The sequence below is a fragment of the Variovorax sp. FW301-JW7 genome (assembly GCF_058788795.1).
Genome location: NZ_JBYTBC010000004.1, coordinates 280427 through 336819 on the forward strand (window position 1 = coordinate 280427; position 56393 = coordinate 336819).

A 56393-nucleotide genomic window follows, 5' to 3' on the forward strand; every position below is an offset into this window, starting at 1 on the left:
ATGAACACCGTGAACAGGTCGAAGCGCGCGGTGGCCACCAGCCAGAACTGGATCGGCAGCACCACGAAGAACGCGAGGATCAGGCTGCGGTGGTCGCCGCGCCGCGTCGGCGAGAGCGTGATGAACTCGCGCAGCGCGAAGAACGCGATCAGCGCGAACAGCACCGTGGCCACCGTTTCGCCCAGCGCCCAGCCGATCCAGAACACGATCACCATGAACCAGGTGGTGCCCAGCAGCGCGCGGAAATGCGCCAGCTCGGCCTGCCACGACTCGTCGTGCACCGGGTTGCGCCGCTCCTTGAAGCTCAGGAAGAAGACGGCGGTGCTCACGATGACGAGCAGGCCGAAGACGATCAGGAAAAGGGCTGCGACCTGCTGGGTCGGGCTGAGGCTGCGCAGGAACTGGTTCATACCTTCAGACGTCGCGCAATGCGATCACGGCGGCACGCGCACGGTCGAGGAAAGGCCGGCGCTCTTCGCCTGCTTCGACGCGGATCGGCGCGCCGAAGGTGACGGAGCACAGGATGGGCACGGGCACGATCTCGCCCTTGGGCATCACGCGCTGCACGTTGTCGATCCAGGCCGGCACGAGCACCACGTCGGGGAACATCGTGGCCAGCGCGTACAGGCCCGACTTGAATTTCTGCGGTTCGCCGGTGTGGCCGCGCGTGCCTTCGGGGAAGATGATGATCGAGTCGCCGCTGCGCAGCGCATCGATGAGCGGGGCGAGTGGGTCGGCGGCGGGGGGCTCGGGCGCGGCGGCCGGTGCTTCGGGTTCGATGACCGGCGGCGGTGCGACCGGTGGCGGGGGCGGCGGGGGCGCGGGAAGGTCGAGCTGTCCCTGAATCTCCTGTGGGCCCTCGGCGGCCGGTGCGTGAACCACCGTTTCGATCGGCAGCAGCGGCTCCATCGAAGGCTCGATCCGCTCGTCCGGGGCGATGGGCGCCGCGGGCGGCGGTGCTACCGGCGGCGGTGGCGCAACCGGCGCACCCCCCGTGGCCGCCCGCTCCACATACACCGCGTTGAACACCTCCGTCGTGATCCAGCGCTTGACCGGCGTGTTGGCCCAGTAGTCGCGCGCCGCGATGGGCCGCGTGATGCTGCGCAGCTCTTCGGGCAGTGCGGCCCAGATCATCACGAGGTCCGCGTGGCTCTGGTGATTCGCGAAGTAGATGCGCTGCTCGGCCTTCGGTGGACAGCCGTACCAGCGCGCCTGCGCACCGGTGAGCAATCGGACGATTCCCAGCAGCAACCAACCTGTGAGCTTTGCCAGCATATGGAGGCGATGATACGGGCCATGCGATGGCGATTCGATCTTCTTTCCCTGGCGTGGGCTGTGGCCCTTTTTGTACTGCTCGTGCTGCTGGCCACCGTCGGCGCGCGCTGGGGCTGGGTGCGAAGCTTCTTCGGCGACGTGCTGGCCGTGGCGTGGGTGTACGTGGTGTTCAAGACCTTCGTCGCCGCGCGCGTGCTGCCGCTCGCGCTGGCGGCCTTCGGCGTGGGCCTGCTGGTGGAACTCGGGCAGTTCCTTGCGTCGACGTGGCACCTGCACATTCCGAACCGCGCGCTGCGCATCGTGCTCGGCGCCACCGCCGACTGGTGGGACGTGCTGGCCTACGCGATCGGCTTCGTCGCCGTGCTGGCGGTGGAAGGCGCGGTGCGCAAGTTCAGGGCAGGTCGACCGCCGGCATCCGCGCCACGATCGTCGATGCCCGTCCGTTGATGTACGAGGAGTTGGGCCGGCGCTCGAAGAACTTCGGGCTCGGCAGCATCACGGCCAGGCGCGCTGCTTCGTATGAAGTCAAGCGTGCGGCCGGTTTCCTGAAGTAGTACTGCGCCGCAGCCTCGGCGCCGAACACGCCTTCGCCCCATTCGACGTTGTTCAGGTAGATCTCGAGGATGCGCCGCTTGTCGAGCAGCACCTCGAGCAGCGTGGCGAGCACCAGCTCCTGGCCCTTGCGCAGCATGGTGCGCTCGCCCGACAGCAGCAGGTTCTTCGCGAGCTGCTGCGTGATGGTGGAGCCGCCGCGCAGCGGGGCCGGCTGCACCGGCTTGCCGCGTGCCGCCGCGCGCGCCATGCGCTTGGCGGCCAGCTGTTCGGCGCGGGCGTTGCGCTGGCGCGCGCGCTCGATGGCTTCCCACTCCACGCCGTTGTGGTCGACGAAGCCGGCGTCTTCGCTCGCGATCACGGCGCGCTTGAGGGTGTCGTTGATCTGCGTGTACGGCACCCAGTCCTGGCGCCATCCGCCGTCGCGGCCCTGCGAGAGGGCGACGCGCCAGGCCTCGGAGCGCTGGAAGGCCGTGCTCTGCGGATCGATCACCGCCATGGCCGCGATGCGCACCACGAAGAACAGTTCGAGCGCCAGGCCCGCCACCACGAGGCAGGCGATCAGGCGCAGCAGGCCCTTCATGCGCCGGCGGCGAGCGAGGCGCGCAGCTCGGCCAGCACCTGGGCCGACGGCGGGCGCACGCCGCGCCAGAATTCGAAGGCTTCGGCGGCCTGTTCCACCAGCATGCCGAGGCCGTCGCGCGCGACCGCGCCGTGCGCCTCGGCCCAGGCCATGAAGCCTGCGGCGGCGGGGCCGTACATCATGTCGACGGCCAGCGCGCCGGGGCGCAGCACCTGCGCGCGCACGGGCACCGCCTCGCCCGCGAGGCTGGAGGCGGTGGCGTTGACCACCACGTCGAAGGCTCCGGGCACGTCGTCGAGCGCCCAGGCCTCGAGCGTGGCACCGTGGCGCAGCGCGAGCGCGGCATGGCGCTGCACCAGCGCGATGGCCTTGTCGAGCGTGCGGTTGGCCACCACGATGCGCGCGGCGCCCGCGTCGAGCAGCGGCCCGAGCACGCCCGCCGCCGCGCCGCCGGCGCCGATCAGCAGCAGCGACCGGTCCGCCAGCGGCACGCCGGCGTTGCGCACGATGTCGTTGACCAGGCCGATGCCGTCGGTGTTGTCGGCATGGATGCTGCCGTCGGCCTCGAAACGCAGCGTGTTCACCGCCTGCGCCAGCGTGGCGCGTTCGCTGGTGTGTTGCGCGAGCGCGGCGGCGTCGAACTTGAAGGGCACGGTGACGTTGCAGCCGCGCGCGGTGTCGCCTTGCGCGGCGGCCTCGCTGCGGAAGGCGGCAATGCCTTCGGCGAAGGCGCCGATCGGCACCAGGCGCCGGCCGTAGGCCATGGGCTGGCCGCAGAGTTCGGCAAAGCGCGCGTGGATGCGGGGCGAGCGGCTGTGCTCGACGGGGTTGCCCATGACGCAGTACTGATCCATGGCCGATGCTCCGTGTTCTGCTAGGGGTGCTGTTGCTATTGGGACGACAGCTCGATGGTCTCGTCGCGCGTGAACTTGAAGCGCGACTGCAGCACGATCTGGTCGGTCTGCTTGCGCATGGCGTCGGTGAAGGTGCCGAAGTTGCCGACGCTGCGCACGATGGCCTGGGCCCGGCGGTCGAGCGTGGTGTTGCCCGAGCTTTCGTCGACCACGGTGTCGAGCACGCGCCCGTCGTGGTTGATGGTGACGGTCATCTTGAGTTCGCCGTAGAGCTTCTTGCCGGCGGCGGTCGGGAAGTTCTCGGTGCCCTTGACCTCGATGCGCCGGCGCAGCGTGTCGACATACAGCGCGTAGGCGGCCTCGCGCGTGGCGGGGCTCAGGTAGCGCTTCTTGGGGCGCGCGTTTTCCTCGTTCACGCGGCGCTCGATCTCGGCGAGCAGCGCGACCATCTGGCGGCGCTTTTCCTCGCGCGCGGCGGCCTCGGTCGGGTCGCCCGCCTGGCGCGGATCGGGCACGGGCATGGCGGCCAGCTCGCGCTTGAGCTGCGCCAGCATCTGCATCTGCTGGGCCTGCATGGCCTCGACCTGGCGGCGCGACTCTTCGAACGAGTCGCCCATGGTGGTGAAGCTCGACGGCGGCAGCGGGCTGGTGGCGCGGCCCTTGTCGAGGTCGCCGCCGCCCGCGAGCGTGGTCTGCGCCATCACGCGGGCTGCGGGGTCGGGCTTGTCGTTGGTCTTGCTGTTGACCAGGATCACCTCGAGCGGGGTTTCGCTGAAGACCCGGTTGAACGATTCGGGATCGACGAAGCGCACCGCGAGCAACGCGGCATGCGCGATGACCGACACGCCCAGAGCGATCTGCAGCGTGCTGAGGTCCTTGAGATTCATTCTCGAAACTCCTCCAGGGGTCGCGTGTCTCCGGTCGTTCGACCGGGGGTCATGCAGGCGTGGTCGTCGTCGGGTCGGGTGCGGCTTCGGTGTCGCTCAGGTCGACCGCGATGGCGATCGGGCCGGCGACTTCTTCTTCGTCGTCCTCGCCGCCGTCAGCGGCTGCGGCATCGGCCTGCGGCACATCGAAGCGTTCGAGCACGGTGCCGCTCACGTCGAGTGCGATCTCGTCGATCTCGCCGAGCTTCACGCGCACGCGCGCGCCGCGCTCCTGCTGGCCGGCCACCGGGAACACCAGTGGCAGCGTGTCGGCACGCACCAGCGCGCCGTTGGGAATGTCCTTGATGACCGTGGCTTCGAGTTCGGTGATGCCCTGCTGCTGCAGGTACTTCAGCGTCCAGAAGCGCTCCATGCCGCCCTGGTAGGCGTTGTACGTGGCGTAGGCCGCATCGAAGCCCGAGAGGATGGAGAACAGGTCGGCGTCCTTCGGCTTGAAGGGCGCGGCCAGCGCGGCGGTCTTGCCGTGGCGCGCGGCCGCGATGATCTGCCACTGGTTCACGAGGTCGGTGTAGCGGCGCAGCGGCGAGGTGCTCCAGGCGTAGCTCTTCACGCCCAGGCCCGCGTGCGGCAGCGCGCGCGTGCCCATGCGCACCTTGATGCCGGGTGCCAGGCTGGCCTGGCTGCGGTACAGGCCCGGCACGCCGAGTTCGCCCAGCCAGCCGCCCCAGCTGCTGTTGGCCAGGATCATGGCCTCGGACACGATCAGGTCGAGCGGCGCGCCGCGCTGGCGCGTGCTGATCTGCACCTGCTCGTTGCCCGTGGGCTCCGCGCCGTCGTTGCCGACGAGGCGGAAGTTGTAGTCGGGCCGGCTGAAGTTCTCGGGCTTGCCGCGCACCACTTCGCGCTGCGCCTTCAGGTGCTTGGCCAGGCGGAACAGGAAGGACAGCGGCGCGCGCAGCTGCGCGGCGGCGTCGGGGGTGTTGTCCGAATGGAAGGTGGCGTCTTCGAGCCAGGGCTGCGTGACGACGGTGTCGAGCTGGTCGTGGCGCAGGTTGGCGACGATCGGCACGCGTTCGAGCTTGGTTTCGGTGCCCTGCAGCTCGAGCGTGGCTTCGTCGAAGCGCGCATAGAGCGACACGGCCGGGCGGTCGCCGCCTTCGAGCAGCGTGTAGGTGTCGACCACCTCGTCGGGCAGCATGGTGATCTTGTAGCCCGGCATGTACACGGTGGACATGCGCGCACGCGCCACGGCGTCGATGGCGCTGCCCGGCGTCAGCGCCAGGCCCGGCGCGGCGATGTGGATGCCGACCGTGATGGTGCCGCTGCCCATGCCCTGCACGGACAGCGCGTCGTCGATTTCGGTGGTCTGCGAGTCGTCGATCGAGAAGGCCCGCACGCCTTCGGCCAGCGGCAGGTCGTCGGCGACGGCCGGCGCCGCGAGCGCCGGAAAACCGGTGCCCTTGGGGAAGTTCTCGAACAGGAAGCGCCGCCAGTGGAACTGGTAGGGCGAATCGATGGCGCCGGCGCGCTCCAGCAGGTCGAGCGGCGGGCGCTGCGTGGCGCGCGCGGCGTCGACCACGGCCTTGTATTCGGGGGCGTTCTTGTCGGGCTTGAACAGGATCTTGTAGAGCTGTTCGCGGATCGCCGGCGGGCACACGCCCTCGGCCAGCTGCCCCGCCCATTCGACGATCTGCGCCTGGATGGCCTTCTTCTTCTCGATGGCGGCCAGCGCCTGCTGCACGATCTCGGCCGGCGCCTTCTTGAAGCGTCCCTTGCCCGCGCGGCGGAAGTAGTGCGGCGCCTCGAACAGCGCGAACAGCGCGGCGGCCTGCTGCGCCAGCGTGGGCTTCTCGCTGAAATAGTCGGCCGCCAGGTCGGCAAAGCCGAACTCGCCGTCGGCTGCGAATTCCCAGGCGAGGTCGAGGTCCATGGCGGCGGCGAGCGTGCGCGCCTCGGCGATCAGCTCGGCCGGGGACGGTTTCTCGAAACGCAGAACGATGTTGGCGCCCTTGACCTTGACGCGCTTGCCGGTCTCGAGCTCGACCTGTGCCGAGGCTTCGGCTTCCGACAGGATGCGGCCGCCGAGGTATTTGCCGGCTTCTTCAAACAATACAAACATCCGGCGATTCTCCCACGCGGGATCGGGCGCGCTTCCGGGCCCGGGGCGAACGCTAGACAGGGTTGATGAAGGCCATCACGTCGTCGAGGTGCGCTTTTTCGAAATCGGACAGCGCATGGTCGCCGCCCTCGAGCAGCTTGATGCGGCTGTCGGGGTAGCGCGCCGACATCTCGTGCCAGTCGAGCGCCTCGTCGCCCTTGGCGATGATCGCGAACAGGCGCTCCGGCCGCGTGAGCGCGCCGATTTCCATGGCGCGCAATTCCTGGATGAACTCCGGCTGGAAATAGAAGTGCTCGGCCGGGTCGTGCCAGGCGGTCTGGCTGCCGATGTAGCGCGTGAGGTCGCGCGCCGGGTGCACCGCGGGGTTGAGCAGCACGGCGCGGCAGCGGGTCATGCCCGCGACGTAGGTGGCGTAGAAACCGCCGAGCGACGAACCGATCACCGCCATCGACTTGCGCGGCCAGTCCGCGATGCCCTTCATCACCATGTCGATGGCATCGTGCGGCGACGGCGGCAGTTGCGGGCACCACCACTCCAGGTTCGGGTGCTCGCGCGCCACGTGCTTCGCCACCAGCCGCGCCTTGGTGGAGCGGGGCGACGAACGGAAGCCGTGCAGGTACAACAGATGGGTGGTTTGCGGGTCCATGGGAGGAGGTGACTGGCGGCGCGCAGATCGCGCCCCGTGGCCGGATTCGGACAATTTTGCATGAGGTCCGCAGCGCCAAAGGCGCGGTGACCCCACAAATCCCTGCGAAACAGGCGACAAGCACGTGTCTGGAATTCGAAAGTACTCACGGTGCGCCCCGCGGGGCGCCTGCAGTGCAGCGAAGGGGGAGAAGAATGAGACAAGTTTCGTGACGCATCTGGCAGGGGGCATCCCATGAACGCGGGAGGCCGGGCCGGCATGGCCGCAGGTGCCGAGGCTTATGCTCCATCCCATGAATACCGAGGCTCAGGATGACGGGATGCCACGCCGCTGGGGCGTGCTCGTGGTCGAGGACGACAGCCGCGCACGCGCCTTCTTCGAGGCCAGCGTGCAGCGCAGCCCGCGCCTGTTCTGGCTCGGCAGTGCGGGCACGGTGCAGGAAGCGCGCACCTGGCTGGCCGCGACCGCGACCATCCCCGATGTGCTGCTGGTCGACCTGGGCATGCCCGACGGCACCGGGCTCGACGTGATCCGCGATGCTGTCGCCCGCTTTCCCGGCTGCGAGCCGCTGGTGGTGTCGGTCTTCGGCGACGAGGAGAACGTGCTTGCCAGCATCGAGGCCGGCGCCGTGGGCTACATCCACAAGGACGCCGCACCGGAAGACATCGCACAGACCATCGTCGAGATGAAGGCCGGCGCCTCGCCGATCTCGCCCATGATCGCGCGCCGCGTGCTCGCCAAGTACCGCAGCCTGCAGGCGGCCGTGCCGGGAACCACTGGCGCGGCGCCGGCGGAGACGGCGCTCGACGAGGCCGACCGCGGCCTGCTCTCGGCGCGCGAGCACGAGGTGCTGACGCTGATCGCGCGCGGCTTCTCGTACGCCGAGATCGCGCGCCTCAAGGGCCTGAGCGTGCACACGGTGCAGACCCACATCAAGAACCTCTACGGCAAGCTCGCGGTGCATTCCAAGAGCGAAGCGGTGTTCGAGGCCACGCGCCTCGGCCTGCTGTCCCATCCGGGCTGAGGGCGGATGCTGCGGCGGCTGGCGTTCCTGTGCCTGCTGGGACTGGCGGTGCTGTTCGCTGCGGGGAGTGCCGCAGCGGCCGGGGCGCAAGGCCCGATCGAGCTGCGTCACGCCATGGTGACCACCACCATCGACGGTGTCGTGCAGACCGAAGCGGTCGACCTGTCCTACCACTGGGACCGCCGGCACCACGGCCGCACCGGCTTTGCGAGCTTCGAGCTGCCGTTCCGGGTCGAGACCCTGCCCGAGGTGCCCTGGGGCATCTTCATTCCCCGCGCCGGCAGCGTCTTCGAGGTGCAGCTCAACGGCACGCTGCTGCAGGCCTACGGCGACCTGGGTCAGGGCAACCGCGCCGACTACGCCAAGGCCCCCGTCTACGTGCCGGTGCCCGGGCGGTTGCTGAAAGAGGGCGAGAACCTGCTGCAGATCCGCATCCGGGCCGACAGCGAACGGCGCGCCGGCCTGTCGCGCGTCACCATCGGGCCGGCGACGCCGGTGCGCACCGCGCTGTTCGAGCGCGCCTACGCCTGGCGCTTCACGGGATCGGTGTTGCTGACGGCGTTCAGCCTCATCGTCGGCAGCATCGCGCTGGCGCTGTGGTTCACGCAGGTCGACACCGGTGCGACCGGCCGTCGCCAGCGCGACGCTCTCTATTTCTGGGCCGCGCTCGCCGAGTTCTGCTGGGCCGTGCGGGTGGCCGACGCCATGATTCCCGAGCCGCCGTTGCCGTGGCAGCTGTGGGGCGTGCTGATGGCCGGCTGCTACGCGGGCTGGGCCGCCTCCGCCATGATGTTCTGCTACCACCTCGCCGACTGGGCGCAGAACCCGCGCATGCGCTGGATGCGCTGGCCGATGGCGGCCGTGGTGGCCGGCACCGTGGTGTTCACCTGGCTGGCGCTGCACCGCGAGGAGCCGCGCTGGCTCACGGCCTGGCTGGCGGTCGAGATCACCATCGTCGTCGGCTTCGTGATCGCCTTTGCCGTGGCCACGGTGCGCCGGCCCAGCGTCGAGCGGCTGCTGGTGGCCGGCGCCGCGCTGGTCACGGTGGCCTTCGGCACGCGCGACTGGCTGGTGATCCGTCTGAGCGACGCCTACGGCGAAACCACCTGGGTGCGCTATTCCTCGGTGATGTTCGGCGTGGCGCTGCTGCTCATCGTGCTGCGGCGCTTTCACTTTGCCAGCGTGCAGGCGCGCGGCTGGGTCAAGACGCTGGCCGACCGGGTGGCGCAGCGCGAACGCGAACTGGCCTCCACCTACGCCGAGCTGGAGGAGGTGGCCCGCGACCAGGCGCGCACCCATGAGCGCGAGCGCATCCTGCGCGACATGCACGACGGCGTGGGCTCGCACATCAGCTCGGCGATCCGGCAGCTGCAGTCGGGCCAGACCAGCCCGGAGGAACTGCTGCGCACCCTGCGCGACTCGCTCGACCAGCTCAAGCTGTCGATCGACTCCATCCACCTGCCGCCCGGCGACATCGGCGCGCTGCTGGCGGCGCTGCGCTACCGGCTGGAGCCCCGGCTGGCCGCCGCCGACATCGCCTTCGAATGGGGCGTGGACGAACTGCCCACGGTCACGCAGCTCGACGCCCACGCCACGCGGCAGCTGCAGTTCCTGCTGTTCGAGGCCATCTCGAACGTGCTGCAGCATGCCCACGCCAGCGCGCTGCGCATCGAGGCCGACGCGCGCGCCGGCGCCGTGCACCTGCGGGTGATCGACAACGGCGTGGGCTTCGACGCCGCCGAGGTGCCGAAGGCGCTGTCGAAGCGCGCCGCCGCCATCGGGGCCCGGCTGGCGCTCGAAAGCCGACCGGGGCGCACGGTCGTTCAGCTCGGTTTCGACTGAAGGGGCGGGCGGGGCGGGGATAATCCGCCCCCATCATGTCTGCCGTGTTCAATCAGCCCTCCCTGGCGCGTCGCATTGCGCCCATCTTCCAGGGCTTCGACGGCTTCCTGGCCTTTGCCGTGATGCTGCTCGCCTTTGCCGGGCTGCTCACCATGTATTCCTCCGGCTACGACCATGGCACGCGCTTTCTCGACCATGGCCGCAACATGCTGCTGGCCGGCGGCATCATGTTCGTGGTGGCGCAGGTGCCGCCGCAACGCCTCATGGCCTTCGCCGTGCCGCTGTATGCGGCGGGGGTGGCGCTGCTGATCGCGGTGGCGCTGTTCGGCATCACCAAGAAGGGCGCCCAGCGCTGGATCAACGTGGGCGTGGTGATCCAGCCCAGTGAAATCCTCAAGATCGCGATGCCGCTGATGCTGGCCTGGTGGTTCCAGCGCCGCGAAGGCCAGCTGCGCCCGCTCGACTTCGTGGTGGCGACGCTGCTGCTGGCGGTGCCGGTCGGGCTCATCATGAAACAGCCCGACCTGGGCACCTCGCTGCTGGTGCTGGCGGCCGGGCTGGCGGTGATCTTCTTTGCCGGGCTGCCGTGGAAGCTGATCGTGCCGCCGGTGGTGCTCGGCGCGGTGGCGATCACGCTCATCGTGGGTTTCGAGTCGCAGCTGTGCGTCGACGGCGTCGACTGGCGCGTGCTGCACGACTACCAGAAGCAGCGCGTGTGCACGCTGCTCGACCCCAGCAAGGACCCGCTGGGCAAGGGCTTCCACATCATCCAGGGGATGATCGCCATCGGTTCGGGCGGTGTGGGCGGCAAGGGCTTCATGCAGGGCACGCAGACGCACCTCGAATTCATTCCCGAGCGCACCACCGACTTCATCTTCGCGGCGTACTCCGAGGAATTCGGCCTGATCGGCAACCTGACGCTGATCGCGGCCTTCATCCTGCTGATCTTCCGCGGGCTGACCATCGCGCTGAACGCGCCCACGCTGTTCTCGCGCCTGCTGGCCGGGGCGGTGACCATGATCTTTTTCACCTACGCCTTCGTGAACATGGGCATGGTCAGCGGCATCCTGCCGGTGGTGGGCGTGCCGCTGCCGTTCATCAGCTACGGCGGCACCGCCATGGTCACGCTGGGGCTGGGGCTGGGCATCCTGATGTCGATCGCGCGGGCCCGCAAGCTCGCCCAGAACTAGAGTCCCCCGGGGCGGCACGGACGGGGGCGGCTGCCTAGAATGGCAGCCATGATCTCCCGCGAACCCACCATCGAGCGCCTCGCCACGGCGCAACAGCTCCTGCTCACGCCGTTCGGCCTGGACGAATCGCACCTGAGCAAGGCCCTGGCCGAGATCACCGCGCACCGCGTGGACGATGCCGACCTGTACTTCCAGTACACCCGCAACGAAGGCTGGAGCCTCGAGGAAGGCATCGTCAAGACCGGCAGCTTCAGCATCGACCAGGGCGTCGGCGTGCGTGCCGTGAGCGGCGAGAAAACCGCCTTTGCCTATTCGGACGACATCTCCGAAGCCTCGTTGCTCGACGCAGCGCGCACGGTGCGCTCCATTTCCTCCGCCGGTCGCACGGCACGCGTGAAGACGCCTGCCCGCAAGATCGCCGCGAGCCGCTCGCTTTACAACGGCGTCGATCCCATTTCCACGCTCGACAGCACCGCCAAGGTGAAGCTGCTCGAAAGGGTCGAAAAGCTCGCCCGTTCGCGCGATCCGCGCGTGGCGCAGGTCATGGCGGGCCTGGCCAGCGAGTACGACGTGATCCTGGTGGCGCGCGCCGACGGCACGCTGGCGGCCGACGTGCGCCCGCTGGTGCGCCTGTCGGTCACCGTGATCGCCGAGCAGAACGGCCGACGCGAGGTCGGCTCGGGCGGCGGCGGCGGGCGCTTCGGCCTGGCCTACTTCACCGACGAACAGATCGCCGAGTACGTCGACCACGCCGTGAAGGCCGCGCTGACCAACCTCGATGCCCGCCCGGCCCCGGCCGGTGAGATGACGGTGGTGCTCGGCTCGGGCTGGCCCGGCATCCTGCTGCACGAAGCCATCGGCCACGGTCTGGAGGGCGACTTCAACCGCAAGGGCTCGAGCGCGTTCTCGGGCCGCATCGGCCAGCGTGTGGCGGCCAAGGGCGTCACGGTGCTCGACGACGGCACCATCGCCGACCGCCGCGGCTCGCTCAACGTGGACGACGAAGGCCACGCCAGCCAGCGCAACGTGCTGATCGAGGACGGCATCCTCAAGGGCTACATCCAGGACTCGATGAATGCCCGCCTCATGAAGGTCAAGCCCACCGGCAACGGCCGCCGCGAGAGCTACGCCCACGTGCCGATGCCGCGCATGACCAACACCTACATGCTCGGCGGCGACAAGGACCCGCAGGAAATCGTGGCCAGCATCAAGAAGGGCCTGTACGCCACCAACTTCGGCGGCGGGCAGGTCGACATCACGAGCGGCAAGTTCGTGTTCTCGGCCAGCGAGGCCTTCTGGGTCGAGAACGGCAAGATCCAGTACCCGGTGAAGGGCGCGACCATCGTGGGCAACGGCCCCGACGCGCTCACCCGCGTGACCATGATCGGCAATGACATGGCGCTCGATTCGGGCGTCGGCACCTGCGGCAAGGAAGGCCAGAGCGTGCCCGTGGGCGTCGGCCAACCGACCCTTCGCATCGACGGCCTGACGGTAGGTGGAACGGCTTAGGACTTTCGGCACTTGCCGGCCGTTTCATTCGGTTGCTAAGCTGCGCTCCTTTTTTGCGAACGACGAAGCAAGGAGCATTTCAATGGGGAACAGGATCAATTCGCCCGCCGTGCTGTGGGCCGTGACCGCCGTGGTCGCGCTGGCCACCGCCGGTTGCGCATCGCGCGGCGGTTCGGGCAGCCAGCCCGCCGCCGCACCGGCACCCGCCCCGGCCGCTGCCGCGCCCGCGGCGCCCAGCGGCTCGAAGGCCGGTTTGGACGCACGCGGCAACGTGGTCGATTCCTCCAAGGTCGAGGCCGGCAGCGGCCGCACGGTCAAGGGCCTGAACGGTTTCGAGGGCGAGATCACCGGCAACCCGGCGCGCAACAGCAAATTCACGCGCCTGCAGATCGGCATGAGCACCAAGCAGGTCACCGACCTCGCCGGCCAGCCCACCGACCAGGGTGCCTACATCACGGGCAAGGCCTGGATTCCGTTCTACTTCGGCAGCGACCGCCATCGCTTCGAGATGACCTATAAGGGCCAGGGCCGCCTGATTTTCGCGGGCGGCGGCATGGGCGATTTCAGCAGCGGCAACCTGATCTGGATCATTCACAACGCCAACGAATCCGGCTACAGGTAAAAACAACACCGACCCGGCCGCCTGGCCGGGTTTTCGTTTTCCGTGCTACATTCCGCCCACATGTCCGCCCTCCGCGCTTACTTTTTTGCCTACTTTTGGTTCCCGGTTTCCGGCGGACGAGAGGCGAGCGCGTAAAGCAAACGAACACCCTCCCAGAACCGCCGGTGGCTTCCAGCCCCCGGCGGTTTTTTTATGCCCTGACGATTTTTCATTCACACCAACAAGGAAGAAATGATGAGCACGAACACCCCTCCCACCGGCGACAGCTGGTATGCGAGCGTCGAAAAAACCAGCAAGACCGACGACGAACGCATCAAGGACATCAACGTGCTCCCCCCTCCCGAACATCTGATCCGCTTCTTCCCGATCCGCGGCACGCCGATCGAAACGCTGATCACCGGCACCCGCCGCGGCATCCACAACATCATGGCCGGCAAGGACGACCGGCTGCTGGTGATCATGGGCCCGTGTTCGATCCACGACCCGGCCGCGGCCCTCGAGTACGCCCGCCGCCTCAAGGCCGAGCGCGACAAGTACGCTGGCACGCTGGAGATCGTGATGCGCGTGTACTTCGAGAAGCCGCGCACCACGGTCGGCTGGAAGGGGCTCATCAACGACCCGTACCTGGACGAGAGCTACCGCATCGACGAAGGCCTGCGCATCGCACGCCAGCTGCTGATCGACATCAACCGCCTGGGCCTGCCGGCGGGCAGCGAGTTCCTCGACGTGATCTCGCCGCAGTACATCGGCGACCTGATCGCCTGGGGCGCCATCGGCGCGCGCACCACCGAAAGCCAGGTGCACCGCGAACTGGCCTCGGGCCTGTCGGCGCCCATCGGCTTCAAGAACGGCACCGACGGCAACATCCGCATCGCCACCGATGCGATCCAGGCGGCGGCTCGCGGCCACCACTTCCTGTCGGTGCACAAGAACGGCCAGGTCGCGATCGTGCAGACCAACGGCAACCGCGACTGCCACGTGATCCTGCGCGGCGGCAAGACGCCGAACTACGACGCCGCCAGCGTCGAAGCGGCCTGCAAGGACCTCGAGGCCGCCAAGCTGCCGCCCACGCTCATGGTCGACTGCAGCCACGCCAACAGCTCCAAGCAGCACCAGAAGCAGATCGACGTGGCCAAGGACATCGCCGGCCAGATCGCTGGCGGTTCGAAGCGCGTGTTCGGCGTGATGATCGAAAGCCACCTGCAGGCGGGCGCCCAGAAGTTCACGCCGGGCAAGGACCAGCTGTCGGGCCTCGAGTACGGCAAGAGCATCACCGACGCCTGCATCGGTTGGGACGATTCGGTGCAGGTGCTCGAGACCTTGTCTCAGGCCGTCAAGCAGCGCCGGGGCTGAAGGCGTAGCTAGTTAGAGCATGCTGGCCAGGTCGGGCCAATGGTGCCGCATCGACGCCGCCTCGTCGCTGCCCTGCGGCACCAGCGAGAAATCGCTGAAGTCGAAGCCCGGCCCGACCATGCAGGCGACCAGCGTGTAGTCGCCGCTCGCGTGGCCCTGGATCGGGCGCGCGGCCTGCCATTGGCCGGCGGGCACCACGTGCTGTGGCCGGGTGCCGTGCACATCGACCGGGCCCAGCTTCACGTGGGCCGGCGCGGTCCGCATCGCGGCGTCGCAGGTCCACAGCGCCAGCGGCACGCCTTCCAGGTGCACCCAGACTTCGTCGGACAGCACCCGGTGCCAGCGCGAATGCTGGTGGGCTTCGAGCAGGAAATAGATGCTGGTCAGCGCGCAGCGCGGCGCGCGACCGTCGGCCGGCGTCACGCTCGCGGCCGACCGGAACACCTCGCTGTACCAGCCGCCCTCGGGGTGGGGCTGGAGCTTCAGGGTGTCGATCAGCTCACGCGCGCGCATGCCGTTCATGATCCGTGGGCGGCGCGCAGGGCGTCCAGCAGTTTCTCGTGCACCCCGCCGAAGCCGCCGTTGCTCATGCAGACGATGTGATCGCCGGGCCGCGCCGCGGCCACGACCTGCTGCACCAGCGGCTCGATGGCGCCGGCGACCTCGGCGCGTGCGCCCATCGGCGCCAGCGCGGCGGCCGCATCCCAGTCGAGGCCGGCCGTGTGGCAAAACGACAGGTCGGCCGATGCCAGGCTCCACGGCAGTTGCGCGGCCATCACGCCCAGCTTCATCGTGTTGCTGCGTGGCTCGAAGGCCGCGAGGATGCGCTCACTTTGCTTGCCTGCGTCGTCGAGCTTCTTGCGCAGGCCGTCGAGCGTGGTGCGGATCGCGGTGGGGTGGTGCGCGAAGTCGTCGTAGACGGTGATCGCACCGCCGTTGCCCTCGACCGTGCCGCGCAGCTCCATGCGGCGACGCACGTTGCGAAAGCGCCCGAGCGCACGGGCCGCGTCGGCTGGCGGCACGCCCACGTGATCGGCCGCCGCGATGGCGGCCAGCGCGTTCATCTGGTTGTGCAGGCCCGAGAGTTCCCACTCGACCCGGCCGACCACCTCCCCGCGATGCAGCACGTCGAAGGCGTCGTGCGTGCCGCGCGCCTGCCATTCCGTGGCCGGACCGCCGTCGCCGAAACGGGCGAGTTCGCTCCAGCAGCCCTGGGCCAGCACGCGCTGCAGGCTCTCTTCGGTGGCGTTCACCACCAGGCGCCCGGTGCCGGGCACGGTGCGCACGAGGTGATGGAACTGGCGCTCGATGGCGGCCAGATCGTCAAAGATGTCGGCGTGATCGAACTCCAGGTTGTTCAGCACCGCGGTGCGCGGCCGGTAGTGAACGAACTTGCTGCGCTTGTCGAAGAAGGCGGTGTCGTACTCATCGGCCTCGATCACGAAGGCCGGGCCGTCGCCCAACCGGGCCGACACGCCGAAGTCCAGCGGCACGCCGCCGACCAGGAAACCGGGCGCCTTGCCGCCCTGTTCGAGCACCCAGGCCAGCATCGAGGTGGTGGTCGTCTTGCCGTGCGTGCCGGCCACGGCCAGCACATGGCGGCCCTGCAGCACGTGCTCGGCCAGCCACTGCGGGCCGCTGGTGTAGGGCTTGCCGGCGTCCAGGATGGCTTCCATCAGCGGGAACTTGGGGCTGCCGTCGGGCAGCCGGACCCGCGACACCACGTTGCCGACCACGAACATGTCAGGTGACAGGTCCAGCTGGTCGGCGCCGAAGCCTTCGATCAGGTCGATGCCGAGCGCGCGCAGCTGGTCGCTCATCGGGGGGTACACGCCGGCGTCGCAGCCCGTGACCCGGTGGCCTGCTTCGCGTGCGAGGGCGGCCACGCCACCCATGAACGTGCCGCAGATACCCAGAATATGAATGTGCATCGGCCAATTCTAGGGAGGCGCTGCGGGTGCTCCGGCCGCTTCGCCCCGGGCGGCGTACTGATGTTCATGTGAGGGACGCTCGCAGCGGGCAAAATGCCCCGATGGACACGTCCAAGCGTGAGATCGCCGCCGTTGCCGCCCGACTCGTGGTCGAGGAGGGGCTTGAGTACGGCCCGGCCAAGCGCCGGGCGCTGCGTGAACTCGGCCTCCCGACGCGCACCGCGCTGCCCAACAACGACGAGGTCGAGGCCGAGGTGCGCGACTACATCGCGCTCTTCTGCGCCGACACCCAGCCCCAGGAACTGCACGCATTGCGCCTGCTCGCGCTCGAGTGGATGGAGCGCATGGCCGTGTTCCGGCCGCATGTGGGCGGCGCCGTCTGGCACGGCACGGCCACACGTTTGTCAGACATTTATATTCAATTGTTCTGCGATGATTCCAAGTCGGCCGAAATCGCCCTGATCGATCACCACGTGGACTACGAGCCGCGCATGGTGACCGGCTTCCATGGCGAGCAGGTCGAAGCCCTCAGCGTCCACGCGCCGAGCCGGGCGCTGGGCGAGGAAATCGGGGTGCACCTGCTGGTGTACGACCTCGACGACCTGCGCGGCGCCCTCAAGCCCGACGCCCAGGGGCGCGCGCCGCGCGGCGACCTCAACGCGCTGCGCCGACGCATTGAACAAGTAAAGGACCAGTGAATGACTTCAACGCCCACACGACGCGGCATGCTGTATGCCGGCGTGGCGGCAGTCGCTGCCGCGGCCGGCGTGGCCGGTGCCTGGTGGCGGGAACGCAATGACAGCGGCGTCGCGGCCAGCGGCGGCGAAAAGCTCGATGCGGCCATGTTCTGGGACCAGCGCTTCGAGCGCCCCGAGGGCGGCGAACTGGCTTTGTCGAGCCTGCGCGGCAAGCCCGTGCTGCTCAACTTCTGGGCCACGTGGTGTCCGCCCTGCGTCGAAGAAATGCCGATGATCGACGCCTTTTTCCGCGAACACGGCGCCAACGGCTGGCAAGTGGTGGGATTGGCCATCGATCAACCCAGCGCCGTGCGCAAGTTCCTGCAGCGCACGCCGGTCACCTACCCGACCGCATTGGCCGGGTTGCAGGGCATGGAACTGGTCAAGAATCTGGGTAACACTGGGGGCGGCCTGCCGTTCACCCTGGTGCTCCATGCCGACGGTTCGGTGCTGGCTCGTAAAATGGGCAAGCTTGAAACGACCGACCTGGACGCTTGGCGACGCCAACTTGTTCACGGTTAGAATTTAAATACACAAGCTGGCGTTAGACGCCAAACGCCGAAAATCGACGGTTTTCGGTCAAGTTCTTTCCTAAAGACCGGCAAAGCTGGCACTGGAGTCCCATGGATCTGCGCAAACTCAAGACACTGATCGATCTGGTGTCCGAATCGAATATTTCCGAACTGGAAATCACCGAGACCGAAGGCAAGGTCCGCATCGTCAAGGGTGGCGGTGCCGCCCCCGTGCAGTACGTGCAGACCCTGGCCGCTGCGCCCGCCGTGGCAGCGCCCGCTGTTGCTGGTGCCGCTGTGGCCGCCGCTGCGCCCGCCGTCGAGGCTGCCCCGACCGGCCATGCCGTGAAGTCGCCGATGGTCGGCACCTTCTACCGTTCGTCCAGCCCGGGCGCCGCGGCTTTCGTCGAAGTCGGCAGCAAGGTGAACGAGGGCGACACGCTCTGCATCATCGAGGCGATGAAGATCCTCAACGAAATCGAGGCCGACAAGTCCGGCACGGTCACCCAGATCCTCGGCGAAAACGGCCAGGCGGTCGAATACGGCCAGCCGCTGTTCATCATCGAGTAAGCATGTTCAAGAAGATTCTGGTTGCAAACCGGGGGGAGATCGCCCTTCGGATCCAGCGCGCTTGCAGCGAAATGGGCATCAAGGCCGTGATGGTCTATTCCGAAGCCGATCGCGAAGCCAAGTACGTCAAGCTGGCGCAGGAAGCCGTGTGCATCGGCCCGGCCCCGTCGGGCCTGAGCTACCTCAACATGCCGGCCATCATCTCGGCCGCCGAGGTGACCGATGCCGAAGCCATCCACCCCGGCTATGGTTTTCTGAGCGAGAACGCCAATTTCGCCGAACGCGTGGAGCAAAGCGGCTTCCAGTTCATCGGCCCGACGCCCGACAACATCCGCACGATGGGTGACAAGGTCTCGGCCAAGCAGGCCATGATCAAGGCCGGCGTGCCTTGCGTGCCCGGCTCGGAAGGTGAACTGTCCGACGACGCCGCCACCAACAAGCGCATCGCCCGTGCGATCGGCTACCCGGTCATCATCAAGGCGGCAGGCGGCGGCGGTGGTCGCGGCATGCGCGTGGTGCACACTGAAGCGGCACTGGTCAACGCGATCCAGATGACCAAGGCGGAAGCCGGCGCGGCCTTCAACAATCCGGCCGTGTACATGGAGAAGTTTCTCCAGAACCCGCGCCACATCGAAATCCAGATCCTCGCGGACAAGCACAAGAACGCCGTCTACCTGGGCGAGCGCGACTGCTCCATGCAGCGCCGCCACCAGAAGGTGATCGAGGAATCGCCGGCCCCCGGCATTCCGCGCAAGCTGATCGAGAAGATCGGCGAGCGCTGCGCAGCGGCCTGCAAGAAGATCGGCTACCGCGGCGCTGGCACTTTCGAGTTCCTGTATGAGAACGGCGAGTTCTACTTCATCGAGATGAACACGCGCGTGCAGGTGGAGCATCCGGTCACGGAGTTCACCACCGGCATCGACATCGTGAAGACGCAGATCATGGTCGCCGCCGGCGAGAAGCTGCCGTTCACGCAGCGCCAGATCGAGATGCGCGGCCACGCCATCGAAGTGCGCATCAACGCCGAAGACCCGTGGAAGTTCACGCCGTCGCCGGGCCGCATCACCATGTGGCACCCGCCGGGCGGCCCGGGCGTTCGCGTCGATTCGCACGTGTACACCAACTACTTCGTGCCCCCGAACTACGACTCGATGATCGGCAAGATCATCGTGTACGGCGACACCCGCGAACAGGCCATGGCGCGCATGCGCACGGCCCTGAACGAGACGGTGATCGAAGGCATCCAGACCAACATGCCGCTGCACCGCGAGCTGATGGTCGACGCCAAGTTCATGAGCGGCGGCACGAACATTCATTACCTCGAAGAGTGGCTCGCAGCGCACAAGCGCTGAGTCCACGCGCAACGCCCTGTATGTTTGAACTCCGCCTGATGGCGCCCGAAGACCGGGTCGAAATGCTCGGCGATGCGCTCGACGCCCTCGATGCGCTGAGCGTGTCGGTCGAAGACGCCGACGCGCAGACCGATGCCGAGCAGGCCCTGTTCGGCGAGCCCGGCATGCCGCCGCCCAAGGAGGGCTGGCAGCGCTCGCGCGTGATTGCGCTGTTCCCCGATGAAGATGCCGCCAACGAGGCGGCCTCGGTGCTCGCGTTGCAGGACTTCTTCGACGGCTGCGCGGTGCTCGGCGTGGCGCCGGTGCCTGATCAGGACTGGGTGCGGCTCACGCAATCGCAGTTCGCGCCGGTCGAGATCACGCCCGAGTTCTGGATCGTGCCGACCTGGCACGAGCCGCCCGCGCAAGCCAAGCAGGTGATCCGGCTCGACCCGGGCCTGGCTTTCGGCACCGGCACGCACCCGACCACGCGCATGTGCCTGCGCTGGATCGCGACGCAAGGCGAGGGCGCCTTTGCCGACCAGCGCGTGCTCGACTACGGCTGCGGCTCCGGCATCCTGGCCATCGGCGCGGCCAAGTTCGGCGCGCGCAACATCGACGCCGTCGACATCGACGAAGCCGCGGTCTCCTCGACCCGGCTCAACGCCGAGGCCAACGGCGTGCAACTGAACGCTGGCCTGCCCGAAGCGGCCAAGGGCGAGTACCAGACAGTGCTCGCCAACATCCTTGCGACGCCGCTCAAGGTGCTGGCGCCGCTGCTGCGCAGCCACGTGGCCGCCGGCGGTTCGCTGGTGCTGGCCGGCATCCTTGAGCGCCAGGCCGACGAGCTGAAGGCAGCCTATGCGCCGTACGCCGCGCTCGAAGTCAGCGACACCGAGGACGGCTGGATCCTCATGACCGCACGCTGCTGAAGCGTGCGGCCGGGCGCTCGCGCTGCGGGTGCCCCGGGCGCCTGCCTGCACGGCGAGGGCCCAACCCTACAATCGCCCGGTCATGAGCCTCGTCACGCGTTGCCCCGCCTGCACCACCACCTTCAAGGTGGTGCGCGACCAGCTTCGCATCTCGGACGGCTGGGTGCGCTGCGGCCGCTGCAGCCATGTGTTCGATGCGACGCTCGATCTGCAGGAGGCGCCCGATGGCACGGTGTCCGCGCCTGCCGCACCGGCACCCGCACCGGCCCCTTCGCCGATGGCTTCGATGGCCGCACTGGTGGCGTCTTTCGACGACGCGCGCATCGACCTGGCGGCGGTACCGCCAGCGGTCGAGGAAGCAGACTTTCTCGACGACGAACCCGAGTCCCAGGCGCCATCACCCGCCCCTCAAGAAGAGGCCGGACTGTCGACCGCCGCCACCATCGTTGCGCCGGCTGCGCCTCCACTGCCTTTCTCGCTGACGCTGCCCGAACACGGCCTCGCCGCAGACGAGCCCTGGTCCGACCTCGACGCCACCGAACCCGCATGGCGCCCGCCCGCGACTTCGCTGCCGCCGTTTCCGAACATCGACCTGAACCTCGGTGCACCGCCGCCTGCGTCGCCGTCACCTGCACCGCCATTGCCCAACCTGCCGCGCAGCAGTGCGCTGCGCGGGCTGGTCGCGGCGACCGGTGAGAACGACGACGGTGCGGCTGGAGAGCGTGAGCAGGAAGAAAAAGACCACGACCAGCTCCAGATCCAGAAGGCGCTGCGCCGCGCGCGCGCCAAGTCGGCCAAGATCGCGAACGCCAAGGCCCGCGATGCGCAACCCCGCGAAGAGGCTGCTGCGCCGCTGCCGGGCCCCGGCATCCGTGCCGAAGGTGAGCCGGACTTCTCGCTCTCCGCGACCTTCGAGGCGCCCGAGGACCATCCCTTCGCCGAAGAAGACGAGCCGGCTGACAAGCCTCCTGGCTTCTGGCAGCGCAAGGGCGTGCGCCGCCTGCTCGTGCTGCTGGTCGTGCTCGCGGCGTTGGTCCTCGTCGTGCAGATCGTTCGCCATGAGCGCGACGGCATCGTGGCGCGCCAGCCGAACCTGCGGCCGGCCCTGTCGGCGCTGTGCCAGTACACCGGCTGCGAGCTCGCGGCGCTGCGCCAGATCGGCGACATCGTGATCGAAGGCGCGGCCTTCGCGCGCGAGAAGAGCGGCGGCAACGACTACCGTCTGAGCTTCACCTTGCGCAACGCGGCGACCGTGCCGCTCGCCATGCCGGCCATCGAGCTGTCGCTGCTCGACACGCAGGAGCAGGCCGTCGTGCGGCGCGTGCTGACGCCCGTCGACTACGGCGCGCCGGGCGTGCTGGCGGCGCGAGCCGACCGTGCGGCCTCGCTGCCGCTGACCCTGTCGGCCAGCGAAGCAGCGGCACTGCCGCCGATCGCGGGCTACCGCGTCGAAGCTTTCTATCCCTGAGCGGAGCGCCGACACGCGCGCCGTTCGTTCCCTTTCTCATCCAACCTACGGTCCACCCATGGCAGCAGTGATTTGCGGTTCCCTCGCGTTCGACACCATCATGACTTTCGAAGGCCGGTTCGCCGACCAGATCCTGCCGGACCAGCTGCACATCCTGAATGTGTCGTTCCTGGTGCCGGGCCTGCGGCGTGACTTCGGCGGCTGTGCCGGCAACATCGCCTACAGCCTCAACGCACTGGGCGGCACGGCGCTGCCGATGGCCACGCTGGGCAGCGACGGCGCCGACTATGCCGAGCGCATGCGCACGCTGGGCATCAGCACGGAGTTCGTGCGTCAGCTCGACGACACCTTCACCGCGCAGGCGATGATCATGAACGACACGGACAACAACCAGATCACGGCGTTCCATCCCGGCGCGATGCAGCAGGCGCACGTCACGAAGGTGGTGGCGCGCGAAGACATCAAGCTCGGCATCATCGCGCCCGACGGCCGTGACGCGATGCTGCAGCACGCCGAACAGTTCGCCGCCGCCGGCATTCCCTTCGTGTTCGATCCGGGCCAGGGCCTGCCGATGTTCGACGGCGACGCGCTGCGCCACTTCATCGAGCTCGCGAGCTGGGTCGTGGTCAACGACTACGAAGGCAAGATGCTGTCGCAGCGCACCGGCTGGAGCCTGGCCGAGATCTCGCAGCGCGTGCGCGGCCTCGTGGTCACGCTGGCCGCCGAAGGCTGCGAGGTGTGGACCGGCGGCGAGCGCGAGCACGTGCCCGGCGTGACGCCGACGGCGGTGATCGAGCCCACGGGTTGCGGCGACGCATGGCGCGGTGGCCTGCTGTACGGTCTGGAAAAGGAATGGCCGCTGGCCCGCTGCGCAGCCCTCGGCAACCGCATCGGCGCGCTCAAGATCGCGCAACGCGGACCGCAGAACTACCAGATCGATCGCGCGACGCTCGACCTGTAAGCCGCCCCTGTGCCCGCATCGCTTCGGCGATGACGGGCGCCCATGAAAAAAGCCCGGCACCTTGCGGTGCCGGGCTTCATGCCTTTCAGGGCCGCTGAGAATTCACTCAGGGCTTGCTGGCCGTCGGAAACGGCCAGGCTGCCTGGGGATTCAGCGTCGTTTGCGCCGCAGGGGCAGGCGCTACGGCAGCCTTCGCAGGCGCGGCGGCCTTCTTGGCAGCAGGCTTCTTGGCAGCAGCGGCAGGCTTGGCAGCGGGCTTTTTCGCGGCTTTCTTGGCCGCGGCCTTCTTGGCAGGAGCCTTCTTGGCGGCAGCCTTCTTCGCAGGCGCCTTCTTGGCAGCAGCCTTCTTGGCAGGCGCCTTCTTCGCTACGGCCTTCTTGGCAGGCGCCTTCTTGGCGGCGGCCTTCTTTGCCGGAGCCTTCTTGGCAGCGGCCTTCTTCGCCGGTGCTGCCTTCTTCGCTACGACCTTCTTGGCTGCAACCTTCTTGGCCGCGACCTTCTTTGCCGCGACCTTCTTTGCCGGAGCCTTCTTCGCTACGACCTTCTTGGCCGGAGCCTTCTTGGCAGCGACCTTCTTTGCCGGAGCCTTCTTCGCGGCGACAGCCTTCTTAGCCGGAGCCTTCTTTGCAGCGACCTTCTTGGCCGGCGCTTTCTTTGCAGTTGCCATTTCTATTTCTCCTTGATCAAGTTGAAAAAATCAACCTATTGAAGCACTCCACGCGCGTTGGGAGCGTGAAGCGATTCATGGCGTTGGAATCTGAGCCCCAGCACCATGAACACCTGAGCCCTCGTCCATGCCGCGCTCTGTGGCGCGATCGGTGGCAAGGGCAATTCTTGAATTCATGAATTGTTGTGTATCGAAAAATTCAATCCCAGGAGAGCGCACCACCCGACTGGTACTCGATCACGCGGGTTTCGAAAAAGTTGCGCTCTTTCTTCAGGTCAATCATTTCGCTCATCCAGGGGAACGGGTTTTCCTCGTTCGGGAAGAGCGTTTCGAGGCCGATCTGCTGCGCGCGCCGGTTGGCGATGTAGCGCAGGTAGCCCTTGAACATGGAGGCGTTCATGCCGAGCACGCCGCGCGGCATGGTGTCTTCGGCGTATTTGTATTCGAGCTCGACGGCCTTCATGAAGAGGTCCTTGATCTCGGCCTTGAACTCTGCGGTCCACAGGCCGGGATTCTCGAGCTTGAGCTGGTTGATCAGGTCGATGCCGAAATTGCAGTGCATCGACTCGTCGCGCAGGATGTACTGGTACTGCTCGGCGGCGCCGGTCATCTTGTTCTGGCGGCCCAGCGCAAGGATCTGCGTGAAGCCGACGTAGAAGAAGAGGCCTTCCATCAGGCAGGCGAACACGATGAGCGACTTGAGCAGCGTCTGGTCGGTCTCGTGCGTGCCGGTCTTGAAGAGCGGGTCGCTGATGGCGTCGATGAACGGGAGCAGGAACTGGTCCTTCTCGCGGATCGATTGCACTTCGTTATAGGCGTTGAAGATCTCGCTCTCGTCCAGGCCGAGCGACTCGACGATGTACTGGTACGCGTGCGTGTGGATCGCTTCCTCGAAGGCCTGGCGCAGCAGGAACTGGCGGCACTCGGGGGCCGTGATGTGGCGGTAGGTGCCCAGCACGATGTTGTTGGCGGCCAGCGAGTCGGCAGTCACGAAGAAGCCGAGGTTGCGCTTGACGATGCGGCGCTCGTCTTCGGTCAGGCCGTTCGGGTCCTTCCACAACGCGATGTCACGCGTCATGTTCACTTCCTGCGGCATCCAGTGGTTGGCGCAGGTGGCGAGGTACTTTTCCCAGGCCCACTTGTACTTGAACGGCACCAGCTGGTTGACGTCGGTCTGGCCGTTGATGATCCGCTTGTCGGAAGCCTTGACGCGCTGGCCTGCAGCGGCGGCCACCGGTGCGGTGGCAGTGGCGGGTTGTGCAAGCGACGAAGTCGGAGCGGCGACCGCGCGACCTGCGGAAGAACCGCTGGTCGATGCGTGGTGCTGCTGCAATCCTTGTTGCATATCCTTTGGTAAGGAGGGCTTGACTTCTTCGTCCCAGGTCAACATAGAAAAATCCAATGCGCAATTATCGGAGCAACGATGTGAGTTGCAAAGTGCTCGTTCACATCGTGCGCCATTTATGGGGTTGTTATGTTGCTCGCATGCATCGCGCGACGTCAGTCAATGCCTTGATTGATTGAACGTCGCGCGCTTTTTACGTGTGCGAGCACCTCGCTGATCGATCGAAGCGTCTGGTGTGTTGACGCTTCACTTGCACATCACTGGCAGGCTTCGCAGGTCGGATCGTCGACACCGCAGAACGCGATGTCGGTGGCGGGCATCGCGCTCATCTGTGCCTGCGCTGCAGCAGCGGCGGCTTCGAGTGCGCTCATGCCCGAGGGTGCGTCGTTGCCCGACGACACCGCGTTGAGACGGCCCGATTGCACCGTCGACTTTTCAGCGTGCGTGGCGCTCTGCGTGCGCAGGTAGTACGTGGTCTTCAGGCCGCGCAGCCAGGCGAGCTTGTAGGTGTCGTCGAGCTTCTTGCCCGAGGCGCCGGCCATGTAGATGTTCAGCGACTGTGCCTGGTCGATCCACTTCTGGCGACGCGCGGCGGCTTCCACCAGCCACGTCGTCTCGACTTCGAACGCGGTGGCGTAGAGCGCCTTCACGTCCTGCGGCACGCGGTCGATGGGGCGCAGCGAACCGTCGAAGTGCTTCAGGTCCATGACCATCACGTCGTCCCACAGGCCCAGGCGCTTCAGGTCGCGCACCAGGTAGTGGTTGATCACGGTGAACTCGCCCGACAGGTTCGACTTGACCGACAGGTTGCCGAAGCAGGGCTCGATCGAAGCGTCGACGCCGATGATGTTCGAGATGGTCGCGGTCGGAGCGATGGCCACGCAGTTCGAATTGCGCATGCCCTGGCTCTTGATCTTCTGGCGCAGCGCGTCCCAGTCGAGCGTGGACGAGCGGTCCACTTCGACGTAGCCGCCGCGGGCCTTCTCGAGCAGGTCGAGCGTGTCGATCGGCAGGATGCCCTTGTCCCACAGCGAGCCCTTGTAGCTCGAGTACTTGCCGCGTTCGCGCGCCAGGTCGGCCGATGCCGAGTAGGCGTGGTAGCAGATGGCTTCCATCGACTCGTCGGCGAACTGCACGGCTTCTTGCGAGGCGTAGGGAATGCGCAGTTCGTACAGCGCGTCCTGGAAGCCCATGAGGCCCAGTCCGACCGGACGGTGGCGCAGGTTCGAGTCGCGCGCCTTCTTCACGGCGTAGTAGTTGATGTCGATCACGTTGTCGAGCATGCGCATTGCGGTCGAGATCGTCTTCTGGAGCTTCTCCTGGTCGACCTTGCCGTTCTTCAGATGCTGCAGCAGGTTCACGGAACCCAGGTTGCACACCGCGGTTTCGGTGTCGCTGGTGTTCAGCGTGATCTCGGTGCACAGGTTCGACGAGTGCACCACGCCGGCGTGCTGCTGCGGCGAGCGCACGTTGCAGGCGTCCTTGAACGTGATCCAGGGGTGGCCGGTCTCGAACAGCATCGTGAGCATCTTGCGCCACAGGTCCGAGGCCTGGATGGTGCGCGCGGGCTTGATCTCGCCGCGGGCGGCCTTTTCTTCGTAGGCGACGTAGGCCTTCTCGAAGTCGGCGCCGAACAGGTCGTGCAGGTCAGGCACGTTGGAGGGCGAGAACAGCGTCCAGGTGCCCTTTTCCATCACGCGGCGCATGAACAGGTCGGGGATCCAGTTGGCGGTGTTCATGTCGTGCGTGCGGCGGCGGTCGTCGCCGGTGTTCTTGCGCAGCTCCAGGAACTCCTCGATGTCGAGGTGCCAGGTTTCCAGGTACGTGCAGACGGCGCCCTTGCGCTTGCCGCCCTGGTTCACGGCCACGGCCGTGTCGTTCACCACCTTCAGGAACGGCACGACGCCTTGCGATTCGCCGTTGGTGCCCTTGATGTGGCTGCCCAGCGCGCGAACGCGGGTCCAGTCGTTGCCCAGGCCGCCGGCGAACTTCGACAGCAGCGCGTTTTCCTTGATCGACTCGTAGATGCCGTCCAGGTCGTCGGGCACGGTGGTCAGGTAGCAGCTGGACAGCTGCGAGCGCAGCGTGCCGGCGTTGAACAGGGTGGGCGTGCTCGACATGAAGTCGAACGACGACAGCACTTCGTAGAACTCGATGGCGCGGGCTTCGCGGTCGATTTCGTTCAGCGACAGGCCCATGGCCACGCGCATGAAGAACGCCTGCGGCAGCTCGATGCGCGACTTGCGCACGTGCAGGAAGTAGCGGTCGTACAGGGTCTGCAGGCCCAGGTAGTCGAACTGGTTGTCGCGCTCGGCCTTCAGGGCGGCGCCCAGGCGGGGCAGGTCGTACTGCAGCAGCTTTTCGTCGAGCAGCTCGTTGTCCACGCCCTTCTTGATGAATTGCGGGAAGTAGTCGGCGTAGGCGGTGGCACGGTCGACCGGCATCACTTCGCGGCCGATGATCTCCTTGAAGATCGTGTGCAGCAGCAGGCGCGCGGTGGCGAAGGTGTAGTCGGGGTCCTTCTCGATCAGCGTGCGGGCCGCGAGGATGGAGGCCTTGTAGACCTCGTCCAGCGGCACGCCGTCGTACAGGTTGCGCATCGTCTCGGCGACGATGGGGGCGGCGGTGATGCTGTCGCCCAGGCCCTGGCAGGCCGACTCGATCAGGCCCTTGAGCTCGTTCAGGTCGAGCGCCACGCGCTCGCCGTTGTCGAGCACATGCAGCGCCGGTGCGGCGGGCACGTCCTGCTCGCCTTGCTTCGAACGCTCCTGGGTGCGGCGTTCGCGGTACAGCACGTAGGCGCGTGCGATTTCATGGTGGCCGCCGCGCATCAGGCCGAGCTCGACCTGGTCCTGCACGTCTTCGATGTGGAAGGTGCCGCCGCCCGGACGCGAGCGCACCATGGCGCGGATCACGCCTTGCGTGAGCACGTCGACCGTTTCGCGCACGCTGGCCGAAGCCGCGCCCTGGGTGCCATGCACGGCCAGGAAGGCCTTCATCATGGCGATGGCGATCTTGTTCGGTTCGAAGGGAACGACGGCGCCGTTGCGGCGAATGATCTGGTAGTGGGCGAGGTTCTGACCGGTGGGCGAGCCCGCAGTGTCTTGTTGCTGCTGCGGCGTCGCGGGGACGGCGCGGGGGGTCGACGGGGTGTTCAGTGCAGTTTGCATTCGCTTCCTCTCGGTTGTGCAATTCTTGTTGGATGGCAAGGCCTCGCGGGCCTTGCGTCGGCGTTGTTGCCGAACGGGAGGACACTATATCTAGGGTCTGGGAGGGCTACAACCACTAGATGTAGTGTTTGCCTCTGGATGCAACCCCTACAGAAATTGCATCGGACTCAGCACATCGCCAGCGATGCCGCGTGAATACTGGCCCATGGTGGCGCAACCCACGTCTGGCGCGGCTTGCAAGGCGATTTGGGCCTGCAGGCCGCATGGTTGCTGCGCTGCGCGCTTGCGCCGATCAAATTGCTGCGCCGCGAGAGCGCCGCATCACGAGGCGCCGCGCGATTGAAAAAATTAGCGCGCCACCACCTGCTCGGGAAACATCTGTGGATTCCAGCCGAGCTGTTCGCGCAGCAGGCGCCAGTCGAAACCGGCGCCGGGGTCCTGCTTGCGGCCGGGCGCGATGTGCTCGTGACCGGCGATGTGGGCCACCGCGTAGTGCTGCGCGAGCGCGGCGCACAGGCTGGCCAGCGTCTCGTACTGCGCCTCTTCGAAGCGCTCGCCCTCGAGGCCTTCGAGCTCGATGCCGACCGAGTCGTCGTTGCAGTTGCTGCGCCCGCGCCACGACGACACGCCGGCGTGCCAGGCGCGGTCCTCGCAGCTCACGAACTGCCAGAGCTCGCCGTTGCGCCGCACATAGAAATGCGAGGACACCTCGAGCCCGCGGATCGACTGGAAGTACGGGTGCGCGTCCCAGTCGAGCCGGTTGGTGAAGAGTTGCTGCACGGCGTCGCCGCCGTATTCGCCCGGTGGCAGGCTGATGGAGTGCAGCACGATCAGGTCGGTCTGCGCGCCGACGGGGCGCGGGCCGAAGTTGGGCGAGGGCAGGGCCTTGGCGAAGCGGTACCAGCCGGCGCGCCAGAGTCCGTCGTCGCCGGCCTGTGGGGTGACGGGGTCGTCAGTCGTCGGCATGCGAGGTGGCGCCGTCGTCGCCGTTGGGCGTGGAGATGCCCAGGCGCGCGATGCGGTAGCGGATCTGGCGCAGGCTCATGCCCAGCCGCGCGGCGGCGGCCGTGCGGTTGAAGCCGCTTTCGTGCAGCGCGCGCACGAGGATCTCGCGCTCCTGCTGGTCGAGCCAGGCTTGCAGGTCGGAGGGCAGCGGCGGCGGCGCGGGTTTTGGCTCGACGGCGGGCGCGGCGACGGGAGCCACCGCAACGGCGGCTGGCGCTTCAGCGGATTCGCCGCGCGGCGCGGCCGGCATCGGCGTCATCGCGCCCATCAGGTCGATGTGCAGCTCGTCGCCGTCGTTCAGCGCCACGGCGCGGTGCAGCAGGTTCTCGAGCTCGCGCACGTTGCCATCGAGCGGGTGCTGGGCCAGGCGCAGCAGCAACGCGTCGGACAGGCGCGGCACGGGCAGGCCGCCGTCTTGCGCGATGCGCGCGAGCAGCGCGGTGCACAGCGCGGGCAGGTCTTCGCGGCGCTCGCGCAGCGCGGGCACGGCGATCTCGATCACGTTGAGGCGGTAGAACAGGTCCTGCCGGAAGCGGCCGGCCAGCACCTCGGCGTGCAGGTCTTTATGGGTGGCGCTCACGATGCGCACGTCGACCGCGTCTTCCTGCGTCGAGCCGATGGCGCGCACGCTGCGCTCCTGGATGGCGCGCAGCAGCTTCGACTGCATGGCCAGCGGCAGGTCGCCGATTTCGTCGAGGAACAGCGTGCCGTCGCGCGCGGCCTGGAAGTAGCCGTCGCGGTCTTGCGACGAGCCCGTGTACGAGCCCTTCTTGGCGCCGAAGAACTCGGCCTCGAGCAGGTTCTCGGGGATCGCGCCGCAGTTCACCGCGACGAAGGGGCCTTCGCTGCGCTGGCTGCAGCCGTGCACGGCGCGCGCGACCAGCTCCTTGCCGGTGCCCGACTCGCCGCGCACCAGCACCGGTGCCATGCCGCGCGCCACCTTGGCGATGCGCGACTTGACGAGGCGCATCGGGTCGGAGTCGCCGACCAGCCGGTCGAGCGCGGTGGCGCCGCTGCGCGTCACGGACAGCGCATCGGGGCGTTCGCCGCCGTGGCCGGCGGCCTGCGGCGCCGGCTTCTGCGGCACGACCACCGCGGCGCGGTTGGCCTGCACGGCCGACGCCACCACGGCGCGGAACTGCTTCAGGTCGACCGGCTTCGTGAGGTAGTCGAAGGCGCCGGCCTTCAGTGCCTCGACCGCGTTCTCGGCCGAGCCGTAGGCGGTCATGACCACGCAGCGCTCGCTGCGCTGGTCTTTCTGGATGCGGTGGATGATCTCCATGCCTTCGCCGTCGGGCAGCCGCATGTCGGTGATCACGGCGTCGAAGCGGCCGGCCTCCAGATGCTGCCAGGCTTCGGACACGCTGCCCGCGGCTTCCACCCGGTAGCCTTCGCGCAGCAGCGTGAGTTCGTAGAGCGTGCGCAGGTCGGGTTCGTCGTCGATGACGAGGATCTGCGCGGGGCGCGGGGCGGCGGCGGAAGGCGGGAGGGAGCTCACGGCCGCTATTGTGTCAGCCGGTTTTCGCTCGGTGCGAAGCTGACGAAGAATTCATTGCCCTCGGGCCCGCCCGGCACCAGCGCGCGCCGTTCGTAGCCGATGGTGGCGCCGTGGCGCCGGCACAGCTCGCGGCACAGGAACAGGCCCAGGCCGCTGGAGCGGCTCTCGGACGAGAAGAAGGGTTCGAACAGGTGGCGCTGCACCGCGGGCTCCAGCGGTGCGCCGTCGCTCCACACCAGCAACGCGGCGCGCTGCACGCCGGCCCGCTGCAAGGTGGTGATGACCTGGATCGCGCCCTCGCGCTGGCTCGCGTAGCGCGCCGCGTTGTCCAGCAGGTTCACCAGCAGCCGGCGCAGGTGCTCGGCCTCGAAACGCACTTCGCTGCCCGGCGCGTCGAGCGCCACGCGCACGCCCTTGCGCTGCGTCTGGCGCACCCACTCCTCGGCCAGGATCTGCGCGGCCGGGTCGAGCACCAGCTGTTCGCCCAGCGAGAGCACGCGCTGCTGGCGCGCGCGCGAGACGTCGAGCACGTCGTCCACGATGCGCGCCAGGCGCTGCGCGTTGTGCTGGACCATGTCGGTCAGCTTGCGGTGCGCCGGGTCGGTCAGGTCTTCGCTGAGCAGCGCGCTGGCCTGCGCGATGGCGGCCAGCGGGTTGCGGATTTCATGCGCCACCGCGGCCGACATGCGGCCCATCGCGGCGAGCTTTTCGGTGCGGATGCGGGCTTCGAGCTCGCGCAGGTCCTGCAGGAACATCACGCACAGGCTGTCGGTGCGGCGGTCGTCGGTGGGCGTGAGCCGGGTGCGCACGCGCACCTCGCGCGCCGCGCCGCGCGCCTGCGCCACCGGGATCTCTTCGGTCTGCGGCGCGCGCCGCGCGAAGGTCTGGCGCGCGAGCGCGGCCAGCGCATGCCAGGCCGGCTGGGTGTGCAGCGGGAACGGCATTGGCAACTGCGCCAGGCCCTGGCCGAGGATCGCGTCGGCCGCCGGGTTGGCGGTGTGCACCAGGCCCTCGGCGTCGATCACCAGCACGCCTTCGGTGAGCGTTTCGATCACCAGGTCGTTGACCTGTGCCTGCATCTGCGCATGGGTGCGGCTGCGCTGCGCCACCGCCTCTTCGCGTGCCAGCCGGCGCGCCAGCTCGTGCGCGAGCAGCGCCACCACGAACAGGCCGGTGCCGGTGAGGGCGGCCTGCACGAAGCGCGCCGAAGGATCGCCGGGTTGCTGCAGCCAGTGCCAGCCGGCGTCGGCCAGCAGCAGCAATGTCACGGTGGCCGTGGTGCCCAGGCCGACCAGCAGCGTGCCGAGCACCGCGCTCATCAGCACCGGCAGCGCGAACAGCGGCGTGTAGTTGACGCTGCCGCCCTGCAGCACCTGCAAGGCGCTGAAGATGCCCAGGTCGACCCCGATGGTCAGCAGCCAGAGGGTCGAGAAGCCGCGGATCGGTGGCGCGAAGTGCGCATAGCGCATCTCCAGCCAGGCCAGCACGAGGTAGCCGCCCGACAGCACGATCGGCAGCGGCTGCACCGTCTGCCCGATGGCGAAGGCCACGCCCTGCAGCAGCACCAGCACCAGCGCCACGAAACAGCGCGCCGCCATGAAGCCGCGCCACAGCCGCAGCAGTGCCGTGCTGTCGCCGGCGCCCAGGTCGAGCACGTCCCAGTCGGTGGCCGGCTCGCCGCGCGACCGGCGCAACGAACTCATGAGGCGGTGCCGGCCTGACGGTGCGTGGCGCTGCAGTACACCGCGCCGTCCGGCCCGGGGAGCGCGTCGGCCGCGGGCAGGTGCAGTCCGCAGTGGGCGCAGCGCACCATCGCCTGCGGCGGGCCGACGGCCGGTGTGCGCTGTTGGGCCTTTCTGGCGCGTTCCTGTTGCGCGTCGCGCATCTCTTCGCGCCGGTTCTGGCGCCAGAGCCAGATCGCGACCCACACCACCGCGAGGACGAGCAGGTACTTCATGCGGGCAGGCGCGTCAGCACGACTTCGAGCACGAAGCGAGAACCCACGTAGGCCAGCAGCAGCAGCGCCGCGCCCGCGTACAGCACGCGCCGCGCGGTGCGTCCGCGCCAGCCGAAGCGGGCACGCCCGGTCAACAGCACGGCGAAGCTGAGCCAGGCGAGCACCGAGAAGATGGTCTTGTGGTCCCACTTCCAGGCGCGGCCGGCGGCGCCGTAGAGCTGCTCGCTGAACAGCAGGCCGGCCAGCAGCGTGGCCGAGAGCAGCACGAAGCCCGCCGTGACGAAGCGGAAGGTGAGCCGTTCCAATGTGAGCAGCGGCACGCCGGCCTGCGCATCGGCACTGGCCAGGCGGATCTGCTTTTCGGCCCGCGTGATCAGCCAGGCGTGCACCACGGCGGCGCCGAACAGACCGTACGAGGCGATGCCCAGCGCCAGGTGCAGCGGCAGCCAGGGCGAGGCGCTGACATGCAGCGGCGTGCCGGGGAACAGCAGTGCCAGCAGCACCGCGGCCGCGCCCAGCCAGGCCAGCGCACGGCGTGCCTTCAGTTGCGGGTACAGGCGGCTTTCGACCGCGTAGACCGTGAGCACCAGCCACGCCGTGACCGACAGCGCCGGCGCGAAACCGAAGCGAGGGTCGCCGCCGATCAGCCCGTGGCCGAGCACCGCAGCGTGCAGCAGCCATGCGATGCCGAGCGCCCATTGGGTGGTCTGGCGGCTGAGCCGCGCACCGGCGGCAGCGGCAAAACCGTAGGCTGCCGCGGTGGCGATGCCCAGCGCCACGCCGAGTGGGGAGGGGATCGCTAAAATCATCGCTGGAGTGTATAGGCTCGCCCCCCGGCTTCGCGCACGTCGCGTCGCTTCGCCCACCCCCGCCGGGGGCCACCCCCGCGAGAGAGCGGGCCCACGTACCGCTTCCAGGTTTTCACGACTTTCCATCGGTCCGCTGCCGCGGACAACAAGGTATTTCCTTCATGGCCACCGCCCTCACCGAAAAGTTCTCCCGCCTCGTCAAGACGATGAGCGGCCAGGCGCGCATCACCGAAAGCAACGTGCAGGACATGCTGCGCGAGGTGCGCATGGCGCTGCTGGAGGCCGATGTGGCGCTGCCCGTGGTGCGCGACTTCGTCGCCCGCGTGAAAGAAAAGGCGCTCGGCCAGGAAGTGCTGGGCTCGCTCAAGCCGGGCCAGGCGCTGGTCGGCATCGTCAACCGCGAACTCGCCGCCACCATGGGCGAGGGCGTGTCCGACATCAACCTCGCGGCCCAGCCGCCCGCGGTGATCCTCATGGCCGGCCTGCAGGGCGCCGGCAAGACCACCACCACCGCCAAGCTGGCCAAGCACCTGATCGAGAAGCGCAAGAAGAAGGTGCTCACGGTGTCGGGCGACGTGTACCGGCCGGCCGCCATCGAGCAGCTCAAGACGGTGACCAAGCAGGCCGGCGCCGAGTGGTTCCCGAGCACGCCCGACCAGAAGCCGCTGGACATCGCGCGCGCCGCGCTCGACCACGCCAAGCGTCACTACTTCGACGTGCTGCTGGTCGACACGGCCGGCCGCCTCGCGATCGACGAAGTGCTGATGACCGAAATCAAGCAGCTGCACGCCGAGCTGAACCCGGTCGAAACCCTGTTCGTGGTCGATGCCATGCAGGGCCAGGATGCGATCAACACCGCCAAGGCCTTCAAGGAAGCGCTGCCCCTCACCGGCATCATCCTGACCAAGACCGACGGCGATTCGCGCGGCGGTGCAGCGCTGTCGGTGCGCCAAGTGACGGGCGTGCCGATCAAGTTCGCCGGTGTGAGCGAGAAGATCGACGGCCTCGAGGTGTTCGATGCCGAGCGCCACGCGGGCCGCATCCTGGGCATGGGCGACATCGTCGCGCTGGTCGAGCAGGTCACGGCCGGCGTCGACGTCGAAGCGGCACAGAAGCTCGCGGCCAAGGTCAAGAGCGGCGCGGGCTTCGACCTCAACGACTTTCTCGGCCAGCTGCAGCAGATGAAGCAGATGGGCGGCCTCTCCAGCCTGATGGACAAGCTGCCCCAGCAGATGGCCGCCAAGGCCACCGAGGCCGACATGACCCGCGCCGAGCGCGACATCCGCCGCAAGGAAGGGATCATCCAGAGCATGACACCGCTGGAGCGCCGCAAGCCCGAGCTGCTCAAGGCCACGCGCAAGCGCCGCATCGCGGCCGGCGCGGGTGTGCAGGTTCAGGAAGTGAACCGCCTGCTCAACGAGTTCGAGCAGATGCAGGGGATGATGAAGAAGATGAAGGGCGGCGGCCTCATGAAGATGATGAAGAAGATGGGCGGCATGAAGGGCATGGGCGGGATGGGCGGGGCCGGCGGGCCGAAGCTGCCGTTCTGAGCCGCACACACATATATATAGACACATGGACAGAAGCTCGCCGGGGGATGCCCCGGCGGGCTTCGTCGTTTTCAGGTCTGCACGTCGTAGACCGTGGCATGCGCTTCGACGGGCGCGGGCAGCTCCCAGCGATGCAGCATCCGCTCGATGCCTGCGTTCGACAGCGTCGTGTCGCGCGCGCGGTTGCGGCGCATCAGCTCGGCATGCGGCACCTCCAGGTACACGAGCTCGGTCTGCGCGTGGTACGCCCAGAGCAGGTCCAGCGTCTTGGTGCGCATCTGCTGGCTCAGGTGCGTGGCGTTCCAGACGAAATGCTCCTGCTTGCGCAGCAGCGCCTTCGCCTGGTCGACCGCGTGGTGCGCGGCGAGCCCATCGTTCTCGCCGTGCTTGAGGCCCAGCTCGGCGCGCGCGTCGTCGAAGGAAACCACCGGCCAGCCCTTGCGGTGCTGCGCCACCCAGTGGTTCTTGCCGCTCGCGGGCAGGCCGCACATCACCGTGACCTGCGAGCCTGCCGTCTGGAACAGCGGGTAGTCGGGGCTGGTGTCGGCGCCGCGGAAGTAGGCCAGGCGCGTGTGCGCGTCGGCCATCTGGCGCGGACCTTCCCAGCAGCCTTCTTCCTGTGTCAGCTGCTCGAAGAGCGCGATGTCGGCCAGGCTGTCGGCGCGCTTTTCGTAGTGGCGCCCCCGCATGTCGCAGCGCGCCACGCAGCACAGGTCGGGCAGGCTCAGCTCCCACGAAAGCTTGTGCACCAGCCACTCGGGCCGTACGCCCTTGCGCGAGGCGAAGGCGTGGAACGGCACCTGGTGCACGGCGATGATCCGGCACACGGCCTCGCGCAACGCGAAGGGCACGCGGGCCTTCCACATCAGCACGCGCACGTCGACCGAGCCCCGGCGCGAATGGCCGGGCTGGCCGATGCGGCCGCTGGCCTCGTCGATCACGGTGGTGTCGGGCTTGGCGATGTCGTGCAGCAGGCAGGCCATGAACAGCACGAAGCGGCCGTCGGCGTCGGCGCGCTGGTAGTGCGCGTCGGCCAGGAGCGCGTCGAGCACCATGCGCGTGTGGAGGCCGACGTTGCCTTCGGCGTGGTAGTACGGGTCCTGCGGCGTCTCTTCGAGGCGCAGCAGGGCCGGCAGCAGGTCGCAGCATCGGGCCCAGTCGCAGCCTTGGGCGGGCGCGGGGACCAGTGCCCGCAGATCGTCGTAAGTCATCGTGGCCTCCTTGCGTTGGTTGCCAGTTCGGCCGGATCGCGCAGCGTGCGCAGCCCCAGGTCGTGCCAGTTCACTTGCGGTGTCGGCGCGTAGAGGTCCACGCCCGGCGCCAGCTGGTTGGGCAGCACCGGCCGGCGGCTGTGGTGCGAGCCCGAGTCGAGGATGGTCTGGACGAAGTCCGGTCGCACCCACTTGTAGCGGCCCGTCACCTGCTTGCCGGATTCGGTCTTGAGGTACAGGCCCTCGGCGAGGTCGGACAGGTCGGTCTGCTGGCGCACGAGGTCGAGCGGCTGGCCTTCGTGCGCCACCGCATGCTCGAAGGCCGGTTTCCAGTCGGCACTGCGCGCCAGCGACGGCTGCACCAGCGCGCGCAATGCCTTCGCGCTGCGCGGCATCTCGCCCTCGTACAGCACAGGCACCGACAGCACCGGCCCCTCGGCCAGCAGCGCATGCCGCGCGGCGGTCGACAGGAAGCACTGCGCCTGCCGGTCGTAGAGGTCGAACTCCAGGAAGAAGGCCGGCAGCCGGTCGTACCAGCAGCTGTGCTTGGCAAAGCACCACTCGCCGTACATCACGTAGCGGTCTTCGAGCCGTTCGAGCAGCGCCGCTTCATGGGCGGCGGCCCAGTGCTTGAACAGGTTGAACTGCCGCTCGCCGGCGCCGCCTGCGAGGTAATGGCCGCGCGATTGCAGCAGCAATTCGCCTGCCGAGGTGAACGACACGGCGGCATTCGCGCCATCGAGTTTTTCCTCGATGACCACATGCTGGCCGTGCAGCGCGGACAACGGCGTCTGGCCGTCGTCGGTATCGCCGGCCTGCAGCCGCGAGCCTTCCAGGTGCGCCGTACGTGGGTACTTGAGCAGCGGGATCGACGAAAGAGAAAGGGAAGAAGGGGGAAACACGTTGGTTCTCCAGATGCAAATCAGGAAAGACCGACAACGTGCGGGAGCGAAGCTGGAAGAGGGATCGACTCGGCGGCCGCAGCGGGCCGTGCCTGTTCAGTGTGGGAACGCAGCTTGGCGCCCGACATGACCAGCGAGTGGTGTTGTCGGCGTCAGAGGGTGATGACGGCGAATCGGGGCACTTGGCGCTCCAGGGGATCGAAGGGATCCGTGGGTGGATGAAAAAACGAAGGCGCGATTCTAGCGATGCGCCATCGGCCTGATCTAGCTGTTGCACAAGACCTCTCTCAGGGAAAGTGAAACCCTTGAGGGATGCCAAAAAATCGCGACTATACGAACCTTCGTCGTACCCCTTCCTCGATGGCGTGGTTGATCAGGACGCGCGCAGTTCATCAGGGACGCCTAGACCAGCTCCTGAAACATCAAAGCAAACTCACGCAGCAAGTGGAGGTAGTCGAGAGGGAGCTTGCAGCGATCGATGCCGTGATCCCCTTTCACGAAGTGAAAGTTGATGCGGCGGGTATCGTGGGCGTTCAGCCGAGGAGCAAGCGACTTGTGCCTCATGGGCAAATGACCAAGGTGATCATTCGCTGCCTAAGAGAAGCAAACGGAAGAGCGGTTCACACTGAAGAGATTGCACAATTCCTGGCCAGCGAAATCGGAGTCGATCTAGAGCAGTATGGAACGGCAGCGATGAACATCCGGGTTCGCACTCGGCTCAAGGTGCTATGCAATGAAGGCCGAGTTCAGCGGCATCACCTCGGGGCAACAGGGAGTACAACAGGCAGCTGGTCCCTCATCCTCGATCAGTCTTAGGATTTGGATGCGCGCGCTGATCAAATATCAATTCACTTGGCCGGTGATGACCTTGCCAGTAGCCGCGCCACCATCGTGATCGACCATTTGTTGGATTCCGCCAATCTCTGACCCTAGATTTCCGTCGAATACTGACCCACCCGCTTTGTGAGCCTGAAGGCTTCACGGTGTGGATAAGTGCTTGGTGTTCTCCTTTTTAGGTTGAGGCTTTGCGGAACTGGTTTTGAACCGGAAGCTGTCGTTTCCGGTCTCCAGGATGTGGCATCGGTGCGTCAAGCGATCCAGCAATGCAGTCGTCATCTTCGCATCACCGAAGACGCTGGCCCACTCCCCGAAGCTCAGGTTGGTGGTAATCACGACGCTGGTTCTCTCGTAGAGCTTGGAGAGCAGGTGGAACAGGAGCGCACCTCCAGACTCGCTGAAGGGTAGGTAACCTAGTTCATCCAGGATCACCAGGTCCACATGCAGGAGCTTGTTGGCAATCTGACCTGTATGCCCGTTGGATTTCTCCACTTCCAGAGCGTTGACCAGTTCAATGGTCGAGAGGAACCGGACCCGGTGACGGTGGTGTTCGATGGCCTGCACCCCGATAGCGGTGGCCAAGTGAGTCTTTCCTGTTCCAGGTCCACCAACGAGAACTACGTTGTGGGCCTGATCGAGGAATTCGCATCTGTGCAGTTGCCGCACCGTGGCTTCGTTCACTTCGCTGTGCCCAAAGTCGAATCCAACCAGATCCCGATACGCAGGGAACTTGGCCAGCTTCATCTGGTAGGCCAGTGAACGTACTTCACGTTCTGCCGTTTCAGCCTTGAGCAGCTTCGATAGGATCGGCTGGGCCGCTTCGAAGGCCGGGACGCCCTGGTCGCCAAGCTCCGACACCGCGTGGGCCATGCCGTGCATCTTGAGCCTCTTCAAGAGGCTGACGATCGCGATCGTGGTCGAATCAGGTGCCATGGCGCGCCCCCTTGTCAGGTTGCGCTACCCGCAGTGAGTCGTAGCGCAGTACGTTCGCTTGCGGCTCCGTGGAGAGCTTGAGCGCTTGTGGTGCAACCACGTCAGGAACAGCAGACTTTCCGTCGACCAGGCGATGCAGGATGTTCAGGACGTGCGTCTTGGTCCCCACGCCAGCCTCCAATGCTGCCTCAACCGCGGCCAGGACCATGTGCTCGTCGTGATGCAGCACTAGCGCCAGAACTTCCACCATCTCTCGATCACCCCCGGGCTTCTTCAGCAGCATCACCTGCAGTCGTTTGAACGGCGTCGGTAGCTCTGCAAACGGTGCGCCGTTTCTGAGTGCACCGGGTTTCCTCTGCAGGACGGCCAGGTAGTGGCGCCAGTCGTAGATGGTCTGGCCAGTCACGTCGTGCCGTCGATCGACGATCCTGTTGTGCTCGCATATCACCTGGCCTTCGGCTGCCACCACCAATCGGTCGGCGTACACCCGCAGGCTGACCGGCCGATTGGCAAACGATGCGGGGACGCTGTAGCGCGTCCGGTCGAAGGTAATCAAGCAGGTCGGGGATACACGTTTGGTGTGCTCCACGAAGCCGTCAAACGCAGGCGGCGGAGGCATCAGGAAGGGTTTTTCCTGAGCCCAGATATCAGCGACAGTGCCCGGCAATTGGCCGTGGGCAATCTCCTTCCACAGCGCCTTGCACCGGACCTCGAGCCAATCGTTGAGCTCGGCCAGTGTCGGGAATGCAGGAACGGGCTGCCAGAGGCGATGACGGGCATCACGCACATTCTTTTCGATCTGGCCCTTCTCCCAGCCTGACGCCGGGTTGCAGAACTCGGCCTCAAAGAGGTAGTGGCTCACCATCGCACTAAATCGGACGTTGACGTCCCGATCCTTGCCGGTTCGGACCTTGTCCACAGCCGTCTTCATGTTGTCGTAGATCCCACGCTTGGGCACGCCGCCCAGCACGCGGAAGGCATGGTTGTGAGCGTCGAACAGCATTTCGTGGGTCTGCAGAAGGTAGGCACGCACGGTGAATGCTCGGCTGTGGCTGAGCTTCAAATGCGCGACCTGCAGCTTGGTGCGCTCGCCTGCGATCACGGCCCAATCCTCGCTCCAGTCGAACTGGAATGCCTCGCCGGGACCAAAAACCAGCGGCACGAACGTGCCGCGGCCTGCAATACGTTGCGCCTCCTGCCGAGCGGCCTGCCATTTCCGGCAGAAGGCTGCCACGCGGCCGTAGGAGCCTTCGAAGCCTAACGCGACCAAGTCTGTGTGGATCTGCCGCAGATTGCGCCGCTGTTTGCGCGATTTGGTTGCCTCGATCGCGAGCCAGGTCGCGAGCTTCTCGGCATAGGGATCGAGCTTGCTTGAACTCGCCCGCTTGGCGTAGCGCGGCTCTTCATCGCCGGCTCGCAGGTACTTCTTTACGGTGTTGCGAGACAGGCCTGTACGCCTTGCAATCTCGCGAATGGACATCTGCTCACGCAGGGCCCAGCGTCTGATGACACTCAATGTCGCCACGTCTATCACTCCTAGGATCCCCTGCTTTAAAAATGAGCAGGGTAGGGTTTTACGTGGGTCAGTCTTAGACGGAAATTACTGCGTTAGCTGGGTCAATTTTCGGCGGCAATCAACACGGGGCGTGTTTTTCATCCAATTTTGAGCCAAAAAGTGTCCAATTTTTCATGATCGCTTGACCCTGCATTCGAGCTTTTCGCCCCACGAATGAAGGCATTGGATGGATCAATTGAAATGAAAAACGTGGATCAATGTTCAGCTAATTTAGTCGGGATGGGGATCGAACCTTATGCCAAGCGTCAGGCTTGAATTAGCGACGCCTACGAGGGCGCTTCGAGCAAGCCAGCAGCAGACCAACGCGGATGGCTTAAGCCTCTCCACGTTGCGTCGAATCAACATTGCCAGATCCTTTAAGCTGTTGATTTAATTGGATTTTTGCATCAGCTAGATAAGGCCGTGCGCCATGAAAAAAGCCGACCCTGAGGCCGGCTTTTTGGAGGGCTGTGTCTTCAGCGCATCAGGCCGTGGCCAGTGCCGCCGGGCGCGCCAGGCGCAGTGCATGCATCCAGGCGCGGCGCAGCACGGCGGGCGAGCGCGATTCCTCGGGAATCAGCAGGAAGCCGCGGTCGCGCAGCGTGGTGCCCAGCGCGATCTGGCTGGTCAGCACGGTCAGCGGAATCGCCAGCAGCAGCGGCAGGCCGACGGGCATGAGCCAGATCAGCGCGCTCGGGTCGATCATGGCGACGCCGACGGCCAGCATGGCGATCACCAGCGTCATGGGGGCCAGCTGCGAGGCAGCGACCTTCCACGGCACGGCAGCGGCTTCACGCGGGGGCGACTTCCAGTCGAGCTTGATGCCGGTGAGGGCGACCAGCACGAACAGCGAGTGGGCCAGCATGCGCACCGGGGCTTGCACGATGGCCAGGCCGGCTTCGAGCACCGAGCTCTTCACCAGGCCCCACACACCGCCGTACTGGCGTTGCTCGCCGCGCATCAGCACGGCGGCGATGCCCAGCACGCGCGGCAGGAACAGCAGGCACAGGGTCCAGACCCACAGGCCGGCCAGTTCGGCAGGCAGCACGTTCCAGCTCGACACGAGGCTCGAGCCGCTCAGCCACAGGGCGGTGCCCAGCGTCAGGAACGCGAGCCACAGCGGGGCCGAGACGTACGCCATGGTGCCGGTCACGAACATCGCGCGGTGCACCGGGTGGATGCCGGGCTCGGCCATCAGGCGGGCGTTCTGCAGGTTGCCCTGGCACCAGCGGCGGTCGCGTTGCAGCTCGGCCAGCAGGTCCGGCGGTTGCTGTTCGTAGCTGCCGACCAGGTCGGACACCAGCCACACGTGGTAACCGGCACGGCGCATCAGCGCGGCTTCGACGAAGTCGTGCGACATGATGCCGCCCGACATGCCGCCGGTGCCCTTGATCGGGGCCAGCGCGCAGTGCTTCATGAAGGCTTCGACGCGGATGATCGCGTTGTGGCCCCAGTAGTGCGACTCGCCGAGCTGCCAGAACTGCATGCCCAGCGTGAACAGGCGACCCGTCACGCGCGAAGCGAACTGCTGGGCGCGGGCGTGCAGCGTGACGTGGCCGATGGCCTGCGTCGCGGTCTGGATGATGCCGGCGGTGGGGTTGGCTTCCATCAGCTTGACCATCGAGGCCAGGCAGTCGCCGCTCATCACCGAGTCGGCGTCGAGCACGACCATGTAGCGGTAGTCCTTGCCCCAGCGGCGGCAGAAGTCGGCGACGTTGCCGGCCTTGCGGTGCGTGCGGCGGGTGCGCAGGCGGTAGTACACCTCGACCTGCGGCTGGTTCGGGCTTTCGGCCAGCGCGGCGCGCAGGTCTTCCCAGGCGGCGCGCTCGGCGGCGGCGGTCTCGGGGTTGTAGCTGTCGGACAGCACGAACACGTCGAACTGCCTGGCGTGGCCGGTGGAGGCGACCGATTCGCAGGTGGCGCGCAGGCCGGCGAACACGGTGGCCACGTCCTCGTTGCAGATCGGCATGATGATCGCGGTGCGGGCCTCGGGGTTCATCGGGTGGTGGGCCACCTGTTTTGCCGAGAGGGCGTGCTTGTCACCGCGCACGGAGACATAGAAGCCCATGAGCGCAGTCACGAAGCCGGTGACGACCCAGCCCGAGAGCAGGCCGTACAGGCCGATCTGGCCGTATTCGAGCCAGACGTTGTCGTAGTCGGGTTGCACGCTGGCGAACAGCGACGACGCGATCACGGTGCTCAGCAGCGTGAGCAGCATGAAGGCGAGGCGGCGCTGGCCGGCGGCGCGTTCCCAGGCCTGCGGGGCCGGGGCGGCCTGCTTGGCGGCGGGGGCACTGTCGGCGTTGCGGCCGGCGCCCAGGCGCACGAGCATGGCGGTGCCCAGGCTGTTCCAGAAACCACGCCAGGGGCGCGGTGCCATGGAACCGCGGTTCAGCGGCGGTGCGGTGACGGCGTTGGGGTGGCGTTCTTCGCGCAGCGCGCTGCGGTGCGCGAAATCGGATTCGGCGAGGACGTTGAGGTGGGAGAAGTCGTTCGGCTTCATCGTTTCATTCACCAACGTTGCTTGTCCAGGGGGGTGTCGCCAATGGCCGGAAGGCGCTTGAAGACGCAGTCCGTGGCGGCGCCGCCGACGCCGGAGAGCGCGGTCAGCGAATGGCCCGCGGCACGGGGCCGCGAGGAGGAAAACTGCTTTTGACGCAGGCCGTCGCGCTGCGGACGCAGTGCGAAAGATGGGCTGGTAAGTGCTGTCATGCCAGTACAGGGGCAAACCCTGTGCCAGCCTGGAAAAACGCTTTCAAATCAACGACTTGGCGTGACTCGGAACCGTTTTCCGTGGGGGAGGGGCCCGCCGGGCCCCCGAACCCCCCGTTTTTGTCGCCGAATCCCGACAAGCCGGGGAGGTCCTCGGGAAACAGCCTTTCAAATCAACGACTTAGGCCTGTCGCTACTCGGCGACAGGGTCGCCACCGGGAGCGACAACGTCGGCCTTGAAGTTGCCCGGCGTGAGCTCGTGCTTCTGCAGCAGGCGGTAGAACTCGGTGCGGTTGCGGTCGGCCAGGCGGGCGGCGTCGGCCACGTTGCCGTCGGTCAGCTTGAGCAGGCCGACGAGGTAGTCGCGCTCGAAACGCTGCTTGGCCTCGGCGTAGGTGAGCACCTCCACGCTGGGCACGCGCAGCGCGCGCTGCACCAGCGCCAGCGGGATCAGCGGCGAGCCCGACAGCGCGCAGACCTGCTCCACCACGTTGTAGAGCTGGCGCACGTTGCCCGGCCACGCGGCGGTGGTGAGCGCCTTCAGCGCCTCGGGCGCGAAGCCCGACAGCCGCTTGCCGTACTTGGTCGACAGCTTCTGCAGGAAGTGGTTGGCCAGCAGCGGAATGTCCTCGCGCCGCGCCGACAGCGGCGGCAGCGTGAGCGTCACCACGTTCAGGCGGTAATAGAGGTCTTCGCGGAACTGGCCGGCTTCCATCGCGGCGTCCAGGTCGCGGTGGGTGGCCGAGACGATGCGCACGTCGACCTCGATCGACTGGCTCGCGCCCAGCGGGCGCACCGCGCGCTCCTGCAGCACGCGCAGCAGCTTGACTTGCAGCGCGGGCGGCATGTCCCCGATTTCGTCGAGCAGCAGCGTGCCGCCGTCGGCCTGCTGGAACAGGCCCTTGTGGTTGGCGTGGGCGTCGGTGAAGGCGCCCTTCATGTGGCCGAACAGCTCGGATTCGAGCAGCGCCTCGGGAATGGCGCCGCAATTGACCGCCACGAAGGGCTTGTCGGCGCGCGCGCTGGCCTTGTGGATGGCGCGCGCCAGCAGTTCCTTGCCGGCGCCGGAGTCGCCGCGCAGCAGCACGGACGCGTCCGACTTGGCGACCATGCGCGCCTCGGCCAGCAGCTCGGCCATGCGGTTGCTGCGGCTCACGATTTCCGAGCGCCAGCTGTCGTCGCCGGTCTTGCTCGGCGTGGTGGTCGGCGCGCCGAGCGCCAATGCCTGCGCGATCTTCTCGAGCAGCTCGCGCGCGTCGTAGGGCTTGGTGAGGTAGGTGAACACGCCGCGCGCCGTGGCTTCGACCGCGTCGGGAATGGTGCCGTGCGCGGTCAGCAGGATCACCGGCAGCGTCGGGTGGCGCTTGCGGATCTCGTCGAACAGCTGCAGGCCGTCGCGCCCGGGCAGGCGCACGTCGCTGAGCACCAGCTGCGGGTGCTCGATCTCGAGCTGCGTGAGCGCGGTCTCGGCCGAAGTGACGGCCGTGACCTGGTAGCCCGCCGACACCAGCCGCATCGAGAGCAGCCGCAGCATGTCCGGGTCGTCATCGACCACGAGGAGGCGGGCACCAGTGGTACTCATGGATTCGTTCGGCTTCCGTTGGATGGCGTGGGGGCCGGCGTGTTCGGCCGGGCGAAGCTGCGCTCGATGGCGCGCAGCGCCTCGATGCGGTCGTTGAGCTGGTCGATGCGGCGCTGGCTGTCGCGCAGCTGCTGCACCTGCTTGTCGCGGTCGTCCTCGACGCGGCGCTGCTCGACATAGCGTGCGGCCAGCGCCCGTGCGAGCGGATGCAGCGGCTGTGCCTCGGGCGCGGGGTTGGCGATCACGCGCTGCAGCAGGCCCAGCGCGCGCGCCAGGTCGGCCGGCACGCGGGTCTGCGCGAGCAGGAGCGCGAGCTGCATCTGCGCCGCGGGCGTCTCGCCCTGTTCGCTGACGCGCGCAATTTCGGCGCTCAGGTCGGCGCCGCCCAGCGGGCGCACCTTGTCGGCGTAGGCCAGCATGGTCGCGAGGGGCCCCTGCGTGAGCTGCGTGAAGAGCGACGCCGGCTGCGTGGCCGGCGCGCGGGGCTCGGCCTCGACCGGCACCACGCGCGGCGCGGCCACGGGCGGCGGCAGCGCGTCGGCTTCGGCCGGTGGCTTGGGCTGGGAGGCGCAGGCTGCCAGCAACAGGGCGCATGGCACGGCCATGGCCCCGGCGAAGGTGGATCTGCGGACGAACGAAAGGAACATGGGTCGAAAAAGCGCGGGGCGGTGTTGAAGGGGGTGTCCGGGGTCAGGTCGTGCGCGGCAGTTCGATGCGAAAGCGTGCACCGGGGCCGTCCGGCAGCAGGGCGATGCGGCCCCCATGGGCTGCAATGTACTCCTGCACGATGGAAAGTCCGATGCCGGTGCCTTTCACCGTGTGCTCGGGCTGGCGCTCGCCGCGGAAGAAGGGTTCGAAGATGCGGTCGCGGTCGCCCACGGCAATTCCGGGGCCGGCGTCGCACACGTCGATGTGCACCGCTTCCGGCGTGCCCGACACGGCCAGCGTGATCACGCCGCCCGCGGCCGAGAAGCGGATCGCGTTCGACAGCAGGTTGGCGATGGCGGTGCCGAGCTTGGTGCGGTCGACCGTGAGCGTGATCGGCTCGCCCTCGGCGCGCACGCGCAGGCCGTGCGCCTGCCACTGCAGGCGCTGGGCCTCGATCTGCTCTTCGATCAGCGGCAGCAGCTCGGTGCGCTCGCGGCGCAGCTCGCGGGCCTCGAAGGCGGCGGCGTTGAAGCGCAGCAGCGCCTCGATCTGGTTCTGCAGCGACACGGTGTTCTGCTGCAGGATCTGCGCCACTTCGAGCTGCGCCGGGTTCAGCGGGCCGGTCACGCCGTCTTCGAGCAGCGACACGCCCTCGCGCAGCGCCGCCAGCGGTGTCTTCAGCTCGTGCGACACGTGGCGCAGAAAGCGCGCCTTGTCGGCGTCGAGCTCGGTCAGGCGCAGGCGCAGCCATTCGAGCTGCTGCGACACGCGCCGCACGTCGGCCGGGCCGCGGATGTCGATCGGCTCGTCGAGCCGGTTCTGGCCCAGGCCGACGATGGCGTTCTCGAGCCGCTTGAAGGGGCGCGCCAGCCAGATGCCGAAGGCCAGCGCCAGCAGCACGGCCAGCACGCTGGCGGCCACCACCTCGCGCATCAGCCGGCGGCGTGCGTTCTCGATGCGCTTGGCCAGCGCGTCGTTCTGCGTTTCGATCAGGAACTGCGCCTGCTGGGCGATGTTGGTGTTCAGGGCGTCGAGTTCGCGAAACTGCATCGCCATCGTGCTTTCGCGCGCCAGGGCGCTGTCGGGGCTGCCGCCGAGCAGCCCTTCGATCACGCCGAGCTGGCTGCGCCACATGTCGATGCCGGCGGCCGGCAGGCCGTTGCGTTCCAGGCGTTCGAGCACCTGGTGCGCCTCGCGCGCCGCCTCGTCGAAGCGGCGGCGCAGCACGGCGTCGTTGAGCACCAGCGACTGGCGTCCCGCGCGTTCCATGGCCGCGCTGCGTTCGGCCAGCGACTGCGAAGCGCCCGACAGGCGCAGCGCGCGCGCGGCGGCGTCGCGGCTTTGCGTGACGAGCGCGTCGTACTGCAGCACCGAGCGCAGCGCCACGCCCACCAGCAGCGCGGTGATCAGCAAGAAGGCGAACAGCAGGAGCTGCTGGAACGAGCCCCGGACGGACGGTCGCTTCGCCATCAGTGGGCGAGCGCCGTGGCGGCAGCAGCCAGGGCCGATTCGCGCGTGACCACTTCGCCGCGCAGCGTGTAGGCCAGCGAGCGGGTGATGCGCAGGTCGGCCATCTGGCCCACGAGGCGGGCGTCGCCTTCGAAGTTGACGACGCGGTTGCAGGCGGTGCGGCCCATGAGTTCGTTCGCGTCCTTGCGCGAGGCGCCCTCGACCAGCACGCGCTGCGTGCTGCCTACCAGCGCATCGCCGAAGCGGCGCACGTTGCCGTCGATCACGCGCTGCAGCGTCTGCAGGCGTGCCAGCTTCACCTCGTGCGGCGTGTCGTCCTGCAGCGCGGCGGCTGGCGTGCCGGGGCGCGGGCTGAAGATGAAGCTGAAGCTGTTGTCGAACTGGCAGTCGTCGATGAGCTTCATCATCTTGTCGAAGTCGGCATCGGTCTCGCCGGGGAAGCCGACGATGAAGTCGCTGGACAGGGCCAGGTCGGGGCGGATGGCGCGCAGCTTGCGCACCGTGCTCTTGTATTCCATGGCGGTGTAGCCGCGCTTCATCGCCATCAGGATGCGGTCGCTGCCGTGCTGCACCGGCAGGTGCAGGTGCGAGACGAGCTGCGGCACCTTGGCATAGGCCTCGATGAGCCGCGGCGTGAACTCGTTCGGGTGGCTGGTGGTGTAGCGGATGCGCTCGATGCCGGGGATCTCGGCGACGTATTCGATGAGCAGCGCGAAATCGGCGATTTCGGCCGTGTCGCCCATGCGGCCGCGGTAGGCGTTCACGTTCTGGCCCAGCAGCGTGATCTCGCGCACGCCCTGGTCGGCCAGGCCGGCGATCTCGACCAGCACGTCGTCCAGGGGGCGGTTCACTTCCTCGCCGCGGGTGTAGGGCACCACGCAGTAGCTGCAGTACTTGGAGCAGCCTTCCATGATCGACACGAAGGCCGTGGCGCCTTCCACGCGCGCGGGCGGCAGGTGGTCGAACTTCTCGATCTCGGGGAAGCTGATGTCCACCTGCGGGCGGTCCAGGCGCTCGCGGTCGTTCAGCATCTCGGGCAGGCGGTGCAGCGTCTGCGGGCCGAACACGATGTCGACATACGGTGCGCGGGCGATGATGGCCTGACCTTCCTGGCTCGCCACGCAACCGCCCACGCCGATCTTCACGCCCTTGGCCTTCAGGTGCTTCACGCGGCCGAGGTCGGAGAACACCTTCTCCTGCGCCTTCTCGCGCACCGAGCAGGTGTTGAACAGGATGAGGTCGGCCTCGTCCACGTTCTGCGTGGGCTCGTAGCCCTGAGCGGCGTGGAGCACGTCGGCCATCTTGTCCGAGTCGTACTCGTTCATCTGGCAGCCGAAGGTCTTGATGAATACTTTTTTCATGGGGGAGCTCTCTGTGCCCTTCGCAAAGAGGAAGGGCTGCGGGGCGCGCGTGGCGCCCGCGGATTTTTGCTTGCTTGCGGCCCGGCCGCGTTACTGCGTGTTCAGCGTGTCGTTCGAGACGAACGGCCAGATGTTCAGGAACGGCTTGTTCAGCGATTCGCGGCTGGCCAGGGCCTCGTCGGGCGTCAGGATCCAGACTTCGCGCAGCAGCCCGGCGGCGTCGCGCGTGTAGTTCACGAGGTACTTCTGGCCGACGATGGCGCCGGGCATCACCAGCATGTTCTGCGGGCTGCGGATGCGCGCGCCGGCGCCCAGGCGGTCGGCCCGACCGTCGAGCTCGACGTCGGGGGCGCTGGTCACCATGAACTTGCCGCGCAGCGTGCCGATGGGGAAGTTGCGCCCGCCGTTGAGCGACTCGTTCTGGGTCTGCGGACGGGGCACCTCGTCCTGGGCGCTGGCCTGGAGGGAGAAAAGACCGGCGGCGCCGGCAAGGGCGGCGCAGATAGCGAGGGAAGTGAGCGTTTTCGTGGGTGTCTTGCAGCGGTTCATGGGGTATATCCAGAGGCTGTGGACCGGCGATTTTAGCGAGGGGGTGTTTTCCCTCATACCGGGTGCAGCGGGTGGTGCGGGGGCTTTGCGTCGGCCTGCTTTACATTTCTTTACGGCGCCCGTGAACACTGTGCGCCGGCCACTGCTCCAATAGCTGCTGTCAGCCCAAAGTGCACAAGAACCCATGAAGAAAACTGCCGCCTTCGCCCTCGCGGGCGTGTTGATCGTAGCCGTCGCGGGCGGCTGGTGGCGCATGTCGGGCGATCGGCCCGTCACGAAAGACACGAAAGACGCCAAGTCCGCGAATGCCGGGCCTCCCGCCGCGCTGGTCACGCTGGCCACGGCCGAGAAGCAGGACGTGCCGGTGACGGTGCAGGTCAACGGCAGCGTGGTCTCGCTCAACAGCGTCGACCTGCGCCCGCAGGTCACCAACACCGTGAGCGCGGTGCACGTCAAGGAAGGCCAGTTCGTGAAGGCAGGGCAGTTGCTCTTCACGCTCGACGACCGCAACGACCAGGCCAACCTCGCGCGCGCCCGGGCCCAGCAGCAGAAGGACGAGGCCACCATGGCCGACCTGGAGCGCCAGTACAAGCGCAGCCAGGACCTGGTGGCACAGAACTTCATTGCCAAGAGCGCGGCCGACGCCACGCTGTCGCAGCTCCAGGCGCAGCGCGCCGCCGTCGCAGCCGACCGCGCGGCCGTGCAGTCGGCGCAGGTGGCGCTGGGCTACGCCACGCTGCGCGCGCCCATCGCGGGGCGCATCGGCGCCGTGAACATCTACCCGGGCACGCTGGTGCAGCCCACGCTGTCGCTGGTCACCATCACCCAGCTCGACCCGATCGCCGTGAGCTTCCCCGTGCCCGAAGGCAACCTGCAGGACCTGCTGGCCGCGTCGCGCACGCGCGCCAAGGTGGAGGCGCTGGTCACCGGCCGCCGCGAGCCGCTCTTCGGTACGCTCGATTTCGTCGACAACACGGTCGATCCGCAGATCGGCACCGTGCGCGCCAAGGCGGTGTTCGCCAACGCCGACCAGAGCCTGTGGCCCGGCCAGTTCGTCAACACGCGCATCACCGTGCGCATGCTCGACGGCGTCACGGTGGTGCCGGCCGCGGCGCTCATGATGCTGTCCGACGGCACCTCGCTGTACGTGGTCGATGCCGAACGCAACGCGGCCCGCCGCCAGGTCAAGGTGCTCCACACCTTCGGCACCAAGGTCGCGGTGAGCGGCGTGACGCCCGGCGAGCAGGTGGTGATTGAGGGCAGCCAGAACGTGCGCCCGGGCGGCAAGGTGCGCGTCGACGCCAAGGCGCCGGCCGGACCCGGCGGCGCGCCCGCCAACGGCACCACGGGCGTCACGCCCGGCAGCGCGGCTTCGTCGGACATCAAGCCGGTGCGGGAACGCGCATGAACATTTCAGAGCTCTGCATCCGCCGTCCGGCGATGACGGTGCTGCTGTCGGCGGCCGTCGTGGTCATCGGCATCTTTGCGTACTTCAGCATCCCGGTTGCGGCGCTGCCGAGCTACAACACGCCGGTCATCAACGTCAACGCGCAGCTGCCGGGCGCCAGCCCGGACACCATGGCGAGTTCGGTCGCGCTGCCGCTCGAAAAGCAGTTCTCGACCATCCCCGGCCTGCAGACCATCAGCTCGGTGAACACCCAGGGCGTGACCTCGCTCACGCTTGAATTCGTCAGCAGCCGCGACATCGACGCCGCCGCCGTCGACGTGCAGGCCGCGCTGCTGCGCGCCCAGCGCCAGCTGCCGCAGGAGCTGACACAGCTGCCTTCATACCGCAAGGTGAACCCGGCCGACGCGCCGGTGCTGTTCATCGCGCTGATCTCGCCGTCGATGAACCCGTCGGAGCTCAACGACTACGCCGAGAACCTCATTTCGCCCACGCTCTCGACCATCGACGGCGTGGCGCAGGTGGGCGTGTACGGGCGCAAGGCCTTCGCGGTACGCATCAAGGCCAACGCCGACCTGCTCAACGCGCGCAACATCACGCTCGACGAGCTGGCCAAGGCCGTGAACTCGGCCAACGCCAACACGCCGGTCGGCACGCTCGACGGCCCGCGCCAGACGCTCACCATCCAGGCCAACCGCCAGCTCATGAAGGCGGCCGACTTCGCCAAGCTCATCATCGCGCAGCGCAACGGTGCGCCGGTGCGACTGGACGAAGTGGCCACGCTCGAAGACAGCTTCGAGTCGGTCAAGACCGGCAGCAGCTTCAACGGGCAAGACTCGATTTCGCTGGCCGTGCAGCGCCAGCCCAATGCCAACACCGTGCAGGTGGTGGACGCGGTGCGCGCGCTCATCCCGCGCTTCAAGGCCGAGCTGCCGCAGTCGGTCGAGATCCAGATGGTCAACGATCGCTCGATCTCCATCCGCGAGGCGGTGCACGACGTGCAGCTCACGCTGCTGGGCACCATCGCGCTGGTGGTGCTGGTGATCTTTTTGTTCCTGCACCGGCTGGTGGCCACGCTGATTCCGGCAGCCACCATTCCGATCTCGCTGATCGGCGCCGTGGCGCTGCTGTATGCCTTCGGCTACAGCCTGGACAACGTCTCGCTGCTGGGCATCACGCTGGCCGTGGGCCTGGTGGTGGACGACGCCATCGTGGTGCTCGAGAACATCATGCGCTACGTCGAGAAGGGCATGGAGCCCATGGCTGCCGCGCTGCGCGGCGCGCGCGAGGTGGGCTTCACCATCGTGTCGATCTCGATCTCGCTGGTGGCCGTGTTCATCCCGATCTTCTTCATGCCCGGCGTGATCGGCCTCCTGTTCCACGAGTTCGCCGTGGTGGTGGCGCTGGCCGTGCTGGTGTCGGCCGTGGTGTCGCTCACGCTCGTGCCCATGCTCGCGAGCCGGCTGCTCAAGCACGTGCCGCGCAAGGAAGGCGCACTCGATCACGAAGAAGAGCACCCCGAGCCCGGCACGGCGATCGGCCGTGCCTTCGAGCGCGGCTACCGCGCCGTGCACGGCGGCTACATGCGCACGCTCGACTGGACGCTCGGGCACCGCGCGCTGATGCTGGCGATGGCGGGCCTGACCTTCGTCGTCACGGCGTGGCTCTTCGTCAGCATTCCCAAGGGCTTCTTTCCCGAGGAAGACATCGGCCAGATCCAGATCACCACCGAGGCGGCGGAAGACATTTCGTTCACCGCCATGAAGGCCCTGCAGGACCGCGTGGCCGCCGCGCTCAAGGCCGATCCGAGCGTGGACTACGTGAGCTCCTTCGTCGGCGTGGGCGGCCCGACCGCCACGCAGAACTCGGGCCGGCTGTTCGCGGTGCTCAAGCCGCGCAGTGAGCGCCCCAAGATGGCCAAGGTGCTCGAGTCGCTGCGCCAGCGCTTCCGCGAGATCCCGGGCATTGCCGTCTACATGCAGCCGGTGCAGAACCTGCGCCTGGGCGGGCGCCAGAGCAAGGCGCGCTTCCAGTACACGCTGCAGAGCGTCAATGCCGGCGAGATGGTGCCGTGGTCGACGAAGCTCATGGAGCGCATGCGCGCCGATCCCGACTTCCGCGACGTGACCAGCGATTCGCAGAACCGCGGCCTGCAGGCCACGCTCGAGATCGACCGCGACAAGGCCGGCGTGCTCGGCGTGGCCGTGGGCGACTTGCGCACCGCGCTGTACAACGCCTACGGCGACCGCCAGATCGGCAGCATCTACGGCGCCAGCAACACCTACCAGGTGATCCTCTCGGCGGCCGACAGCGACCGCCAGTTCGAGGAAGACGTGGCGCGCCTGTCGGTGCGCAGCACCACCGGCAAGCTGGTGCCGCTGTCGGCCTTCTCGACCGTCAAGCGCACCGTGGGGCCGACCTCGGTCAACCACCAGGGGCAGCTGCAGGCGGTGACGGTGTCGTTCAACCTCGGCCCCGACGTGCCGCTGGGCAACGCGACCGCGAAGATCGACCGCTTCAAGGAAGAGCTGAAGATGCCGCAGTCGATCATCACGACCTACGGTGGCGACGCGGCGGTGTTCCAGAGTTCGCAGTCGAGCCAGGCGGTGCTGCTGGTGCTGGCGGTGCTGGTCATCTACGTGCTGCTGGGCGTGCTGTACGAGAGCTACATTCACCCGATCACCATCCTGGCGGGCCTGCCCTCGGCGGCGGTGGGGGCGTTGCTCTCGCTGAAGATCTTCGGCTTCGACCTCACGCTGATCGCGACCATCGGCATCCTGCTGCTGATCGGTATCGTGAAGAAGAACGCGATCATGATGATCGACTTCGCGCTCGACGCGCAGCGCACCGAGGGCATGCAGCCGGTCGACGCGATCCGCGAGGCCTGCCGGCTGCGCTTCCGTCCGATTCTCATGACCACGCTGGCCGCGCTGATGGGCGCGCTGCCGCTCGCGCTCGGTCTGGGCGCCGGCGCCGAGCTGCGCCAGCCGCTGGGCGTGGCGGTGGTGGGCGGGCTGATCTTCTCGCAGGTGATCACGCTGTACATCACGCCCGCGATCTACCTGGCGCTCGACCGCTACAGCGGCAGCGGGCCGATGGTGGAGTTGCCGGGCGAGGCGAAGGCCGAGGCGGCGGCTGCTGGCGGTCACGCCGCCTCGCACGCCTGACGGCGATTCAAAAGATGCCGGATGGCCATGAGCGTGGGCCACCCGGCCAGAAAGGACTTCTGCAGTCCTGCGAAACGCCACACCCGGGCCATCGCCCATTGAAGGCGCTCCGGCCTCTCTCCTCAACGGCTCTCTCCATTCCCTCCGCCGCTGCTCTTCCCATGTGTGTGACGGGATGAATGATTGCGAGGGGGAGAGGGTGTTGCCGGTATCCAGCGATACAGGACGTGGGCTTTTTCCTTACGGTGTTGCATCACGGAAACAACGCAAGGCCGGCGCATCCGGGATGGTGACCTGCCGGGCCCGCGTTTCAATGAGTCCCTGTTCCGCCAGTGCATTCAGCGCACGCGTGACGGTGACGCGGCTCAAGGCAGTCATGGCGCCGATCTGCTCGTGCGTCAGATCGACGGTGAGCGTGTGCGATGCCTGCGTCGACGGCGGGCGCGCCACCCGCAGCAGCAAGTCGATGACGCGCTCCTTGGGCGCCGCCGAGGCCACCCCGGCCAGCTTGGCGACGATCATGTGGTTCTTGAATCCGAGCAGCTGGATCAACGAGGTCGCGAGCTCGGGAAGCGCCGAGAACTGCTGCGCGACATCCGCCGGGCGGTAGCGGCTGAGAACGGCCGGCGCGACCGCCCGGGTCGTCGTGGGCCGGGGGCTGTCGGCAAACGCCGGGCCTTCGCCGAAGATCGCACCCGGTCCGAAGATCTCGAGCAGGAACTCCGCGCCGTTGCTTCGGTGGATCGTGGAATGCACGAAGCCCGATCGCAAGAGATAGAAGTAGTCGTGCCGTTCGCCTTCGCGCGCAATGGTGTCGCCGGCTTCCAGGGTGACGAAGCTTCCCAGTTGCGTGGCGTCGATCCACGGCGCGGACAGCGACTGGGAGGCGTCCCAGCTGGCGTAGGCCGAGGGCGTGGGATTCGTTCTTTTCATGGGAGCGTCTTGCCCGAGGCGGAGAAAGGCAAGCGGCCCATCGTGCTAGGTCGTGGTCTCGTCCAGCGGCGTGTCCGTCGCCAGGTGCGCGATGTCGCTCCAGCCGACGAGGCTGAAGCCCTCGGGCGTCCACAGCATGCGGTTGATGGCCGCGTTGCCGAGCTGCCAGGTGCGCGGCGCCTGCAGCTCCTGGCGCGTGGCGGCGCGGTAGAGCACGTCCATCACGCCGCCGTGGGCCACCAGCACCACCAGCTGGCCCGGGTGGCGCGCGGCGATGGCCGAGGCGGTGCCTGTCACGCGGTCGCGAAAGGTCAGCAGGCTCTCGCCGCCGCCTTCGGGCTCGAACTCGGGGTCGCGCTCACGCCAGCGGCGCGCGTCCTCGGGCAGCGTGGCCTCGATCTCGGCGAAGCTCATGCCCTCGAAGCGGCCGAAGGCGCGCTCACGCAGGCCCAGGTCGGGTTGCACGTCGAGGCCGTGGGGCTCGGCGATGGCCTGGGCGGTCTGCCAGGCGCGCGAGAGGTCGCTGGCGTAGACCGCCGCGATCGGCTCGTCGGCCAGCGCCTGTCCGGCGCGTTGCGCCTGCCAGAGGCCGGTGGCATTGAGGCCGATGTCGAGGTGGCCCTGGATGCGGGTGTCGACGTTCCAGGCGGTTTCGCCGTGGCGCACGGCGATCAGGCGGGTGAGATTGGCTTCCATCCGTCCGAATTCTAGAAGTGCGTCATTTCTTGGCAGCCGGCGTGAGCTCGATGTTCACGCGGCGCTCGCCCGGCGGCGGGTTCGGAAAGCCCTGCAGCGCGGCCCCGAACATCACCGGCAGGATCGCCGCGCTGGAGCTGTAGGGGCCGTCGTTGCGCGCGCGGGTCTCGTACACCACGCGGTGGCTGCCGCCCGCCTCGCGCAGCACGAGGCTCACTTCGCGCTGGTACCAGGGGTTGGCCGGCGGCGTGAACATCGGGCCGCCGTACCAGCCGCTGCCATACCAGCGGTGGCCGTAGTAGCCGCCATAGCCGTAGCCCCAGGGGCCGGGGCCGTACAGCCACGGATCGGCCCAGGGCGACAGCGCCGCCGTGACGCGCGCGCCGATCTGCGCCGTGTACTGCGGCCTTGTGTCGTCGCGGCGCAGGCCGACCTTGTCGAGCGCGGCCGCGGCCATGGCCTCCAGGCCTTCCTGGCGCGCCGTGTCGGCCTGCTGCGAAGGCAGGCGCTCGAAGCGGTAGGTGGCGCCGGGTGGCACGGTCGTGCCCGGCGTGGCAAAGCTCTTGACGTTGCTGTCGACCACCCAGGAGGTGGCGCAGCCGCTCAGGGTTGCTACCAAAAATAGAGCTGAAAACGCACGATACATAAGGGTCTCCGGGCCTGTGGCCCTCAAAGTCCCCTGGGTTGCCCGAGTCAGCCCTGGACGATGCGCAGGGCGGAGGGTGCCTGGGAGAGCAGGTCGAAAGCGGGCGTGTCGAAGGCCTTGTCGCCGTTCTCGTCGGCCACGCCCGTCGCCTTCAGACCCTGGAAGTCGTGCAGCGTTCCATCCAGCAGGTGCGAAGGCACGACGTTCTGCAGCGCGGTGAACATGTTTTCCACGCGGCCAGGGTACTTCTTGTCCCATTCGCGCAGCATCTCGCCGACCTGCTTGCGCTGCAGGTTCTCCTGGCTGCCGCACAGCGTGCAGGGAATGATCGGGAACTCGCGGTGCTGCGCCCAGCGCACCGTGTCTTTTTCGGCCACGTAGGCCAGCGGACGGATCACGATGTGCTTGCCGTCGTCGCTCACCAGCTTGGGCGGCATGCTCTTGAGCTTGCCGCCGAAGAACATGTTGAGGAAGAAGGTCTGCAGCATGTCGTCGCGGTGGTGGCCCAGCGCGACCTTGGTGGCGCCCAGCTCGTCGGCCACGCGGTACAGGATGCCGCGGCGCAGCCGGCTGCACAGGCCGCAGGTGGTCTTGCCCTCGGGAATGACGCGCTTGACGATGCTGTAGGTGTCCTGGTTCTCGATGTGGAAGTCCACGCCGAGCTCGCTCAGGTACTTGGGCAGCACCTCTTCGGGGAAGCCGGGCTGCTTCTGGTCGAGGTTGACCGCGACGATGTCGAAATGGATGGGCGCGCGCGCCTTCATCTTGAGCAGGATGTCGAGCAGCGCGTAGCTGTCCTTGCCGCCCGAGACGCACACCATGACCTTGTCGCCTTCTTCGATCATGTTGTAGTCGACGATGGCCTGGCCGACCTGGCGGCACAGGCG

The 56393-nt window shown here is 67.5% G+C and carries 49 protein-coding genes (2 of these 49 running past the window's edge); 17 read left to right on the forward strand and 32 right to left on the reverse strand.

Translation table 11 applies throughout. From position 1 onward, the window contains the following. Positions 1-410 carry the beginning of a phosphatidate cytidylyltransferase gene (locus tag AC3WQM_RS13185; protein WP_492679247.1) on the reverse strand. The gene continues 580 nt to the left of window position 1, outside the view, so only the first 410 of its 990 coding nucleotides appear in the window; its start codon is at positions 408-410; the stop codon falls past the left edge of the window. 4 nt (positions 411-414) lie between these two features. Continuing rightward, positions 415-1275, reverse strand: coding sequence for a lysophospholipid acyltransferase family protein (locus tag AC3WQM_RS13190; RefSeq protein ID WP_492679249.1), 861 nt, complete (start codon positions 1273-1275; stop codon positions 415-417). A gap of 9 nt (positions 1276-1284) precedes the next feature. Here AC3WQM_RS13190 and AC3WQM_RS13195 point away from each other — a divergent pair, with 9 nt between their 5' ends. Further along, positions 1285-1722, forward strand: coding sequence for a ribosomal maturation YjgA family protein (locus tag AC3WQM_RS13195; protein ID WP_062474284.1), 438 nt, complete (start codon positions 1285-1287; stop codon positions 1720-1722). Here AC3WQM_RS13195 and mtgA read toward each other — a convergent pair. Genes mtgA through AC3WQM_RS13220 form a run of 5 tightly spaced genes read right to left on the reverse strand, consistent with a single transcriptional unit; the run spans position 1667 to position 6916 of the window. Then, complete coding sequence (mtgA, locus tag AC3WQM_RS13200; RefSeq protein WP_307583033.1) at positions 1667-2410, reverse strand: monofunctional biosynthetic peptidoglycan transglycosylase; 744 nt, start codon at positions 2408-2410, stop codon at positions 1667-1669. The two genes, AC3WQM_RS13195 and mtgA, sit on opposite strands and share 56 nt — an antisense overlap. Next, entirely contained in the window at positions 2407-3264 is an 858-nt protein-coding gene (gene aroE / locus AC3WQM_RS13205; protein ID WP_492679251.1) for a shikimate dehydrogenase, read from the reverse strand. The genes mtgA and aroE overlap by 4 nt, the downstream gene beginning before the upstream one ends. Positions 3265-3299: 35 nt before the next feature. Continuing rightward, positions 3300-4151 (reverse strand): energy transducer TonB, encoded by an 852-nt coding sequence (locus tag AC3WQM_RS13210; protein WP_492679253.1) that lies wholly within the window; start codon positions 4149-4151, stop codon positions 3300-3302. Positions 4152-4200: 49 nt separating this feature from the next. Beyond that, positions 4201-6270 carry a ribonuclease catalytic domain-containing protein gene (locus AC3WQM_RS13215; protein WP_492679255.1) on the reverse strand — a complete coding sequence of 690 codons (2070 nt, stop codon included), beginning with the start codon at positions 6268-6270 and terminating at the stop codon, positions 4201-4203. A gap of 52 nt (positions 6271-6322) precedes the next feature. Beyond that, positions 6323-6916 (reverse strand): YqiA/YcfP family alpha/beta fold hydrolase, encoded by a 594-nt coding sequence (locus AC3WQM_RS13220; protein ID WP_492679257.1) that lies wholly within the window; start codon positions 6914-6916, stop codon positions 6323-6325. A 280-nt stretch (positions 6917-7196) separates the two neighbouring features. On the opposite strand from AC3WQM_RS13220, the gene AC3WQM_RS13225 reads away from it, so the two are divergent. From AC3WQM_RS13225 to AC3WQM_RS13250, 6 genes are all read left to right on the forward strand, one after another. Next, complete coding sequence (locus AC3WQM_RS13225) at positions 7197-7940, forward strand: response regulator (RefSeq protein WP_492679259.1); 744 nt, start codon at positions 7197-7199, stop codon at positions 7938-7940. 6 nt (positions 7941-7946) lie between these two features. Then, entirely contained in the window at positions 7947-9782 is a 1836-nt protein-coding gene (locus tag AC3WQM_RS13230) for a sensor histidine kinase (protein ID WP_492679261.1), read from the forward strand. 35 nt (positions 9783-9817) lie between these two features. Beyond that, positions 9818-10972 carry a rod shape-determining protein RodA gene (gene rodA / locus AC3WQM_RS13235; RefSeq protein ID WP_489059309.1) on the forward strand — a complete coding sequence of 385 codons (1155 nt, stop codon included), beginning with the start codon at positions 9818-9820 and terminating at the stop codon, positions 10970-10972. Between the two features lie 48 nt (positions 10973-11020). Further along, positions 11021-12481: a metalloprotease TldD gene (tldD, locus tag AC3WQM_RS13240; RefSeq protein ID WP_492679263.1), complete on the forward strand. Its 1461-nt coding sequence runs from the start codon at positions 11021-11023 to the stop codon at positions 12479-12481. A gap of 82 nt (positions 12482-12563) precedes the next feature. Further along, complete coding sequence (locus AC3WQM_RS13245; protein WP_139703017.1) at positions 12564-13103, forward strand: hypothetical protein; 540 nt, start codon at positions 12564-12566, stop codon at positions 13101-13103. A gap of 234 nt (positions 13104-13337) precedes the next feature. After that, the gene (locus AC3WQM_RS13250) at positions 13338-14456 is read left to right on the forward strand and encodes a 3-deoxy-7-phosphoheptulonate synthase (RefSeq protein WP_307635877.1); all 1119 of its coding nucleotides are present in this window, start codon (positions 13338-13340) and stop codon (positions 14454-14456) included. 12 nt (positions 14457-14468) lie between these two features. Here the strand turns inward: AC3WQM_RS13250 and AC3WQM_RS13255 are convergent, their stop codons facing one another. Together AC3WQM_RS13255 and mpl are read right to left on the reverse strand one after the other, a co-directional pair. Continuing rightward, the gene (locus AC3WQM_RS13255; RefSeq protein ID WP_492679265.1) at positions 14469-14978 is read right to left on the reverse strand and encodes a cupin domain-containing protein; all 510 of its coding nucleotides are present in this window, start codon (positions 14976-14978) and stop codon (positions 14469-14471) included. Further along, positions 14975-16387 (reverse strand): UDP-N-acetylmuramate:L-alanyl-gamma-D-glutamyl-meso-diaminopimelate ligase, encoded by a 1413-nt coding sequence (mpl, locus tag AC3WQM_RS13260; RefSeq protein ID WP_492679267.1) that lies wholly within the window; start codon positions 16385-16387, stop codon positions 14975-14977. The genes AC3WQM_RS13255 and mpl overlap by 4 nt, the downstream gene beginning before the upstream one ends. A 101-nt stretch (positions 16388-16488) precedes the next feature. On the opposite strand from mpl, the gene AC3WQM_RS13265 reads away from it, so the two are divergent. From AC3WQM_RS13265 to AC3WQM_RS13295, 7 genes are all read left to right on the forward strand, one after another. After that, positions 16489-17085, forward strand: coding sequence for a hypothetical protein (locus AC3WQM_RS13265; RefSeq protein WP_489059302.1), 597 nt, complete (start codon positions 16489-16491; stop codon positions 17083-17085). Further along, positions 17086-17646, forward strand: a complete 561-nt coding sequence (locus AC3WQM_RS13270) for a TlpA family protein disulfide reductase (RefSeq protein ID WP_492679269.1) — start codon at positions 17086-17088, stop codon at positions 17644-17646. A 101-nt stretch (positions 17647-17747) separates the two neighbouring features. Then, positions 17748-18206: an acetyl-CoA carboxylase biotin carboxyl carrier protein gene (accB, locus tag AC3WQM_RS13275; protein ID WP_489059298.1), complete on the forward strand. Its 459-nt coding sequence runs from the start codon at positions 17748-17750 to the stop codon at positions 18204-18206. Positions 18207-18208: 2 nt separating this feature from the next. Next, on the forward strand, positions 18209-19558 hold the full coding sequence (accC, locus tag AC3WQM_RS13280) for an acetyl-CoA carboxylase biotin carboxylase subunit (RefSeq protein ID WP_056575613.1): 1350 nt from the start codon (positions 18209-18211) through the stop codon (positions 19556-19558). 20 nt (positions 19559-19578) lie between these two features. Then, positions 19579-20469, forward strand: a complete 891-nt coding sequence (prmA, locus tag AC3WQM_RS13285) for a 50S ribosomal protein L11 methyltransferase (protein WP_159278547.1) — start codon at positions 19579-19581, stop codon at positions 20467-20469. An 82-nt stretch (positions 20470-20551) separates the two neighbouring features. Further along, on the forward strand, positions 20552-21937 hold the full coding sequence (locus tag AC3WQM_RS13290) for a zinc-ribbon and DUF3426 domain-containing protein (protein ID WP_492679271.1): 1386 nt from the start codon (positions 20552-20554) through the stop codon (positions 21935-21937). A gap of 58 nt (positions 21938-21995) precedes the next feature. Next, positions 21996-22898: a carbohydrate kinase family protein gene (locus tag AC3WQM_RS13295; RefSeq protein WP_492679273.1), complete on the forward strand. Its 903-nt coding sequence runs from the start codon at positions 21996-21998 to the stop codon at positions 22896-22898. Between the two features lie 106 nt (positions 22899-23004). Here the strand turns inward: AC3WQM_RS13295 and AC3WQM_RS13300 are convergent, their stop codons facing one another. From AC3WQM_RS13300 to AC3WQM_RS13335, 8 genes are all read right to left on the reverse strand, one after another. Further along, on the reverse strand, positions 23005-23565 hold the full coding sequence (locus AC3WQM_RS13300) for a histone H1-like DNA-binding protein (RefSeq protein ID WP_492679275.1): 561 nt from the start codon (positions 23563-23565) through the stop codon (positions 23005-23007). Positions 23566-23764: 199 nt separating this feature from the next. Further along, positions 23765-24955 carry a ribonucleotide-diphosphate reductase subunit beta gene (locus AC3WQM_RS13305; RefSeq protein WP_099795108.1) on the reverse strand — a complete coding sequence of 397 codons (1191 nt, stop codon included), beginning with the start codon at positions 24953-24955 and terminating at the stop codon, positions 23765-23767. A 212-nt stretch (positions 24956-25167) separates the two neighbouring features. Then, positions 25168-28080 carry a ribonucleoside-diphosphate reductase subunit alpha gene (locus tag AC3WQM_RS13310; protein WP_492679277.1) on the reverse strand — a complete coding sequence of 971 codons (2913 nt, stop codon included), beginning with the start codon at positions 28078-28080 and terminating at the stop codon, positions 25168-25170. Positions 28081-28428: 348 nt separating this feature from the next. Continuing rightward, on the reverse strand, positions 28429-29046 hold the full coding sequence (gene ampD / locus AC3WQM_RS13315) for a 1,6-anhydro-N-acetylmuramyl-L-alanine amidase AmpD (RefSeq protein WP_492679279.1): 618 nt from the start codon (positions 29044-29046) through the stop codon (positions 28429-28431). Further along, positions 29033-30583, reverse strand: coding sequence for a sigma-54-dependent transcriptional regulator (locus AC3WQM_RS13320; RefSeq protein WP_492679281.1), 1551 nt, complete (start codon positions 30581-30583; stop codon positions 29033-29035). The genes ampD and AC3WQM_RS13320 overlap by 14 nt, the downstream gene beginning before the upstream one ends. A gap of 5 nt (positions 30584-30588) precedes the next feature. Further along, complete coding sequence (locus AC3WQM_RS13325; protein ID WP_492679283.1) at positions 30589-32286, reverse strand: two-component system sensor histidine kinase NtrB; 1698 nt, start codon at positions 32284-32286, stop codon at positions 30589-30591. Next, positions 32283-32540 (reverse strand): PP0621 family protein, encoded by a 258-nt coding sequence (locus AC3WQM_RS13330; protein ID WP_492679285.1) that lies wholly within the window; start codon positions 32538-32540, stop codon positions 32283-32285. The genes AC3WQM_RS13325 and AC3WQM_RS13330 overlap by 4 nt, the downstream gene beginning before the upstream one ends. Next, on the reverse strand, positions 32537-33349 hold the full coding sequence (locus tag AC3WQM_RS13335; RefSeq protein ID WP_056575582.1) for a cytochrome C assembly family protein: 813 nt from the start codon (positions 33347-33349) through the stop codon (positions 32537-32539). The genes AC3WQM_RS13330 and AC3WQM_RS13335 overlap by 4 nt, the downstream gene beginning before the upstream one ends. A 161-nt stretch (positions 33350-33510) precedes the next feature. Between AC3WQM_RS13335 and ffh the strand changes: the two genes are divergently transcribed. Then, entirely contained in the window at positions 33511-34899 is a 1389-nt protein-coding gene (ffh, locus tag AC3WQM_RS13340) for a signal recognition particle protein (RefSeq protein WP_492679287.1), read from the forward strand. Between the two features lie 71 nt (positions 34900-34970). Here ffh and AC3WQM_RS13345 read toward each other — a convergent pair whose 3' ends face one another. The 11 genes from AC3WQM_RS13345 to AC3WQM_RS13395 all read right to left on the reverse strand — a co-directional run bounded on the left by AC3WQM_RS13345 (position 34971) and on the right by AC3WQM_RS13395 (position 48659). Beyond that, on the reverse strand, positions 34971-36110 hold the full coding sequence (locus AC3WQM_RS13345; protein WP_492679289.1) for an AAA family ATPase: 1140 nt from the start codon (positions 36108-36110) through the stop codon (positions 34971-34973). Then, entirely contained in the window at positions 36107-37012 is a 906-nt protein-coding gene (locus AC3WQM_RS13350) for an RNA ligase family protein (RefSeq protein ID WP_492679291.1), read from the reverse strand. The genes AC3WQM_RS13345 and AC3WQM_RS13350 overlap by 4 nt, the downstream gene beginning before the upstream one ends. A 402-nt stretch (positions 37013-37414) precedes the next feature. Beyond that, positions 37415-37576 carry a hypothetical protein gene (locus AC3WQM_RS13355; protein WP_492679293.1) on the reverse strand — a complete coding sequence of 54 codons (162 nt, stop codon included), beginning with the start codon at positions 37574-37576 and terminating at the stop codon, positions 37415-37417. A 414-nt stretch (positions 37577-37990) separates the two neighbouring features. Then, the gene (istB, locus tag AC3WQM_RS13360) at positions 37991-38782 is read right to left on the reverse strand and encodes an IS21-like element helper ATPase IstB (protein WP_492679295.1); all 792 of its coding nucleotides are present in this window, start codon (positions 38780-38782) and stop codon (positions 37991-37993) included. Continuing rightward, a complete protein-coding gene (gene istA, locus AC3WQM_RS13365; RefSeq protein WP_492679297.1) occupies positions 38772-40316 on the reverse strand; it encodes an IS21 family transposase in 1545 nt (514 codons plus the stop codon). The genes istB and istA overlap by 11 nt, the downstream gene beginning before the upstream one ends. A gap of 505 nt (positions 40317-40821) precedes the next feature. Further along, complete coding sequence (gene mdoH / locus AC3WQM_RS13370) at positions 40822-42840, reverse strand: glucans biosynthesis glucosyltransferase MdoH (protein ID WP_492679299.1); 2019 nt, start codon at positions 42838-42840, stop codon at positions 40822-40824. 402 nt (positions 42841-43242) lie between these two features. Next, the gene (locus tag AC3WQM_RS13375; protein WP_095948204.1) at positions 43243-44631 is read right to left on the reverse strand and encodes a sigma 54-interacting transcriptional regulator; all 1389 of its coding nucleotides are present in this window, start codon (positions 44629-44631) and stop codon (positions 43243-43245) included. Then, the gene (locus AC3WQM_RS13380) at positions 44628-45236 is read right to left on the reverse strand and encodes a hypothetical protein (RefSeq protein ID WP_492679301.1); all 609 of its coding nucleotides are present in this window, start codon (positions 45234-45236) and stop codon (positions 44628-44630) included. Before AC3WQM_RS13380 ends, AC3WQM_RS13375 begins: the two co-directional genes overlap by 4 nt. Before the next feature lie 85 nt (positions 45237-45321). Next, positions 45322-46749: a sensor histidine kinase gene (locus AC3WQM_RS13385; RefSeq protein WP_489059267.1), complete on the reverse strand. Its 1428-nt coding sequence runs from the start codon at positions 46747-46749 to the stop codon at positions 45322-45324. Continuing rightward, positions 46749-48110 (reverse strand): tRNA (N6-isopentenyl adenosine(37)-C2)-methylthiotransferase MiaB, encoded by a 1362-nt coding sequence (gene miaB / locus AC3WQM_RS13390; protein ID WP_492679303.1) that lies wholly within the window; start codon positions 48108-48110, stop codon positions 46749-46751. Before miaB ends, AC3WQM_RS13385 begins: the two co-directional genes overlap by 1 nt. Positions 48111-48200: 90 nt before the next feature. Continuing rightward, on the reverse strand, positions 48201-48659 hold the full coding sequence (locus AC3WQM_RS13395; RefSeq protein ID WP_492679305.1) for a hypothetical protein: 459 nt from the start codon (positions 48657-48659) through the stop codon (positions 48201-48203). Between the two features lie 253 nt (positions 48660-48912). Between AC3WQM_RS13395 and AC3WQM_RS13400 the strand changes: the two genes are divergently transcribed. Next, positions 48913-50067 carry an efflux RND transporter periplasmic adaptor subunit gene (locus tag AC3WQM_RS13400; RefSeq protein ID WP_489059462.1) on the forward strand — a complete coding sequence of 385 codons (1155 nt, stop codon included), beginning with the start codon at positions 48913-48915 and terminating at the stop codon, positions 50065-50067. Continuing rightward, positions 50064-53231, forward strand: a complete 3168-nt coding sequence (locus AC3WQM_RS13405; RefSeq protein WP_492679307.1) for an efflux RND transporter permease subunit — start codon at positions 50064-50066, stop codon at positions 53229-53231. Before AC3WQM_RS13400 ends, AC3WQM_RS13405 begins: the two co-directional genes overlap by 4 nt. A gap of 240 nt (positions 53232-53471) precedes the next feature. On the opposite strand, the gene AC3WQM_RS13410 is transcribed toward AC3WQM_RS13405, so the two are convergent. From AC3WQM_RS13410 to ttcA, 4 genes are all read right to left on the reverse strand, one after another. Then, positions 53472-54164 carry a Crp/Fnr family transcriptional regulator gene (locus tag AC3WQM_RS13410; protein ID WP_492679309.1) on the reverse strand — a complete coding sequence of 231 codons (693 nt, stop codon included), beginning with the start codon at positions 54162-54164 and terminating at the stop codon, positions 53472-53474. Between the two features lie 45 nt (positions 54165-54209). Beyond that, the gene (locus AC3WQM_RS13415; protein WP_492679311.1) at positions 54210-54860 is read right to left on the reverse strand and encodes a histidine phosphatase family protein; all 651 of its coding nucleotides are present in this window, start codon (positions 54858-54860) and stop codon (positions 54210-54212) included. Between the two features lie 22 nt (positions 54861-54882). After that, the gene (locus AC3WQM_RS13420; RefSeq protein ID WP_492679313.1) at positions 54883-55479 is read right to left on the reverse strand and encodes a DUF4136 domain-containing protein; all 597 of its coding nucleotides are present in this window, start codon (positions 55477-55479) and stop codon (positions 54883-54885) included. 74 nt (positions 55480-55553) lie between these two features. After that, on the reverse strand, positions 55554-56393 hold the 3' portion of the coding sequence (gene ttcA / locus AC3WQM_RS13425; RefSeq protein ID WP_487848062.1) for a tRNA 2-thiocytidine(32) synthetase TtcA. The gene runs 90 nt beyond the window's last position; the window shows 840 of its 930 coding nt (coding positions 91-930); the start codon falls outside the window, past its right edge; its stop codon occupies positions 55554-55556.

What these genes read in the sequence shown, in the direction of transcription:
- AC3WQM_RS13190 (WP_492679249.1), bottom strand. Translation starts at nt 1,275, where the DNA reads ATGCTGGCAAAGCTCACAGGTTGGTTGCTGCTGGGAATCGTCCGATTG.
- AC3WQM_RS13195 (WP_062474284.1), top strand. Translation starts at nt 1,285, where the DNA reads ATGATACGGGCCATGCGATGGCGATTCGATCTTCTTTCCCTGGCGTGG.
- mtgA (WP_307583033.1), bottom strand. Translation starts at nt 2,410, where the DNA reads ATGAAGGGCCTGCTGCGCCTGATCGCCTGCCTCGTGGTGGCGGGCCTG.
- aroE (WP_492679251.1), bottom strand. Translation starts at nt 3,264, where the DNA reads ATGGATCAGTACTGCGTCATGGGCAACCCCGTCGAGCACAGCCGCTCG.
- AC3WQM_RS13210 (WP_492679253.1), bottom strand. Translation starts at nt 4,151, where the DNA reads ATGAATCTCAAGGACCTCAGCACGCTGCAGATCGCTCTGGGCGTGTCG.
- AC3WQM_RS13215 (WP_492679255.1), bottom strand. Translation starts at nt 6,270, where the DNA reads ATGTTTGTATTGTTTGAAGAAGCCGGCAAATACCTCGGCGGCCGCATC.
- AC3WQM_RS13220 (WP_492679257.1), bottom strand. Translation starts at nt 6,916, where the DNA reads ATGGACCCGCAAACCACCCATCTGTTGTACCTGCACGGCTTCCGTTCG.
- AC3WQM_RS13225 (WP_492679259.1), top strand. Translation starts at nt 7,197, where the DNA reads ATGCTCCATCCCATGAATACCGAGGCTCAGGATGACGGGATGCCACGC.
- AC3WQM_RS13230 (WP_492679261.1), top strand. Translation starts at nt 7,947, where the DNA reads ATGCTGCGGCGGCTGGCGTTCCTGTGCCTGCTGGGACTGGCGGTGCTG.
- rodA (WP_489059309.1), top strand. Translation starts at nt 9,818, where the DNA reads ATGTCTGCCGTGTTCAATCAGCCCTCCCTGGCGCGTCGCATTGCGCCC.
- tldD (WP_492679263.1), top strand. Translation starts at nt 11,021, where the DNA reads ATGATCTCCCGCGAACCCACCATCGAGCGCCTCGCCACGGCGCAACAG.
- AC3WQM_RS13245 (WP_139703017.1), top strand. Translation starts at nt 12,564, where the DNA reads ATGGGGAACAGGATCAATTCGCCCGCCGTGCTGTGGGCCGTGACCGCC.
- AC3WQM_RS13250 (WP_307635877.1), top strand. Translation starts at nt 13,338, where the DNA reads ATGAGCACGAACACCCCTCCCACCGGCGACAGCTGGTATGCGAGCGTC.
- AC3WQM_RS13255 (WP_492679265.1), bottom strand. Translation starts at nt 14,978, where the DNA reads ATGAACGGCATGCGCGCGCGTGAGCTGATCGACACCCTGAAGCTCCAG.
- mpl (WP_492679267.1), bottom strand. Translation starts at nt 16,387, where the DNA reads ATGCACATTCATATTCTGGGTATCTGCGGCACGTTCATGGGTGGCGTG.
- AC3WQM_RS13265 (WP_489059302.1), top strand. Translation starts at nt 16,489, where the DNA reads ATGGACACGTCCAAGCGTGAGATCGCCGCCGTTGCCGCCCGACTCGTG.
- AC3WQM_RS13270 (WP_492679269.1), top strand. Translation starts at nt 17,086, where the DNA reads ATGACTTCAACGCCCACACGACGCGGCATGCTGTATGCCGGCGTGGCG.
- accB (WP_489059298.1), top strand. Translation starts at nt 17,748, where the DNA reads ATGGATCTGCGCAAACTCAAGACACTGATCGATCTGGTGTCCGAATCG.
- accC (WP_056575613.1), top strand. Translation starts at nt 18,209, where the DNA reads ATGTTCAAGAAGATTCTGGTTGCAAACCGGGGGGAGATCGCCCTTCGG.
- prmA (WP_159278547.1), top strand. Translation starts at nt 19,579, where the DNA reads ATGTTTGAACTCCGCCTGATGGCGCCCGAAGACCGGGTCGAAATGCTC.
- AC3WQM_RS13290 (WP_492679271.1), top strand. Translation starts at nt 20,552, where the DNA reads ATGAGCCTCGTCACGCGTTGCCCCGCCTGCACCACCACCTTCAAGGTG.
- AC3WQM_RS13295 (WP_492679273.1), top strand. Translation starts at nt 21,996, where the DNA reads ATGGCAGCAGTGATTTGCGGTTCCCTCGCGTTCGACACCATCATGACT.
- AC3WQM_RS13300 (WP_492679275.1), bottom strand. Translation starts at nt 23,565, where the DNA reads ATGGCAACTGCAAAGAAAGCGCCGGCCAAGAAGGTCGCTGCAAAGAAG.
- AC3WQM_RS13305 (WP_099795108.1), bottom strand. Translation starts at nt 24,955, where the DNA reads ATGTTGACCTGGGACGAAGAAGTCAAGCCCTCCTTACCAAAGGATATG.
- AC3WQM_RS13310 (WP_492679277.1), bottom strand. Translation starts at nt 28,080, where the DNA reads ATGCAAACTGCACTGAACACCCCGTCGACCCCCCGCGCCGTCCCCGCG.
- ampD (WP_492679279.1), bottom strand. Translation starts at nt 29,046, where the DNA reads ATGCCGACGACTGACGACCCCGTCACCCCACAGGCCGGCGACGACGGA.
- AC3WQM_RS13325 (WP_492679283.1), bottom strand. Translation starts at nt 32,286, where the DNA reads ATGAGTTCGTTGCGCCGGTCGCGCGGCGAGCCGGCCACCGACTGGGAC.
- AC3WQM_RS13330 (WP_492679285.1), bottom strand. Translation starts at nt 32,540, where the DNA reads ATGAAGTACCTGCTCGTCCTCGCGGTGGTGTGGGTCGCGATCTGGCTC.
- AC3WQM_RS13335 (WP_056575582.1), bottom strand. Translation starts at nt 33,349, where the DNA reads ATGATTTTAGCGATCCCCTCCCCACTCGGCGTGGCGCTGGGCATCGCC.
- ffh (WP_492679287.1), top strand. Translation starts at nt 33,511, where the DNA reads ATGGCCACCGCCCTCACCGAAAAGTTCTCCCGCCTCGTCAAGACGATG.
- AC3WQM_RS13345 (WP_492679289.1), bottom strand. Translation starts at nt 36,110, where the DNA reads ATGACTTACGACGATCTGCGGGCACTGGTCCCCGCGCCCGCCCAAGGC.
- AC3WQM_RS13355 (WP_492679293.1), bottom strand. Translation starts at nt 37,576, where the DNA reads ATGAGGCACAAGTCGCTTGCTCCTCGGCTGAACGCCCACGATACCCGC.
- istB (WP_492679295.1), bottom strand. Translation starts at nt 38,782, where the DNA reads ATGGCACCTGATTCGACCACGATCGCGATCGTCAGCCTCTTGAAGAGG.
- mdoH (WP_492679299.1), bottom strand. Translation starts at nt 42,840, where the DNA reads ATGAAGCCGAACGACTTCTCCCACCTCAACGTCCTCGCCGAATCCGAT.
- AC3WQM_RS13375 (WP_095948204.1), bottom strand. Translation starts at nt 44,631, where the DNA reads ATGAGTACCACTGGTGCCCGCCTCCTCGTGGTCGATGACGACCCGGAC.
- AC3WQM_RS13380 (WP_492679301.1), bottom strand. Translation starts at nt 45,236, where the DNA reads ATGGCCGTGCCATGCGCCCTGTTGCTGGCAGCCTGCGCCTCCCAGCCC.
- AC3WQM_RS13385 (WP_489059267.1), bottom strand. Translation starts at nt 46,749, where the DNA reads ATGGCGAAGCGACCGTCCGTCCGGGGCTCGTTCCAGCAGCTCCTGCTG.
- miaB (WP_492679303.1), bottom strand. Translation starts at nt 48,110, where the DNA reads ATGAAAAAAGTATTCATCAAGACCTTCGGCTGCCAGATGAACGAGTAC.
- AC3WQM_RS13395 (WP_492679305.1), bottom strand. Translation starts at nt 48,659, where the DNA reads ATGAACCGCTGCAAGACACCCACGAAAACGCTCACTTCCCTCGCTATC.
- AC3WQM_RS13400 (WP_489059462.1), top strand. Translation starts at nt 48,913, where the DNA reads ATGTCGGGCGATCGGCCCGTCACGAAAGACACGAAAGACGCCAAGTCC.
- AC3WQM_RS13405 (WP_492679307.1), top strand. Translation starts at nt 50,064, where the DNA reads ATGAACATTTCAGAGCTCTGCATCCGCCGTCCGGCGATGACGGTGCTG.
- AC3WQM_RS13410 (WP_492679309.1), bottom strand. Translation starts at nt 54,164, where the DNA reads ATGAAAAGAACGAATCCCACGCCCTCGGCCTACGCCAGCTGGGACGCC.
- AC3WQM_RS13415 (WP_492679311.1), bottom strand. Translation starts at nt 54,860, where the DNA reads ATGGAAGCCAATCTCACCCGCCTGATCGCCGTGCGCCACGGCGAAACC.